At 57.3% G+C, this 54175-nt stretch carries 63 protein-coding genes (1 of these 63 cut by a window edge); 27 read left to right on the top strand and 36 right to left on the bottom strand.

The genetic code is table 11. The features are described from left to right. The 3 genes from rpsT to mutM all read right to left on the bottom strand — a co-directional run. On the bottom strand, positions 1–134 hold the 5' portion of the coding sequence (gene rpsT, locus AC2FLZ_RS09555) for a 30S ribosomal protein S20 (protein WP_039541017.1). It extends 130 nt beyond the left edge of the window; the window shows 134 of its 264 coding nt (coding positions 1–134); it begins with the start codon at positions 132–134; its stop codon lies beyond the left edge, outside the window. A gap of 225 nt (positions 135–359) precedes the next feature. Beyond that, positions 360–1136 (bottom strand): acryloyl-CoA hydratase, encoded by a 777-nt coding sequence (acuK, locus tag AC2FLZ_RS09550; RefSeq protein WP_480474809.1) that lies wholly within the window; start codon positions 1134–1136, stop codon positions 360–362. Positions 1137–1202: 66 nt separating this feature from the next. Next, positions 1203–2054 carry a bifunctional DNA-formamidopyrimidine glycosylase/DNA-(apurinic or apyrimidinic site) lyase gene (gene mutM / locus AC2FLZ_RS09545; RefSeq protein WP_496715551.1) on the bottom strand — a complete coding sequence of 284 codons (852 nt, stop codon included), beginning with the start codon at positions 2052–2054 and terminating at the stop codon, positions 1203–1205. 86 nt (positions 2055–2140) lie between these two features. Here mutM and ubiE point away from each other — a divergent pair, with 86 nt between their 5' ends. Together ubiE and ubiB are read left to right on the top strand one after the other, a co-directional pair. Next, positions 2141–2893 carry a bifunctional demethylmenaquinone methyltransferase/2-methoxy-6-polyprenyl-1,4-benzoquinol methylase UbiE gene (gene ubiE, locus AC2FLZ_RS09540; protein WP_480474807.1) on the top strand — a complete coding sequence of 251 codons (753 nt, stop codon included), beginning with the start codon at positions 2141–2143 and terminating at the stop codon, positions 2891–2893. Positions 2894–2896: 3 nt separating this feature from the next. Beyond that, positions 2897–4432, top strand: coding sequence for a 2-polyprenylphenol 6-hydroxylase (gene ubiB / locus AC2FLZ_RS09535; RefSeq protein ID WP_496808985.1), 1536 nt, complete (start codon positions 2897–2899; stop codon positions 4430–4432). Between the two features lie 92 nt (positions 4433–4524). Here the strand turns inward: ubiB and AC2FLZ_RS09530 are convergent, their stop codons facing one another. Continuing rightward, the gene (locus AC2FLZ_RS09530) at positions 4525–5700 is read right to left on the bottom strand and encodes an acetyl-CoA C-acyltransferase family protein (protein WP_496882120.1); all 1176 of its coding nucleotides are present in this window, start codon (positions 5698–5700) and stop codon (positions 4525–4527) included. A 116-nt stretch (positions 5701–5816) separates the two neighbouring features. On the opposite strand from AC2FLZ_RS09530, the gene AC2FLZ_RS09525 reads away from it, so the two are divergent. From AC2FLZ_RS09525 to AC2FLZ_RS09505, 5 genes are all read left to right on the top strand, one after another. Next, positions 5817–6380 (top strand): helix-turn-helix domain-containing protein, encoded by a 564-nt coding sequence (locus AC2FLZ_RS09525; protein ID WP_480606561.1) that lies wholly within the window; start codon positions 5817–5819, stop codon positions 6378–6380. Between the two features lie 110 nt (positions 6381–6490). Further along, positions 6491–7675, top strand: a complete 1185-nt coding sequence (locus AC2FLZ_RS09520) for a glycine C-acetyltransferase (RefSeq protein WP_480606558.1) — start codon at positions 6491–6493, stop codon at positions 7673–7675. Positions 7676–7689: 14 nt separating this feature from the next. Next, positions 7690–8718: an L-threonine 3-dehydrogenase gene (tdh, locus tag AC2FLZ_RS09515; protein WP_480476882.1), complete on the top strand. Its 1029-nt coding sequence runs from the start codon at positions 7690–7692 to the stop codon at positions 8716–8718. Positions 8719–8782: 64 nt separating this feature from the next. Next, positions 8783–9667: a tryptophan 2,3-dioxygenase gene (locus tag AC2FLZ_RS09510; RefSeq protein ID WP_480494561.1), complete on the top strand. Its 885-nt coding sequence runs from the start codon at positions 8783–8785 to the stop codon at positions 9665–9667. Positions 9668–9670: 3 nt separating this feature from the next. Continuing rightward, positions 9671–10498, top strand: a complete 828-nt coding sequence (locus tag AC2FLZ_RS09505) for an alpha/beta hydrolase (protein WP_480555260.1) — start codon at positions 9671–9673, stop codon at positions 10496–10498. A 66-nt stretch (positions 10499–10564) separates the two neighbouring features. Here AC2FLZ_RS09505 and infB read toward each other — a convergent pair whose 3' ends face one another. The 6 genes from infB to pip form a co-directional block, all read right to left on the bottom strand. After that, positions 10565–13051: a translation initiation factor IF-2 gene (infB, locus tag AC2FLZ_RS09500; protein WP_480555262.1), complete on the bottom strand. Its 2487-nt coding sequence runs from the start codon at positions 13049–13051 to the stop codon at positions 10565–10567. Positions 13052–13059: 8 nt separating this feature from the next. Further along, the gene (locus tag AC2FLZ_RS09495) at positions 13060–13683 is read right to left on the bottom strand and encodes an RNA-binding protein (RefSeq protein WP_480474799.1); all 624 of its coding nucleotides are present in this window, start codon (positions 13681–13683) and stop codon (positions 13060–13062) included. Between the two features lie 22 nt (positions 13684–13705). Beyond that, positions 13706–15325, bottom strand: coding sequence for a transcription termination factor NusA (nusA, locus tag AC2FLZ_RS09490; RefSeq protein WP_480555264.1), 1620 nt, complete (start codon positions 15323–15325; stop codon positions 13706–13708). Continuing rightward, the gene (rimP, locus tag AC2FLZ_RS09485) at positions 15325–15915 is read right to left on the bottom strand and encodes a ribosome maturation factor RimP (protein WP_480606548.1); all 591 of its coding nucleotides are present in this window, start codon (positions 15913–15915) and stop codon (positions 15325–15327) included. Before rimP ends, nusA begins: the two co-directional genes overlap by 1 nt. 160 nt (positions 15916–16075) lie before the next feature. Beyond that, positions 16076–16897: an ABC transporter substrate-binding protein gene (locus tag AC2FLZ_RS09480; RefSeq protein ID WP_496882119.1), complete on the bottom strand. Its 822-nt coding sequence runs from the start codon at positions 16895–16897 to the stop codon at positions 16076–16078. Then, complete coding sequence (gene pip / locus AC2FLZ_RS09475; RefSeq protein ID WP_496882118.1) at positions 16894–17871, bottom strand: prolyl aminopeptidase; 978 nt, start codon at positions 17869–17871, stop codon at positions 16894–16896. The genes AC2FLZ_RS09480 and pip overlap by 4 nt, the downstream gene beginning before the upstream one ends. A gap of 48 nt (positions 17872–17919) precedes the next feature. Between pip and ubiG the strand changes: the two genes are divergently transcribed. Continuing rightward, the gene (ubiG, locus tag AC2FLZ_RS09470) at positions 17920–18666 is read left to right on the top strand and encodes a bifunctional 2-polyprenyl-6-hydroxyphenol methylase/3-demethylubiquinol 3-O-methyltransferase UbiG (RefSeq protein WP_480555269.1); all 747 of its coding nucleotides are present in this window, start codon (positions 17920–17922) and stop codon (positions 18664–18666) included. Between the two features lie 36 nt (positions 18667–18702). After that, on the top strand, positions 18703–19197 hold the full coding sequence (locus AC2FLZ_RS09465; protein ID WP_496882117.1) for a hypothetical protein: 495 nt from the start codon (positions 18703–18705) through the stop codon (positions 19195–19197). Between the two features lie 23 nt (positions 19198–19220). Here the strand turns inward: AC2FLZ_RS09465 and AC2FLZ_RS09460 are convergent, their stop codons facing one another. The 4 genes from AC2FLZ_RS09460 to AC2FLZ_RS09445 are packed head-to-tail and all read right to left on the bottom strand — an operon-like array spanning position 19221 to position 21564. Next, positions 19221–19661, bottom strand: a complete 441-nt coding sequence (locus tag AC2FLZ_RS09460; protein ID WP_480474789.1) for a MarR family winged helix-turn-helix transcriptional regulator — start codon at positions 19659–19661, stop codon at positions 19221–19223. Between the two features lie 12 nt (positions 19662–19673). Continuing rightward, a complete protein-coding gene (locus AC2FLZ_RS09455; RefSeq protein WP_480520003.1) occupies positions 19674–20504 on the bottom strand; it encodes a carbon-nitrogen hydrolase family protein in 831 nt (276 codons plus the stop codon). Next, positions 20504–20761: a glutaredoxin 3 gene (gene grxC / locus AC2FLZ_RS09450; RefSeq protein WP_480474786.1), complete on the bottom strand. Its 258-nt coding sequence runs from the start codon at positions 20759–20761 to the stop codon at positions 20504–20506. Before grxC ends, AC2FLZ_RS09455 begins: the two co-directional genes overlap by 1 nt. Before the next feature lie 38 nt (positions 20762–20799). Beyond that, positions 20800–21564 carry a double zinc ribbon domain-containing protein gene (locus AC2FLZ_RS09445; protein WP_480474784.1) on the bottom strand — a complete coding sequence of 255 codons (765 nt, stop codon included), beginning with the start codon at positions 21562–21564 and terminating at the stop codon, positions 20800–20802. Between AC2FLZ_RS09445 and AC2FLZ_RS09440 the strand changes: the two genes are divergently transcribed. Next, on the top strand, positions 21545–22375 hold the full coding sequence (locus AC2FLZ_RS09440) for a methyltransferase domain-containing protein (RefSeq protein ID WP_496715556.1): 831 nt from the start codon (positions 21545–21547) through the stop codon (positions 22373–22375). The two genes, AC2FLZ_RS09445 and AC2FLZ_RS09440, sit on opposite strands and share 20 nt — an antisense overlap. Before the next feature lie 57 nt (positions 22376–22432). Next, entirely contained in the window at positions 22433–23482 is a 1050-nt protein-coding gene (hemH, locus tag AC2FLZ_RS09435) for a ferrochelatase (RefSeq protein WP_480555271.1), read from the top strand. 161 nt (positions 23483–23643) lie between these two features. Here hemH and AC2FLZ_RS09430 read toward each other — a convergent pair whose 3' ends face one another. Further along, positions 23644–23826, bottom strand: a complete 183-nt coding sequence (locus AC2FLZ_RS09430; protein WP_480474781.1) for a hypothetical protein — start codon at positions 23824–23826, stop codon at positions 23644–23646. Between the two features lie 139 nt (positions 23827–23965). Further along, positions 23966–24565: a L,D-transpeptidase gene (locus tag AC2FLZ_RS09425; RefSeq protein ID WP_480474779.1), complete on the bottom strand. Its 600-nt coding sequence runs from the start codon at positions 24563–24565 to the stop codon at positions 23966–23968. Between the two features lie 169 nt (positions 24566–24734). Here AC2FLZ_RS09425 and dalA point away from each other — a divergent pair, with 169 nt between their 5' ends. Next, on the top strand, positions 24735–25250 hold the full coding sequence (gene dalA / locus AC2FLZ_RS09420) for a divisome-associated lipoprotein DalA (protein WP_209507204.1): 516 nt from the start codon (positions 24735–24737) through the stop codon (positions 25248–25250). Positions 25251–25303: 53 nt separating this feature from the next. Here dalA and AC2FLZ_RS09415 read toward each other — a convergent pair whose 3' ends face one another. From AC2FLZ_RS09415 to AC2FLZ_RS09385, 7 genes are all read right to left on the bottom strand, one after another. Beyond that, positions 25304–25768, bottom strand: a complete 465-nt coding sequence (locus AC2FLZ_RS09415) for a PTS sugar transporter subunit IIA (protein WP_267363095.1) — start codon at positions 25766–25768, stop codon at positions 25304–25306. A 57-nt stretch (positions 25769–25825) separates the two neighbouring features. After that, complete coding sequence (gene hpf / locus AC2FLZ_RS09410) at positions 25826–26389, bottom strand: ribosome hibernation-promoting factor, HPF/YfiA family (RefSeq protein ID WP_480474777.1); 564 nt, start codon at positions 26387–26389, stop codon at positions 25826–25828. 252 nt (positions 26390–26641) lie between these two features. Next, entirely contained in the window at positions 26642–27400 is a 759-nt protein-coding gene (gene lptB / locus AC2FLZ_RS09405; protein WP_480474775.1) for an LPS export ABC transporter ATP-binding protein, read from the bottom strand. Beyond that, positions 27400–27891 carry an LptA/OstA family protein gene (locus AC2FLZ_RS09400; protein ID WP_480555273.1) on the bottom strand — a complete coding sequence of 164 codons (492 nt, stop codon included), beginning with the start codon at positions 27889–27891 and terminating at the stop codon, positions 27400–27402. The genes lptB and AC2FLZ_RS09400 overlap by 1 nt, the downstream gene beginning before the upstream one ends. Before the next feature lie 3 nt (positions 27892–27894). After that, positions 27895–28494, bottom strand: a complete 600-nt coding sequence (gene lptC / locus AC2FLZ_RS09395; protein WP_480520011.1) for an LPS export ABC transporter periplasmic protein LptC — start codon at positions 28492–28494, stop codon at positions 27895–27897. Between the two features lie 11 nt (positions 28495–28505). Further along, entirely contained in the window at positions 28506–29474 is a 969-nt protein-coding gene (locus AC2FLZ_RS09390) for a KpsF/GutQ family sugar-phosphate isomerase (protein ID WP_480474771.1), read from the bottom strand. Continuing rightward, complete coding sequence (locus tag AC2FLZ_RS09385) at positions 29471–30085, bottom strand: ribonuclease D (protein WP_480474769.1); 615 nt, start codon at positions 30083–30085, stop codon at positions 29471–29473. The genes AC2FLZ_RS09390 and AC2FLZ_RS09385 overlap by 4 nt, the downstream gene beginning before the upstream one ends. A 133-nt stretch (positions 30086–30218) precedes the next feature. Here AC2FLZ_RS09385 and AC2FLZ_RS09380 point away from each other — a divergent pair, with 133 nt between their 5' ends. The 8 genes from AC2FLZ_RS09380 to AC2FLZ_RS09345 all read left to right on the top strand — a co-directional run bounded on the left by AC2FLZ_RS09380 (position 30219) and on the right by AC2FLZ_RS09345 (position 37383). Continuing rightward, the gene (locus tag AC2FLZ_RS09380) at positions 30219–30476 is read left to right on the top strand and encodes a metal-sensing transcriptional repressor (protein ID WP_496882116.1); all 258 of its coding nucleotides are present in this window, start codon (positions 30219–30221) and stop codon (positions 30474–30476) included. Positions 30477–30479: 3 nt separating this feature from the next. After that, positions 30480–31799 (top strand): MFS transporter, encoded by a 1320-nt coding sequence (locus tag AC2FLZ_RS09375; RefSeq protein ID WP_480474767.1) that lies wholly within the window; start codon positions 30480–30482, stop codon positions 31797–31799. Between the two features lie 52 nt (positions 31800–31851). Beyond that, positions 31852–32280, top strand: coding sequence for an Lrp/AsnC family transcriptional regulator (locus AC2FLZ_RS09370; RefSeq protein ID WP_480474766.1), 429 nt, complete (start codon positions 31852–31854; stop codon positions 32278–32280). 72 nt (positions 32281–32352) lie between these two features. Beyond that, positions 32353–33051: a transglycosylase SLT domain-containing protein gene (locus tag AC2FLZ_RS09365; RefSeq protein WP_496715557.1), complete on the top strand. Its 699-nt coding sequence runs from the start codon at positions 32353–32355 to the stop codon at positions 33049–33051. Positions 33052–33120: 69 nt separating this feature from the next. Then, positions 33121–35148 carry a flagellar biosynthesis protein FlhA gene (gene flhA / locus AC2FLZ_RS09360; protein WP_496882123.1) on the top strand — a complete coding sequence of 676 codons (2028 nt, stop codon included), beginning with the start codon at positions 33121–33123 and terminating at the stop codon, positions 35146–35148. Continuing rightward, on the top strand, positions 35145–35918 hold the full coding sequence (locus AC2FLZ_RS09355; RefSeq protein ID WP_496882115.1) for a flagellar biosynthetic protein FliR: 774 nt from the start codon (positions 35145–35147) through the stop codon (positions 35916–35918). The genes flhA and AC2FLZ_RS09355 overlap by 4 nt, the downstream gene beginning before the upstream one ends. After that, positions 35915–37003, top strand: a complete 1089-nt coding sequence (locus AC2FLZ_RS09350; protein ID WP_496882114.1) for an EscU/YscU/HrcU family type III secretion system export apparatus switch protein — start codon at positions 35915–35917, stop codon at positions 37001–37003. Before AC2FLZ_RS09355 ends, AC2FLZ_RS09350 begins: the two co-directional genes overlap by 4 nt. Continuing rightward, the gene (locus AC2FLZ_RS09345) at positions 37000–37383 is read left to right on the top strand and encodes a hypothetical protein (protein ID WP_496882113.1); all 384 of its coding nucleotides are present in this window, start codon (positions 37000–37002) and stop codon (positions 37381–37383) included. The genes AC2FLZ_RS09350 and AC2FLZ_RS09345 overlap by 4 nt, the downstream gene beginning before the upstream one ends. A gap of 34 nt (positions 37384–37417) precedes the next feature. Here AC2FLZ_RS09345 and AC2FLZ_RS09340 read toward each other — a convergent pair whose 3' ends face one another. Genes AC2FLZ_RS09340 through AC2FLZ_RS09300 form a run of 9 tightly spaced genes read right to left on the bottom strand, consistent with a single transcriptional unit; the run spans position 37418 to position 41956 of the window. Then, a complete protein-coding gene (locus AC2FLZ_RS09340; RefSeq protein WP_496882112.1) occupies positions 37418–37918 on the bottom strand; it encodes a flagellar basal body-associated protein FliL in 501 nt (166 codons plus the stop codon). 9 nt (positions 37919–37927) lie between these two features. Beyond that, the gene (flgH, locus tag AC2FLZ_RS09335) at positions 37928–38659 is read right to left on the bottom strand and encodes a flagellar basal body L-ring protein FlgH (RefSeq protein ID WP_480474757.1); all 732 of its coding nucleotides are present in this window, start codon (positions 38657–38659) and stop codon (positions 37928–37930) included. Then, positions 38659–39075: a flagellar basal body P-ring formation chaperone FlgA gene (gene flgA / locus AC2FLZ_RS09330; protein WP_496821795.1), complete on the bottom strand. Its 417-nt coding sequence runs from the start codon at positions 39073–39075 to the stop codon at positions 38659–38661. Before flgA ends, flgH begins: the two co-directional genes overlap by 1 nt. After that, complete coding sequence (gene flgG / locus AC2FLZ_RS09325; protein ID WP_480555282.1) at positions 39075–39860, bottom strand: flagellar basal-body rod protein FlgG; 786 nt, start codon at positions 39858–39860, stop codon at positions 39075–39077. Before flgG ends, flgA begins: the two co-directional genes overlap by 1 nt. Positions 39861–39881: 21 nt before the next feature. Further along, positions 39882–40592 carry a flagellar hook-basal body complex protein gene (locus tag AC2FLZ_RS09320; protein WP_496882111.1) on the bottom strand — a complete coding sequence of 237 codons (711 nt, stop codon included), beginning with the start codon at positions 40590–40592 and terminating at the stop codon, positions 39882–39884. Further along, a complete protein-coding gene (locus tag AC2FLZ_RS09315) occupies positions 40592–40864 on the bottom strand; it encodes a flagellar biosynthetic protein FliQ (RefSeq protein WP_171621143.1) in 273 nt (90 codons plus the stop codon). Before AC2FLZ_RS09315 ends, AC2FLZ_RS09320 begins: the two co-directional genes overlap by 1 nt. Before the next feature lie 4 nt (positions 40865–40868). Further along, positions 40869–41159, bottom strand: coding sequence for a flagellar hook-basal body complex protein FliE (gene fliE / locus AC2FLZ_RS09310; RefSeq protein WP_496882110.1), 291 nt, complete (start codon positions 41157–41159; stop codon positions 40869–40871). Between the two features lie 11 nt (positions 41160–41170). Next, complete coding sequence (gene flgC / locus AC2FLZ_RS09305; RefSeq protein WP_496882109.1) at positions 41171–41557, bottom strand: flagellar basal body rod protein FlgC; 387 nt, start codon at positions 41555–41557, stop codon at positions 41171–41173. A 12-nt stretch (positions 41558–41569) separates the two neighbouring features. Continuing rightward, positions 41570–41956 carry a FlgB family protein gene (locus tag AC2FLZ_RS09300; protein WP_496882108.1) on the bottom strand — a complete coding sequence of 129 codons (387 nt, stop codon included), beginning with the start codon at positions 41954–41956 and terminating at the stop codon, positions 41570–41572. Between the two features lie 87 nt (positions 41957–42043). On the opposite strand from AC2FLZ_RS09300, the gene AC2FLZ_RS09295 reads away from it, so the two are divergent. The 6 genes from AC2FLZ_RS09295 to AC2FLZ_RS09270 all read left to right on the top strand — a co-directional run bounded on the left by AC2FLZ_RS09295 (position 42044) and on the right by AC2FLZ_RS09270 (position 49282). Beyond that, positions 42044–43381, top strand: a complete 1338-nt coding sequence (locus AC2FLZ_RS09295; RefSeq protein ID WP_480494533.1) for a FliI/YscN family ATPase — start codon at positions 42044–42046, stop codon at positions 43379–43381. An 88-nt stretch (positions 43382–43469) separates the two neighbouring features. Continuing rightward, positions 43470–44309 carry an OmpA/MotB family protein gene (locus AC2FLZ_RS09290; RefSeq protein ID WP_480494531.1) on the top strand — a complete coding sequence of 280 codons (840 nt, stop codon included), beginning with the start codon at positions 43470–43472 and terminating at the stop codon, positions 44307–44309. Positions 44310–44400: 91 nt separating this feature from the next. Beyond that, positions 44401–45696: a flagellar hook protein FlgE gene (locus AC2FLZ_RS09285; RefSeq protein ID WP_496882107.1), complete on the top strand. Its 1296-nt coding sequence runs from the start codon at positions 44401–44403 to the stop codon at positions 45694–45696. 33 nt (positions 45697–45729) lie between these two features. Further along, on the top strand, positions 45730–47181 hold the full coding sequence (gene flgK, locus AC2FLZ_RS09280) for a flagellar hook-associated protein FlgK (RefSeq protein WP_496882106.1): 1452 nt from the start codon (positions 45730–45732) through the stop codon (positions 47179–47181). 2 nt (positions 47182–47183) lie between these two features. Then, on the top strand, positions 47184–48191 hold the full coding sequence (locus AC2FLZ_RS09275) for a flagellin (RefSeq protein WP_496882105.1): 1008 nt from the start codon (positions 47184–47186) through the stop codon (positions 48189–48191). After that, positions 48188–49282 (top strand): flagellar basal body P-ring protein FlgI, encoded by a 1095-nt coding sequence (locus AC2FLZ_RS09270; RefSeq protein WP_480520043.1) that lies wholly within the window; start codon positions 48188–48190, stop codon positions 49280–49282. The genes AC2FLZ_RS09275 and AC2FLZ_RS09270 overlap by 4 nt, the downstream gene beginning before the upstream one ends. A 53-nt stretch (positions 49283–49335) precedes the next feature. Here the strand turns inward: AC2FLZ_RS09270 and AC2FLZ_RS09265 are convergent, their stop codons facing one another. Genes AC2FLZ_RS09265 through AC2FLZ_RS09255 form a run of 3 tightly spaced genes read right to left on the bottom strand, consistent with a single transcriptional unit; the run spans position 49336 to position 51596 of the window. Next, complete coding sequence (locus AC2FLZ_RS09265) at positions 49336–49980, bottom strand: DUF1523 family protein (protein ID WP_480520045.1); 645 nt, start codon at positions 49978–49980, stop codon at positions 49336–49338. A gap of 10 nt (positions 49981–49990) precedes the next feature. Next, positions 49991–50257: a hypothetical protein gene (locus tag AC2FLZ_RS09260; protein WP_480474728.1), complete on the bottom strand. Its 267-nt coding sequence runs from the start codon at positions 50255–50257 to the stop codon at positions 49991–49993. 1 nt (position 50258) lies between these two features. Further along, positions 50259–51596, bottom strand: coding sequence for a DUF6638 family protein (locus tag AC2FLZ_RS09255; protein WP_496715774.1), 1338 nt, complete (start codon positions 51594–51596; stop codon positions 50259–50261). Between AC2FLZ_RS09255 and AC2FLZ_RS09250 the strand changes: the two genes are divergently transcribed. Further along, a complete protein-coding gene (locus AC2FLZ_RS09250; protein ID WP_496715773.1) occupies positions 51595–51732 on the top strand; it encodes a hypothetical protein in 138 nt (45 codons plus the stop codon). The two genes, AC2FLZ_RS09255 and AC2FLZ_RS09250, sit on opposite strands and share 2 nt — an antisense overlap. Positions 51733–52040: 308 nt before the next feature. Here the strand turns inward: AC2FLZ_RS09250 and AC2FLZ_RS09245 are convergent, their stop codons facing one another. Then, positions 52041–53972 (bottom strand): AAA family ATPase, encoded by a 1932-nt coding sequence (locus tag AC2FLZ_RS09245; RefSeq protein WP_496882104.1) that lies wholly within the window; start codon positions 53970–53972, stop codon positions 52041–52043. Between the last annotated feature and the right edge of the window lie 203 nt (positions 53973–54175).

Below are 54175 nucleotides of genomic sequence, written 5' to 3'. Positions count from 1 at the left end.
TCTTTGTCACCGGATGCAATCGCTTCTTCGACTTTACGCAGGTAGGTGCGGATGCGCGAACGACGCGCTTTGTTAACAGCGAAACGCTTTTCGTTCTGACGGGCGCGTTTCTTTGCCTGGGGCGAATTTGCCATGTGTCTCTGACCTTCGTTCGGTACGGTTATCAAGGGTTGCGCGCCACGGATATATCCGCACCGGATCAGAAATCACGAGTGTGAGTCGGGCCAAGCGGGCCGCACGCGCATGTATTGCGGCGCTCATTACCGAACATTTTAAGGATTGCCAAGCCGATTCTTGGATCTCACAGACCCGGCAAAGAAAAGGCGGGCAACACCCGCCTTTCATTAATCTCTTGCGATTTACTTGTCGCGAAACTGCGCAGCCCGCTTTTCAAGAAACGCCGCCATGCCCTCTTTCTGGTCTTCGGTGGCAAACATGGAATGGAAGACCCGACGCTCAAACAGCATACCTTCACTCAGCGGAAGCTCGTAACTGCGATTGACCGCTTCTTTTGCCGCCGCTGCCGTAAGTGCCGATTTCTCGGCTATTTTTTGCGCCGCGCCGACGGCTTCTTCGATCAGCTTCTTAGCCGGTACGACCCGGCTGACCAAACCAGAGCGCTCAGCTTCGTCCGCGTCCATGAACCGCCCAGTCAGGTTCATGTCCATCGCCTTGGACTTGCCGACAAAGCGCGTCAAACGCTGGGTGCCGCCCAACCCGGCTATGACGCCAAGGTTGATTTCAGGCTGGCCGAATTTTGCAGTGTCCGCAGCAATGATGAAATCGCAAAGCATTGCCAACTCGCATCCCCCACCCAGAGCATAGCCCGCGACCGCGGCGATGATCGGTTTGCGAATAGCGGAAACCCGATCGTTTGCATCAGCAAAAAGGTTGGTTGTGTAGACATCGACAAAGCTCATCTCGGACATTTCCCTGATGTCCGCGCCTGCGGCAAAGGCCTTGTCCGATCCGGTGATGACGATGCAACGCACCTTGTCGTTGCTGTCCGCCTCTTCCAGCGCGGTACACAACTCACCCAGCAACTGGGAGTTCAGCGCATTCAACGCATCTGGTCTGTCGAGTTTGATTAGGGCGACGTGGTCTTCGATTTCGACGATGATCGTCTCAAAAGCCATGAGAAAAAAGCTTCCGGTTGTTCCGTTCAGTTACGAGTCCTTACCACGCGAATTCTCTGGATCAAGCTATCTTTGGCATTGCGCACAGTAGAAGGATGAGCGACCGGACTGGGTGATTCTCTGGATCAGACCATTGCAACCCTCGGTTCGGCAGGGCTTACCTTCACGACCGTAGACATCAAAACTGTGCTGAAAATATCCAAGTTCTCCATCAGCTTGCCGGAAATCCCGCAGGGATGATCCGCCTGCTTGGATCGCGTCCTGCAACACCTTCCGAATGATGGGAACCAGCGATGCGACACGCGTCGCAGAAATTTGCCCTGCTTTGCGACGTGGCGACACCTTGCCGCGATAAAGCGCTTCGCAAACATAGATATTCCCCAATCCGGCAACGATTCCCTGATCCAGCAGGGCTGATTTGACTGGGGTATTCCTGCCTTTGAGCGCCTCAATCAGGTGTTGCTCGTGGAAATCATTGCCCAAGGGCTCTGGTCCCAGAACCGCCAGAAGCTTGTGATCCTCGGCTGTGGCTGTGGGCAGCAGGTCCATCGCTCCGAACCGGCGTGGATCGTTAAAGGTGATACGCGTCCCGTTGGCCATGTGAAAAACAACATGGTCATGTTTCTCAGCGGCAGGATGTTCGCGCAGGAAATGACCTAGTGGATCCCCTGACACCGTCATTCGCCCGGACATCCCCAGATGGATCAACAATGTCTCGCCGCTGCTGAGATCGGCCAGGATATATTTTGATCGCCGCCGTAACCGATCCACGCGCTGCCCGGTCAGCCGTTCTGCCATGCGTTCGGGAAATGGCCAGCGCAGATCCGGGCGATTCACATCGGCGCGTTCGATCTCGACCCCCTCCATCGCAAGGCTCAGGCCGCGTCTTACGGTCTCGACCTCGGGCAATTCTGGCATTACAGGGCTCCTATTCCAAAGGGCCGCATTGTGCCCCGCTTCCAGAGCCCTATAACAGAAGCGAAATTCGACAAACGGCAAGGCTTATGTCCGACAACAGCGACAACACCACTCATTTCGGGTTCGAAACCGTACGCGAGGCTGACAAGGCCGGGCGCGTGCAGGGCGTGTTCAACTCGGTCGCCTCGAAATATGACGTGATGAACGATGTCATGTCGATGGGTATCCACCGGGTCTGGAAAGACGCGATGATGGACTGGCTAGCTCCGCGTCCCGGTCAGCGTTTGCTGGATGTTGCGGGCGGAACCGGTGACATTTCCTTTCGCTTTCTGAAACGTGCAGGCTATGGCCATGCCACGGTTCTTGATCTGACGGAACCCATGCTGGTCGAAGGCCGGCAACGCGCCGAAGCCGACCAGATGGCCGACAGCCTGAACTGGGTGGTGGGCGATGCCATGGCCCTGCCGTTCGAGGACAACACCTTTGACGTCTACACGATCTCGTTCGGCATCCGGAACGTGACCCGCCCGCAAGAGGCCCTGAACGAAGCCTTTCGCGTGCTGAAACCCGGTGGCCGCCTGATGGTGCTGGAGTTCAGTCAGCTTCCCAATGACGGGTTGCAAAAGCTCTATGACCTCTACAGTTTCAATGTCATTCCACGCATGGGGAAGCTGATCGCGAATGATTACGACAGCTATCAGTATCTGGTGGAGTCGATCCGTAAGTTTCCTGATCAGGAAACCTTCCTGAACATGGTCCGAACTGCTGGCTTCGAAAACGCCAAATACCGCAATCTCAGCATGGGTATCGCCGCGCTGCATTCCGGCTGGAAAATCTGACACATGCGTGGCCCACATAATATCATCCGCCTGATCCGAACGGGTGCCACGCTTGAGCGCACCGGTGCCATGAATGTCGTGCTGGATGCATTCGAAGCCCCGCGCCCGCTTCGCGTCATCGCTCATGCTTTGGGCAAACCGTTTCAGTGGCTGGGCTACAAAGGCGACCCGCAGATGCCACCCGCAACCCGTGCCCTGACCGCTTTGGGTCCGGCATATATCAAATTTGGGCAGGTGCTTTCCACCCGCCCTGATGTCGTCGGCAACGAACTGGCAGAACAGTTACGTGTCCTACAGGACAAACTCCCGCCTTTTTCCCGGACAAAAGCCATGGCCGAGGTTGAAAAGGAACTTGGACAGCCAGTGGCGGACGTGTTCTCTGAGTTCAGTGAACCTATTGCAGCCGCATCCATCGCTCAGGTCCACAAAGCCAAACTGGTTAGCACAGGCGAAGATGTCGCCGTCAAAGTTCTGCGCCCGGGGATCGAGCGCGCATTTCGTAAGGATGTGGATGCATTTTATTTCGCCGCTCGCATCGTGCAGCTTTTCGCCCCCGGTGCCCGTCGTCTGAGGCCCATGGAGGTCATTGAACATTTCGACGGCGTTGTTCGGGGCGAACTGGATCTGCGTCTGGAAAGCGCTGCCGCCTCGGAGTACGCGGCCAACACAAAAGACGACACAGGGTTCTGGCTGCCGCCCGTCTTGTGGTCACTGTCGGCACGGCGCGTGATGACACTCAGCTGGGCCGACGGTGTTGCATTGGGTGAAAATGACGCACTGGACGCCGCAGGCCACGATCGCCGCGACCTGGCTGAACGTGTGCTGCGTCTGTTCCTTCTTCACGCCTTGCGCGACGGCTATTTCCACGCCGATATGCATCAGGGCAACCTAAAAGTCGCCGCCAACGGTGACATCATCGCTTATGATTACGGTATCATGGGCCATATCGACGAATACACGCGCCGGGTCTATGCCGAGATCCTGTTCGGTTTCATCCGCCGCGACTACAAGCGCGTGGCCGAAGTGCATTTCGAAGCCGGTTACGTTCCTGCACATCAGGACGTCGATGAATTCGCCCGCGCCCTGCGTGCGGTTGGCGAACCGATCTTCGGTATGGATGCCTCGCATATTTCGATGGGCCGTTTGCTAAGCTATCTGTTCGAAGTGACAGAGCGTTTTGGCATGGAGACCCGTACCGAGCTGATCCTCCTACAGCGGACGATGGTCGTGGTTGAAGGCGTTGCCCGGTCACTGGATGACCACATCAATATCTGGGAAGTCGCCCGCCCCGTGGTCGAAGATTACATTAAACAATCCATCGGCCCGCGCGCCGCGCTTCGTGACTTTGCCAAAACCGCTTTGGTTCTGGCACGCTTTGGTCCGCGCCTGCCGACATTGGTCGAAAACGCGTTGATTGCACAGACACACAAAGAAGAACCGGAAAACTCGGGTCTTTTGCCAAAAATCCTGCCAGCCGCTCTCGGTGCAGTTGCCGGCGCAGCCATAGTTTTGTTGATCACGACACTCGGCTGGTTGTGATCCGCAGCTTCATCTGGCTGAAAACATCCTCGGGGGGAATCGCGCCTTGCGCGATGGGGGGGGGCAGACAGCCCCCCTTGCCCAAACCTGGATCAGAGCCGCTCGATGGCAATGGCTATCCCCTGACCGCCACCAATACACATGGTGATCAACCCTTTTGATCCACCTGTACGCTCCAACTCGTAAAGTGTCTTCATGGTAATGATGGCACCCGTCGCACCGACAGGATGTCCCAGTGCAATCGCACCTCCATTCGGGTTCACTTTCGCTGCATCCAACCCAAGCTCCTGATTGACGGCCAGCGCCTGCGCGGCAAATGCTTCGTTGCTTTCGATCACATCGAAATCTTCCACCGAAAGACCCGTCTTCCTGAGCAGGTTTTGCACGGCCGGTACCGGGCCAATACCCATGACTTCGGGGCGCACGCCAGCATGTGCATAGCCGATTACACGCGCTTTTGGCTTCAACCCGGCCTTTTCCGCCGCATCCGCCGTTGCCAGAACCATCGCCGCCGCGCCATCGTTGATGCCCGAGGCATTGCCTGCCGTTACACGCCCATCTTTCTTGAACACAGGTCGCAACCCGGCCAGCGCTTCGGCGGTCGTCGCTTTGGGATGCTCATCAACTTTGAAATCCACCATGTCCCGCTTGACCTTCACCTGAACGGGCACGATCTGGCTTTCGAGATATCCGGCTTCAATTGCGGCGGCAGCGCGGGTCTGGCTGGCAAGGGCGAATTCGTCCATCTGTTCACGGCTGATCTGGTGTTCATCGGCAACGTTCTCGGCCGTCACACCCATGTGCCCTGTGCCAAAGGGGCAGTTCAACGCACCCAGCATCATGTCCAGTGATGTGACATCACCCATTTTCGCGCCCCAGCGTGCCTGTGGAACAATGTAAGGGCTTCGCGACATGCTTTCTGCCCCACCTGCCACGGCAAAATCGGCATCGCCAAGCGTCAAGGACTGCATTGCCGACACGATCGCCTGTGCGCCTGAACCACACAGTCGGTTTACATTCATCGCAGGGGTGCCGTTCGGAATCCCGGCCTGCATCGCGGCAACGCGCGACAGGTACATGTCCCGAGGCTCGGTGTTGATGACATGACCAAACACAACATGCCCGATTTGAGCACCTTCTACCCCTGACCGCTCCAAGGCCGCTTCGGTGACCACCGTCGCCAGATCAATGGGCGCGGTTGACGCAAGTGCGCCACCAAAAGTTCCAATCGCGGTGCGCGCACCATCCAACAATACGATGTCTGTCATGTCTTTCTCCTCTTGGAATCGTCGTCAGTATGCACATGCAGCATGATCCTGTCCTATAGGACGTGCCGTCACGGATGGAATTGACAAGCGGGGTCCCAACACGCATGGATTCCGTCATGACGGAGAACACAGACGATATCCTGAACCTTTTGCCCGCCCGCCTGAAAAACGCACGCCGGGCCAAAGGACTTTCGCTGGAAGCAGTCGCAAACCTGAGTGGCGTGTCCAGATCCATGGTTAGCCAGATCGAACGCGGGGAAAGTAGCCCGACGATCTCGACCCTCTGGAACCTGACCCGTGCGCTACAGGTGGATTTTGCCGGTCTTCTGGAAGGTTCAAAAGCCAGTGATCAGATCGAGGTGCTGCGCGCGTCCGAAGTGCCCAGCATCGACAATATGGGGCAGAACTGCCGCATTCGCATCCTGTCCCCGCCGGAAGAGGCCGGAGGTCATGAGGTTTACGATATCGAGTTCGACAAAGGCGGGGCCTTGAACAGCCAGCCCCATGCGCGCGGCGCGCGTGAGCAGCTGACCGTGCTGGAAGGCGCCGTCAAGGTTACATCGGGCAGTGCCGTGTCGGAACTGAGCCAAGGGGATACCGCCCGCTATGCCGCGGATATCGTGCATTCCATCTCGGCCAAAGAACCAGCGCGGGTGTTTCTGATCGTAAAGAACGCCTAACATCAGCAGATTTCCGCCTTCACGGAAAATTTTCCTGTATATTGAAATTCCCCTATTTGGGAAATCCATCCGCTATGTTAGACGTGCGACTCAGTTGAACGGAGGTCGCCATGGCAGATGCATTCCTGTCCCACATCACGGACACACTCGCGCAGATCGAATCCGAGGGGCTGTATAAGCGCGAACGAATGATCACCTCGCCTCAGGGCGGTGAGATTACGGTTGGCGGCAAACGGGTGATCAACCTGTGCGCCAACAACTATCTGGGTCTTGCGGATCACCCCGCGCTGATCGAGGCCGCAACAAATGCGATGGGTCCGAAAGGATTCGGTATGGCCTCGGTCCGGTTCATCTGCGGGACGCAGGATATTCACCGTGAACTGGAACAGCGGTTGGCGAAGTTCCTGAACAAGGACGATGCGATCCTGTTTGCGGCCTGCTTTGATGCCAATGGCGGGCTGTTCGAACCGTTGCTGGGGCCTGAAGATGCCATCATTTCGGACAGTCTGAACCACGCCTCGATCATTGACGGGGTGCGGCTGTGCAAGGCCAAGCGCTATCGCTATCTGAACAATGACATGAACGACCTGGAAGCGTGGCTGAAGCAAGCGCGCGAGGATGGCGCGCGTCACATCATGATCGCAACCGATGGCGTGTTCTCGATGGATGGCTATCTGGCCAACCTGCCGAAAATTCGCGAACTGGCTGACAAATACGACGCCATCGTGATGGTCGATGATTGCCATGCAACGGGCTTCATGGGGCCGCGCGGTGCAGGAACACCGGATCACTTTGGTGTTGATGTCGACATTCTGACTGGAACTTTGGGCAAGGCACTTGGGGGGGCAATCGGCGGCTACATCGCCGGGCCGCAGCCAGTGATCGACCTGCTGCGGCAGCGGGCGCGGCCCTATCTTTTCTCGAACTCGCTGCCGCCATCCATCGTCGCCGCAGGGATTGAGGCGATCCGCCTGGTCGAAGAAGGCGACATTCTACGCGCGCAGTTGTTCGGAAACGCAAAGTACTGGCGTGCCGGTTTGGAAAAGCTTGGCTTTGACGTTTTGCCCGGCGAACATCCGATCATCCCTGTCATGCTGGGCGACGCGACGCTGGCACAAGAGATGGCCACCAAGCTGTTTGACGAGGGCGTGTATGTCTCGGGCTTCTTCTTTCCTGTTGTTCCCCGCGGGCAGGCGCGGATCAGAACACAGATGAACGCCGCCCTGACGCGGGACGAACTGGACCGCGCTCTGGCGGCCTTTGGCAAAGTCGGCAAGGAACTGGGGGTGATCTGATGCGACCCAACACGATGAAAGCGCTGGAAAAGTCGAAACCCGAAGAGGGGTTGTGGATGGTACAGGCCCCGGTCCCGGAAATCGGGCCGGATGAGGTGCTGATCAAGATCAACAAGACCGGAATTTGCGGTACCGACATTCACATCTGGAACTGGGATGAGTGGGCCTCTCACACCGTTCCGGTTCCGATGATCACTGGTCATGAGTTCGCTGGGGAAATCGTTGAGATTGGGCGCAACGTAACCGGCCTGAACGTTGGGCAGCGCTGTTCCGGCGAAGGGCATCTGATCGGCACTGAAAGCCGTCAAAGCCGCGCAGGCAAGTTTCACCTCGACCCCGGCACGCGCGGGATCGGGGTGAATGAACAGGGCGCGTTTGCGCAATACCTGAAACTGCCTGCCTTCAATGTTGTTCCCCTACCGGATGATATCCCGGATGAGATCGGGGCAATCCTTGATCCGCTGGGCAATGCGGTACACACCGCGTTAAGCTTCGATCTTCTGGGCGAAGATGTCCTGATCACCGGCGCAGGACCCATTGGCATCATGGCCGCCGCCGTTGCCCGCCATGCAGGTGCCCGTAACGTGGTGATTACCGACATAAACGCTGAACGATTGAAACTCTCGGAACATGTCGTGCCGTCGGTGCGGACCGTTGATGTTTCCAAACAAGATTTGCACGATGTCATCGCACAGCTAGGAATGAAAGAAGGCTTTGATGTGGGGCTTGAAATGTCCGGCTCACAAGCCGCGCTTGACCAGATGGTCGAAGCGCTTGTGATGGGTGGGAAAATCGCCTTGCTGGGGATACCGCCGGGGAAATCTCCAGTCGACTGGTCGCGTATCGTTTTCAAGGCGATCACAATCAAGGGTGTCTATGGTCGCGAAATGTTCGAGACCTGGTACAAGATGATCGCCATGCTGCAAAATGGCTTGGATGTGTCCCGCGTGATCACGCATCGCTTTGCGGTTGATGATTTCGCGGATGGTTTTGCCGCGATGAAATCCGGCCTCTCAGGCAAGGTTGTCCTTGACTGGACCTAACCCGCTGGAAAGTTACGAACTCAACGCCTAGACAGGTGCAAGGATCGCACAACGGAGGCATGAGATGGGCGAGAACAAAGACGATCGTCTGTTGCAAAGAGGTGTCGAAGACACTCTGATCACTGATTTCGCCGAGACACATCGCAAAAGCTATGGAGATTTTCTGCAACTCAAAACGCTGCTGAATCTGCAAAAGACCTTTCAGGACCCTGCGCAGCCGGACGAGATGCTGTTCATTATTATCCATCAGGTCAGCGAACTGTGGCTGAAACTGATGCACCACCAACTGGTCGAGGTGCGCCGTTTTCTGCAACAGGATGAATTTGGCCCAGCCATGAAAAACCTCGACCGAATCAAGGCCATTCAACGGCAGTTGATTGCGGCTTGGGAAACCCTGCTGACCATGACGCCTGCCGACTATATGACGTTTCGGCAGGCTCTTGGCAGCTCGTCAGGGTTTCAGAGCTACGGGTATCGGCAGATCGAATTCATTCTCGGCAACAAGGATGCCTCAACACTGAAGGTCCATACGCATGACCCAGAGGTGATGGAGATGCTGAATGCCGCACTGACCAAACCGTCGCTTTATGACGAGGTGTTGCACATGTTGGCCCGCCAAGGGTTCGATGTGCCCAAAGATCTGATCGAACGCGATTACGCCCAACCCTATTCCGGCGATTCGCGCGTGGTGCAAATTTGGGTGGAGGTGTTTCGAAACACTGAAAAATACTGGGATCTTTATGCTTTGGCCGAAAAGCTGATGGATGTGGAAAGTTTGTTTCAACGCTGGCGCTTTGACCATGCCACCGCGGTTGAGCGCGTGATCGGGATGCAACCTGGCACTGGTGGCTCAAGCGGCGTGGCCTTTTTGCGAAAGGCGCTAGAGCTGCGGTTTTTCCACGACCTTTACGACGTGCGTACGGAATTGATGTATAGCGGGCAGAACTAAGACATGTTGTATCGAGGATTTTCGCAATCCGATCTGGAGCGGGAGTACTCTCCCAGCACAATGATCGGCGGCGACCTGAGCCCCTATCTTGCCAGTTATCAGGCGCTGAGTGCTCAGGCGCGGGCCGACTTTCCGGTACGGGAAAGTCTGGCTTATGGTGACAGCCCCCTTCAAGTTTTGGATTTCTTTCCCGCTCGCGATGACAAGGCACCCCTGCACGTCTTCATTCACGGCGGGTACTGGCAGGCGCTCAGCCAGAATGAGTCGTCTCTGATGGCGCCGGGGCTGTTGGAACACGGGCAAGCTTTTGCGACTGTGAACTACACGCTGGCACCCGATGCCCGGATTGGCGACATGATCGACGAGTGCCGTGACGCGTTGTTGTGGCTGGCGGCCCAGGCTGAGGAGTTGGGGTTCGACCCGTCGCGGATCACCCTGTCAGGTCACAGTGCAGGCGCGCATCTGGCGGCGATGGTGATGGCAACCTCATCAGACGCCCTTGCCAAAGCGGGGCTCCGGGTGCGGGATGTGCTTCTGATCAGCGGCATATACGACCTGGAACCGATCAGCCTGATGTCGGTGAACGATCCGCTGCAATTGACACCGGTCGAGGTCAACGATCTGTCACCCATCCGCAATCTGCCCCGGCCCGGTCCTCGATACCATGTTTCGGTGGCCGAACGGGATACGGATGAGTTCATTCGCCAAAGCCGTGACTATGCCGAAAGGCTGCGAAAGTCCGGACACTCTGTCAGCTTTATGCTCGCGCAAGGAATGCATCATTTCGATATCATCATGCATTCAGCTACGTTTCTGCCCCAAACAAAATAAGCGCCTCGACAAATGAAAACAGCGGCCTAAGGGGGTCGCTGTTTTTCGTTTTCAACTTATGCCGGGTTAGTCCAGCGTGCGGGTGACTTCTTCGCGCTCGAAGATTTCGATCACGTCGCCTGCGCGAATGTCATCGTAGTTCTCGAATGCCATACCGCATTCCTGACCCGACTGAACCTCGGCCACTTCGTCCTTGAAACGCTTCAGTGTTTTCAGCGTGCCTTCGTGAATCACCACGTTGTCGCGCAGCAGGCGGACACCGGCGGAACGGCGCGCCACACCTTCGGTAACCAGACAGCCGGCAACCTTGCCAACGCCGGTGACCTTAAAGACTTCGCGGATTTCGGCGTAACCGATGAACTTCTCGCGAATCTCGGCGCTCAACAGACCCGATGCGGCAGCTTTCACGTCGTCCACCAGATCGTAGATAACCGAGTAATAGCGAATCTCGACACCTTTCTGGTTTGCCGTGTTCCGGGCAGACGCATTGGCCCGCACGTTGAAACCCAGGATCGGAGCACCCGAGGCCTCGGCAAGACCGACATCGGTTTCGGTGATTGCACCCACGCCCGAATGCAATACGCGCACGCGTACCTCGTCGTTGCCGATCTTCTCCATCGCCTGAACGATGGCCTCAGCCGAACCCTGCACGTCCGCTTTCATCAGAATCGGCAGTTCGGTGACGCTTTCGTCTTCCTTGGCCTTCTGCATCAGCTGCTCAAGGGTGGTAGCGGCACCGGCGGCAGCGCGTTTGTCCTTGGCGGCCTGCTCGCGGTAGGCGGCGATCTCGCGCGCCTGTGCTTCAGTCTCGGTCACGTTCAGAACGTCACCGGCTTCCGGTGTGCCATTGAGACCCAGAACCTCGACCGGAACCGAAGGACCCGCTTCCTGAACGCGTTCACCCTTGTCATTGATCAGCGCACGGACCTTACCGTACTGCTCACCCACAACAAAGATATCGCCCTGACGCAGCGTGCCGTTCTGAACCAGAACGGTCGCGACCGGACCACGGCCTACATCCAGCTGCGCCTCGATCACGGCACCCTGGGCTGCGCGATCGGGGTTGGCTTTCAGTTCCAGAATCTCGGCCTGCAATGCGATGGCTTCCAGCAGCTCGTCCAGACCCTGACCGGTGATGGCGGACACTTCTACGTCCTGAACCTCACCCGACATTTTCTCGACGATCACCTCGTGTTGCAACAGATCGGTGCGCACCTTGTCCGGATTTGCATCATGCTTGTCGATCTTGTTGATCGCCACGATCATCGGCACTTTGGCCGCCTTCGCGTGATTGATCGCCTCGATTGTCTGCGGCATGACCGCGTCATCGGCAGCGACAACCAGAACCACGATATCGGTCACCTGAGCACCGCGCGAGCGCATCGAGGTAAACGCCGCGTGGCCGGGTGTATCCAGGAATGTCAGCGTCGATCCACCATCGGTTTTCACCTGATAGGCACCGATATGCTGGGTGATGCCACCGGCCTCACCAGCCACAACGCGCGCATCGCGGATTGCATCCAGCAGCGATGTTTTCCCGTGGTCGACGTGACCCATGATGGTGATGACGGGCGGACGAGGCTTCAGATCGTCTTCGCTGTCTTCGACCTCTTTGATGACGTCCTCAACATCCGAATCAGAGACGCGTGTGACCTTATGGCCAAACTCTTCGATGATCAGTTCGGCAGTATCAGCGTCGATGGTCTGGTTTTGCGTGACCATCATACCCATCTGCATCAACGATTTGACCACGTCAGCCACACGCTCGGCCATACGGTTGGCCAGTTCCGAGACCATGATCGCCTCAGGCAGTTGTACGTCGCGGATCACCTTTTCACGCTCGACCGAACCGCCCATGGCTTTCTGACGGGCGCGTTCCTGCTTGCGCTTCATCGCTGCCATCGACCGCTGGCGGCTGCCTTCGTCACCAGTGGCCTGACCCAGTGTCAGCTTGCCTGAACGACGGTTGTCTTCGCGGCCCTTGCCACGACCGCGCTGTTCGCGTTCGCGATCCTGCTTGCGAGGCGCGGCTGCAGGCGCAGGTTTGCTGGCCGGGCTACGTGCAGCTTTGGCTTCTTCAGGGGCCGGCGAAGCGACAGCAGCAACAGCAGCACGCTTGGCTTCTTCTTCAGCCTCCACGCGCTTGCGCTCTTCATCTTCGGCTTTCTGACGGGCGCGCTCTTCGGCTTCACGCTGCTCGCGCTCTTTCGCTTCCTGTTCCGCACGGCGGCGCACGCGCTCTTCTTCGCGTGCCTTTTCAGCGGCTTCGCGTTCAGCGGCCTCTTCGACCTCGCGGGCCTTGGCAGCCTGCAAAGCTTTCATACGGCGCGCCATTTCCGCGTCGGAAATACCTGCGGGACGACGCGACGGATCACCCGAAGGGGCGGCACCGCCACCCGGCTTTGCCGCGCCCGGCTTGGGGACCACCACGCGCTTGCGTTTGGTTTCCACCACGACATTCTTGGTGCGTCCGTGGCTGAAACTCTGTTTCACATTTCCGGGGCGTGCCCCGCCACGAAGACCCAATGTCTTTTTGCCGTCACTATCGCTCATAAAGCTTCTTACCCTTCCGCGCGGCCCTTGCCGCCGTCATCCGTTTCGCGCAAGCCACGCAGGCGCTGCGCTTCCTCTACAACACGTTTGGCGAGTCCGCCAGAGGCCAAGGCCGCATGAATCACCGTTTGGCGCCCAAATGCTTGCCCTAATTCGTCTGCCGTCAGCCAACCGATGTATTTTCCTAAGTGCGGCGTACTGAGCTTCGACTTGCCACGCCCCGATCCATCAGTGGCCTGAATCAGCACCTGAGCCTCTTCCCGGTCCAGCCACGACTTGACCTTTTCATACCCGGCAACCGCGTCGCCGGACTTGCGCGCCAGACTGAGCAACTCAATCACACGGCGCGCGATCTGTTTTTCAACCTCTGCCGTCAGGTCCTGAGGCACGGTCACCTGTGCCTTGAACCCCCGCGCAAACAGTTTCTTGCCAATGGCCTTGTCCAGCGCGGCACGATCCGCCGCCACATAAACGCCCCGCCCCGGCAACTTTGCCGCGACATCCGGAAAGACCTGACCGTCCGGCCCCGTCACAAAGCGGATCAAGCCATATTTAGGCTGAACCTCGCCTGTGGCGATGCACTTACGTTCGGGTCCGTCAGACCGATCCTTATGGACGCCACCGCGACCCATACGCGCCACCCGAGACCTGAGATCAGGCCTCGACCTCCTCGTCTGCTGCGTCGTCGTCGATGTCTTCTTCCGCCTGCTCCAGCTCGGCCGGATCAACCCAACCCAACAGGATACGCGCAGTCATGACCATGTCTTGTGCTTCTTCGAGCGTGACGCCAAAGGGCTCCAGAACGCCATCATCCTTGACGCGTTCACCGTCAACTGTGGTCCAGCCACCGGCCAGTTCCCAGTCTGCACAGGTTGCGAAGTCTTCCAGCGTCTTCACATCGTCCTTGGCCAGAGCCTCTACCATCTGGGGTGTCAGGCCTTCGAATTCAATGAGGCTATCCTCGGCACCCAGTGCGCGCGCGGCATCCAGAGCGGCTTTGGCCTGGGCTTCCAGGAATTCACGCGCCCGGGTCTGAAGTTCCTGCGCGGTGCCTTCATCGACGCCGTCAATGACCAGAAGTTCATCAATCTCGACATAGGCAACTTCTTCGAGATTGGTGAAGCCTTCGGACACCAGCAGCTGCGCAAAGAATTCGTCCAGATCCAGACTGTCCATGAACAGCTTGGTACGAGATTCGAATTCCTTCTGACGGCGTGCTGATTCTTCAGCTTCGGTCATGATGTCGATGTCCAGGCCGGTCAGTTGGCTTGCCAGACGCACGTTCTGACCGCGACGACCGATTGCAAGAGACAGTTGCTCTTCAGGAACCACAACCTCGATCTTGCCTGCTTCTTCGTCCAGAACAACCTTCGAAACCTCGGCAGGTTGCAACGCGTTAACCAGGAAGGTCGGTTGGTCTTCGTTCCACGGGATGATGTCAATCTTCTCACCCTGCAGTTCGTTCACAACGGCCTGTACGCGGCTGCCGCGCATACCAACGCAAGCGCCAACGGGATCAATCGAGCCGTCATAGGAAATTACGGCGATCTTGGCGCGTGAACCTGGGTCACGGGCCACGGCCTTGACCTCGATGATACCGTCATAGATTTCCGGTACTTCCATCTTGAACAGCTCGGCCATGAATTCCGGAGCGGTACGCGACAGGAAGATCTGGTGGCCACGCACTTCGCGGCGGACTTCCTTGATATACGCGCGCACACGATCATTCGGGCGATAGCTTTCGCGCCCAATCTTGTCGTTGCGGCGCAGAACGGCCTCGGCACCGCCCAGATCGACGATAACATTGCCGAATTCTTCGCGCTTGACGGCACCGTTGATGATGGTGCCCGCACGATCCTTGAATTCTTCATACTGACGATCACGCTCGGCTTCGCGGACCTTTTGCAGGATCACTTGCTTGGCGGACTGCGCCGCGATCCGACCCATTTCGACCGGCGGCACTTCTTCAACAAAAACGTCACCGACCTGCGGGTCTTCCATGTACTGTTTGGCCTGTTCAACGGTGAATTCGGCCTGATAGTTCTCAAGCTCGTCATCCTCGACCACGGTGCGCACACGGGTGAATGTCGCCTTGCCGGTCTTGCGGTCGATCGACACGCGAATGTCCATCTCGGCGCCGTAGCGGCTCTTGGCAGCGCGGGCGAGCGATTCCTCCATCGCTTCGACAACCAGACCGGGGTCGATCATCTTTTCGCGGGCCACGGCCTCGGCAGTCTGCAGCAGCTCCAGCTGGTTGGCTGAGGTAATTGCCATCAGTTCGTCTCCTCTTCGGACCCTTCGGTCTCAATCTCGTCGAAAGCTTTTTCGTTCAGGGCGCCCATATCTTTGCGCTGGCGCAGCATTTCTTTGATCAGATCATCGGTCAGGACCAGCTTGGCATCACTCAGCCAGTCGAATTGCAGGCCGATTGTGATCGTCTCGGACCCTTCGGGAATATTGATCAGAACCTCTTCCCCTTCGATCCCGGCCAGTTCCCCTTTGAACCGGCGGCGGCCATCGATCAGTTCAGAGGTTTCGATCTTGGCCTCATACCCCTCAAAAGTCTCAAAATCCTTGAGGCGCGTCAGGGGGCGGTCGATACCGGGGCTGGACACCTCAAGCGTATAGGCGTCGAGGATCGGGTCCTCCACATCCAGGGTGGCGCTGACCGCATTCGAAATCTCGGCGCAGTCATCCACTTCGATGCCGCCTTCGGGTTTGTCAGCCATGATTTGCAGCGTGGTCTGCTTGCCACTCATCAGCCGGACACGGACCAGCTCATACCCCAGGTCTTCGATCACCGGGGTGATGATCTCGGCAAGTCGCCGGTCGATGGCAGCTTTGGCTATCAGGTCGTTTGTCATCAGGTTCTCTACCCCGTCAATCGGGCACAAAAAAACGGGCGCGCGGCCCGTCGAATTTTCCGGTGGAGCCTTGGACCGGAAGTCCAACGCGCCGCTGTTGAAACTGCATATACGCAGGATGATCCGAGTCTGCAACCCCCGACAGAAGTATCACCCGGAATTACACGATCCACCACCGTTCAGCGATACGACCGTCGTCCAGAACCGTGCGTCCGGCAATCTGCCGCGGCAATCCCACCGTCCCAGAGACGGCCAGTGCCATATCGGTCTCGGAAGGATGGAAGCGAAGACCGCGCGTACTGCGGATCTCGGACGGATCTGGGAAAGCCGCAATATCGACGTAGCCATCGCGCAATGCCTCGGCGCGGACACGGGCATCGGGAATAACGATCACTTCGAATGCATCGACCCAACCGGCCTGACCGTCCTTGTAATGTCCCGAAACACGGCGACCCAGGAAATGTCGCCCGTCTTCGGCGCGCTCGACACGGTAGCAACCCGTACCGTTGGCCCTGTGTAGCGGCGTGACGCCTTCGCCATTGCGGGCAATGGCAAAACGACTTTCCGCCAAAAGGAATGGAAGGCCCGGATTTGCCTCGGCCAGTTCCAGCCGCAAACGGTTGGCGGTCAATGCCTCGGTATACCCGACTTCGGCCAATACGGTCGCAACGTCTGAGATGTCCAAAGGCGCGCCGTCGTGGAACACCGCATCATTGCGCAGATCAAAGCTCCAGACCTTCGCATCGGCGTTGGTTTGCCAGCCCGTCGCAAGCTCGCCCCGCAAAGTGCCATCTGGGGCGATCTCGGTCAGCGTGTCGAAAACCGCACCGCGTGCCACCTGCTCAAGACTGTCGTCGCGCGGCACGGCCAATCGCAGCGTGCCGCCTTTCTCGGGTCTGTCCGCCAGGGACGCGCCTGTCGCGGCAAGCAGCGCGGCGGCGGCACCCGAAGCAAACAAGGCACGGCGGTCGATGCGTGTCATGCCAAACCCTCCGCCACGCGATCCATGATCCGGATCAGTTCTGCGCTGATCCCGGGTTCAGAAAGCGCATGACCGGCCTGTCGTACCATCTTAATCTCAGCATTCGGCCAGCGTTCGCTTAGCGACCAGGCGGCCTGCGGCGGGCAAATCATGTCGTATCGCCCCTGCACGATGTGACCCGGGATATGAGCGATCCGGTCCATTTGATCTAGGATCTGCCCATCCTTTTCCAGGAAGACCTTATTGTAGAAATAGTGATTCTCGAGCCGGGCAAATGTACGGGCGTATTCGCCGGGACTTTCGCCCACTGATCCATTCGTGTGGATCGATGCCAGCGCATTTTCCCAGTGCGACCATGCCCGCGCATACAGGGTCTCGGTCGCGCGGTCCCCCGAGAACAGGCGTTTGTTATAGGCGGTGATGGTGTCCTTCAGCTCGGCCTCGGGCAAAAGCGCGGTGAATTTCTGCCACTGCTCCGGCCAGAAACGCCCCACTCCGCCGCCATAAAACCAGTCAAGTTCAGCCTGAGTTGCCAGAAACACGCCCCGCAGCACCAAACGGCTGACCCTGTCGGGATGCGACTGCGCGTAGATCAGCGCAAGCGTCGCGCCCCAGCTGCCGCCAAAAGCTATCCATTCATCAATCTCGAACAGTTCGCGCAACCGCTCAATGTCGGCCACTAAATGCCAAGTCGTGTTGTTTTCAACCGAAGCCGTGGGGCGCGACCGGCCACACCCACGCTGATCAAATAGAATCACCCTGTACGCATGCGGATCAAAGTAGCGGCGCATAGCAGGGCTGCAACCGCCACCCGGACCGCCATGCAGGATCAGCACCGGTATGCCTTCGGGATTACCGCATTGTTCCACATAGATACGGTGCCCGTCGCCCATATCGACCATACGCTGGTCGAACGGGTCGATCGGCGGGTACAGATATTGAACTGCGCGCTTTTGGTCCGGGTACTTGTCCATTATGGCCCTATATAGTCCTTAAGCGTAAAAGAGCATACGGAGACAGGAATGCAAGCGCATCCGAACACGGTGGATCCATCCGAGATCGCAAAATTCGAAGCGATGGCGGCGGAATGGTGGGATCCTCATGGGAAATTCAAACCCTTGCACATGCTGAATCCTTGCCGTTTGGATTATATCACACAGCAGATCGCCGGTGAATTCGACCGCGATCTGAAAGTGCGGAAACCGTTCGAAGGTCTGCGCCTGTTGGATATCGGTTGTGGCGGTGGTCTGCTGAGCGAACCGATGGCGCGTCTGGGGGCCGAGGTCGTCGGGGCCGATGCCGCCGGAGGCAACCTGCCTATTGCGCGTATCCATGCCGAGCAGTCCGGTTTGCAGATCGACTATCGCCACACCACAGCCGAAGACATGGCCGCCGCGGGTGAGCAGTTCGACGTGGTCCTGAACATGGAAGTGGTCGAGCATGTGGCCGACCCGGCGGGTTTCCTGACCGCCTCGCAGCAGTTGCTCAGGCCCGGCGGGCTGCTGATCTGCTCAACCATCAACCGCAACCCGAAATCTTATGCGATGGCTATTTTCGGGGCCGAGGTGGTAATGCGCTGGCTGCCGCGCGGCACGCATGAGTGGAACAAGTTCATCACCCCTGACGAGTTGTTCGACCTGCTGCGCCAAGCGGGGGTCGAGCCGGTGGACCGCAAGGGTTTCGTGTTCAACCCGATCCTGTGGAGCTGGTCGATTTCGGACCGGGATTTAAGCGTGAACTATGTGACGGCAAGTGTGAAACCGGGGTAAAGGTAGTCACGAAAACCAAATTAGGAAAACCTGTCGATGTGGGGCAAAAGATTTTTTGATGTTCCGGTCTATCGCTTGAAAGAAGAAAAGTACCAGCAACAATTGAGCGCGAAGATTGATCGCGACATGAGAGAAATAGTAGGATCAGACATTCCTGAAGACATCCTTTCGCGGAATCGCAAAATGCGAGTCGAACATCAACGGCTGAAGTTCGGAACGTGGGATTTCAACGAAATCATCGACTACATCCGGCTTTATTTTCGCGGGTCAAAAGTTCTTGGTGAATATTTTAGCGCTGAAAAGAAACGTGCGGTCTTAACCAGACGGAAAGTCTTTTTGTACAAGACTTATAAACTCGCCGCAGATCTCAACATTCCCGCGAACGCCACAAACGAAGAAGTGTTTAGCTTCATCAAGGAGTATCTAGAGCGATGCAAAAAGGAACTGAGGAAAGATAGATTTATCGACACCACATTCTTGGAACAGATTGGGCCACACGTCGATTGGAACACGCTTCGGCAAGAAGACTAAAATCACGGCCGTGATCTTGCGTCTCAACCTTGCTCCAACTGCAACCGCAAATCCCGCAGCACCGGCAGTGTCGAACGAACACGGTCGTCCCCCAACTCTCCGACCACGCGGTTGATCAACGGGGCAATCGAGGAAATCGCCTGATCCCGCGCGCGTTTACCGGCGGGGCTGATCGCCACCATCTTGCGGCGGGCATCGTCCCAATCGGGTCGGATGTGGATGTATCCGGCCCATTCCAGCTTGGCCAAGGTGTTGGTCATCGCGCCGCGGGTGACGTGGAACGTGTTGGCCAGCTGCGCCGGGCTGCGCTCATCCGCGACAAAAGCCAGGTGGTTCAGAACCGAGAAATGCGAGATTTCCATGCCCTTGGGCAGCACGCGGCTAAGCCGGTTCCGCAATAGCTGGTCGGCGGTCAGGATCTCGCTGAACAGCGTGACCGCAAGGGCATTGGTGTCGTCTGTCATTGTTCCGTTCTGTCAGGGTCCGTCGAAGGATCGGCGGTGGTGCAGTGAAGGGACACGTCGGCGTGCCTCAGTTACAGAACTATCATCCAAATCGAAAATGTGAATGCCTGGATCGGTCCCTGCGTCGATCAGCACCTTTCCCCACGGGTCGACGACCATGCTGTGACCGTGAGTATAGCGTGTTTTACCGCCGGTTTTTGGATGTTCCCCAGTTTGGGCCGGGGCCAGCACCCAGCACCCGGTTTCGATTGCACGTGCGCGCAGCAAGGCCTCCCAATGCGCGGCACCCGTGACCGGCGAGAACGCGGCCGGGACGGTCAGAATGCGCGCGCCCGCCTCCGCCAGTGCCGCGTGCAAATATGGAAAGCGGATATCGTAACAGATGGTCAGACCAACCTTGCCGAAATCCGTTTCGGCGATAACCGCTTTTTCGCCTGGGCGGTAATTCTTTGATTCGCGGAACGTCTCGGTCTCGGTGACCTGCACATCGAACATATGGATCTTGTCATACCGCGCCACGATCTGACCTTGCGGTCCGATCATAAAGCAGCGGTTGGCAAAACGACCGTCATTGTCATGAGTCTTGAGCCCCAACGAGCCGATCAGAAGCCATACACCCAGATCAGCAGCCTGTTCGCGCAGGCCCGCCAAGGTGATGTCATCTTCTTCATGTTGTAAAACCGCGCGCTGCCGTGTGGTGCTGGTCGAAACGCAATTCGTAACCTCTGGCGTCAGAACAAAGCGGGCGCCCTGTTCTGCCGCTTCAGCCATCAGGCCTCGTACCATCCCGAGGTTTTCAGCCGGATCGTCCGACGAGGTGACTTGCAGCAGCGCGGTTTTCATCAGGCCGCAAGCAGACGGTCAAGCTTGCCCTGACGCTCCAACTCGTACAAATCATCGCAACCGCCGACATGCGTGGTGCCGATGAAAATCTGCGGGACCGTGCGTTTGCCTCCGGCACGTTGAATCATTTCAGGTTTGCGTTTGGGGTGCATCAGCACGTCGATTTCCTTGAACTCAACACCTTTCTGCTTCAGAAGGCGTTTGGCTGCATGACAATACCCGCACAGTGGCGATGTATAGATCTCTACCGACTTCATTTTCCGTTCCCTTCGGATTTCGCGCAATCTTGGGCGAATTAGGCATTCTTAGCAACGCGCGCCAGAGCCAACACAAAAATATGATTTGCCCCCGCCGCCTGACAGACCCGAGTGCATGCGGCCAGTGTTGCCCCGGACGTCATCACGTCGTCTACCAGCAAGACGTTCCGGCCAGTTAGATGGCGGGCATTTCGGGGTTGAAGGCATATCGCGTCTTCCAAGATCTGTGCCCGCTCGGCTGCTGTTTTGCCGTCCAGCACCGGCGTCTTTTTTTTGCGAATCAACAAATCGGGCACGCATTTCAATCCTGTCTCACGCCCCAGGTTCTGCGCCAAGAGAGCTGACTGGTTGTATCGCCTTTTGAGCAAGCGTGACCAATGCAGAGGAACCGGAGCAATCACCATACCCGCTCGCAGCAATGGGCGCCCTGCCTGCGCCATCCACTGCGCGGCAGGGCGGGCCAGTTCGGGCTGATCACCATGTTTCAACGCCAGGATCAGTGACCGCGCCTTGCCGTCATACAAAAGCGCGGCGCGGCCTGCCCTCCAGGGGCGCGCGGTCTTCAGGCAATCATCGCACTCGGTCCGAAACTCGTCCTGCCCTCCGATCAGGGGCAGACCGCAACTTTCACAGACCGTGCCGCCAATGAATGGCGTTTCCCGCCAGCACGGGCCACACAGGCCAAAATCGGACTCGGTCAGGTCGCCGCACCCCATGCAACGTGGTGGATAAATCAGCGCAAGTGCGGTTTGAATCCGTTGCGCGATACGATACTTGCCAGTTATGAAACTGCCCGAACCCACTGCATCCTCACTTTTTGACCGTGCCGCCATTCTGCGTCATCGCAACCGCGTGCAGGATGACGCCCTTTTTCTGCACCGCGTCGCGATGGACGAGGTTCAGGATCGGCTCTCCATGGTTAACAAAACCTTTACGGCGGCAGCGATCGTGACGGCCTACCCACAGCTTTGGACGGACGCTTTTCCCGAAGCCTCGATCGTTGCGGATAACGACGTGCTGGCACTGCAACCCGGCGCACATGATCTGGTGATCCACGCCATGACACTGCATTGTGCAAACGATCCGGTAGGTCAGTTGATCCAATGCCACCGCGCGCTTAAGCCCGATGGGTTGTTGCTGATTGTTTGTCTGGGCGGCGAAACGCTGCACGAATTGCGCGCGGCGTTGGGTCAGGCCGAGATTGACGTTACCGGTGGCCTCAGCCCCCGCATCGCTCCAATGGCCGAGCTGCGGGACATGGGCGGTTTGTTGCAGCGGGCCGGTCTGGCCTTGCCCGTCGCAGACTCGGTGACACTCACGGCTGAGTACCGTGACATCTGGCACCTGATGCACGATCTGCGGAATATGGGTGAGGCCAATGCGTTATCCGCGCGCCTGAAACACCCGACCAAACGCGCAGTATTTGAAACCGCGCAAAACGTCTACGCGACTCATTTCACCACGGGGTCCGGGCGCCTGGCAGCCACGTTCGAACTGATCTGCCTGACGGGATGGGCCCCCCACGACAGTCAACCAAAGCCACTGCGTCCCGGGTCGGCGCAAACACGTTTGGCTGACGCCTTGCGCACCGACGAGGGCAAACTGCCCGATTGACGCGCGACCAAATCCCCTTATTTCAGGCCCTAACGCAAGAAATTCAGGAAGCCTCATATGTTTGATGCCACGCGACCCGCTCATGCTCCTACGGATCACCCCAAGATCAGGATGGGGCGCGTCGGCATATTGCTGGCCAATCTGGGCACGCCGGACGATTACACCTATTGGCCGATGCGTCGGTATCTGAATGAGTTTTTGTCGGATCAGCGCGTCATCGATTATCCGAAGTGGAAATGGCAGCCGATTCTGCAGGCGATCATCCTGACTAAACGGCCATTCAGTTCCGGCGAGGCATACAAATCAATCTGGAATCAGGAAAAGGGCGAAAGCCCGCTGATGACCATCACCAAGGACCAGACTGCCAAGCTGAGCCAGGCCATGCACGCACGATACGGTGATCAGGTCATGGTCGATTTCTGTATGCGTTACGGCAACCCGTCGACCAAATCCAAAGTGCGCGAGATGGTAGCGGCAGGGTGCGATCGCATCTTGTTCTTTCCGCTTTACCCTCAATACGCTGGCGCAACGACGGCCACCGCCAACGACCAGTTCTTTCGCGCGCTGATGGACGAAGCCTGGCAGCCCGCCACGCGAACCGTTCCGGCCTATTTCGATGAACCTATTTATATCGATGCGCTGGCACAGTCAGTTGAACGTGCATACGAGGCTATGGAAACAAAACCCGACATTCTGGTCTGCTCATATCATGGGATGCCCGAGCGGTATTTGCAGCAGGGCGATCCCTATCACTGTCAGTGTGCTAAAACGACGAGGCTGTTAAAGGAGCGATTGGGCTGGGCGGATGATCAATTGGTATCGACCTTCCAGTCGCGCTTTGGCCCCGAAGAATGGTTGAAACCTTACACTGTGGATCACGTGGCCGACCTGGCGAAGCAAGGCAAAAAGAACATTGCTGTTATTGCCCCGGCGTTTTCTGCGGACTGCATCGAAACGCTGGAAGAGATTAACGAAGAAATCAAAGAGAGCTTCGAAGAAGCAGGCGGCGAGACGTTTACCTATATTCCATGCCTTAACGATGACGATGCCCATATCACAGCACTTGGAAAGGTGATCGAAGACAATCTGCGCGGGTGGCTGGCGTAAAGCGTTTCCAGAACACAAGCCAAATCTCTTATGAGAACGTCAGGCTCGGCTTGATACTGGCGCGTCAGTATCCCTTCGGCGCGCAACAGGCTTGAAGACCTGTTGGAATTAAAAAAGGCGGTGGATTGCTCCACCGCCTTTTTCATGAATTCCGTGTCGGATTAGCTTGCAGCAACAGCAGCAGCAACAACGACCAGCAGGATCAGCGGCAGCAGAATGCCCTGCGACGAACCCTGAGTTTCTTCAACAACAACTGGTGCTTCAACAACCGGCTCATTCAGGTTGCCAGCATATGCAGTCGAAGCTGCTGCAGTCAGAGCTGCGGCGAGAACGAGTTTCTTCATATTAACCTCCAGAATTTGCACGGTTCCAATATCCGGAGCCGCACATCTAAGACTTACCTCGTAGTTTTTTCTAATCAGCATTAGAGCGGGAATGCAATTGCAACTTGACCTGTAAGCGGCTTCGCACACAAAAATGTCGTCATATTAGCAACACTTGCGTGCCAACCTTTGCCATCGAAAACAGCTCGGCGATGTCTTCGTTGAAAAGGCCGATGCATCCATTCGACGATCTGCGACCAATTTTACGCGTATCATGGGTGCCGTGAATGCGATAGTACTTCCAGCTCAGGTATAAAGCGTGTGTTCCCAATGGGTTATCAGGACCCGGAGGAATATAGTCCGGCCATTCCGGATTTCGCTTTTTCATCGACGGCGTCGGAGACCAGCTCGGGCCTTCGACCTTGCGGATCACACTGGTGCGCCCGCGCCGGGTAAGGTCTTCGGTCAGCGGAACCGACGACGGGTACAATTTGTACACCGATTGATCATCCGACCAATAATGCAGCGCTCTTGAGACGGTATCGACCAATATGGCGCCATTTCTGGTGTTCGAGAAATACGGTTGCCAATCCAATGCCCGGAACCCGGATACGTTGCGGCGAACCGCTGGTTCACTCTCGGGCGCGGGACGTAGCGGGTCGCCTGGGATATACTGCGCCAGTGCCGGTGTCGCCAGAGTGGCGGTAGCCCCTGCTAGAAATCCCCTGCGGGTAGGCGAAAGAATGCGCTTTTTTACCATGACAACGGGTCCTGTGTTTTGGTGAAGTCTGAAATCAGAGGCATTCTATGGCCAGAATGCTTCAGTCGCAAACCAAACCGGCAGAATCACGCAAGTTGTGGCCATTGCGCGTTTGCTCAGAACAAGCAGGCACGCTATGCCCTGTTGTGATACAATAATCAGGTCGAACATGACGCGCATCGTTTCTTTACTGTTGATTTGCTTTGTCGCGCTTGCGGCATGTACCAACACTGGCTCAACCACCCTGGGATCTGATGGTCGCCCATTGCCGACCGTATATAAGATCCGCGGCAATCCGGAAAAGCTGCAGTTCCGCATGCTTGATTCGGTCAATGCCTTGCGTCAGGCCCAGGGATTGCAGCCCGTACAGCTGAACGCGCAGCTGAACGCAGCGGCGGCGACTCATTCGAAGGATATGTCGCGGCAGAACCGGCCCTGGCACTTTGGTTCAGACGGTTCATCACCGATCGACCGGGCAGCGCGTGTTGGCTATTTCGGCACGTTTCTGGGGGAAGCCATTTCCGAAACTTACGAGACCGAGACTGAAACGCTTGCCGCCTGGATGCAGGAACCCGGACCGAGGGCTGTCATAATGGACGCCAAGGCCACCCAAATGGGATTCGCCTGGCATCAGGAAGGCGGTGGTAAAATCTGGTGGACGCTGGAAATGGGAACCGGCGGCTGATCCGGCCAAACGGAAAGAAAAAAGCCCCCGGTTTTCGGGGGCTTTTTTGTTAATCAGGCGGCTTGCATAGACTGCGCCTCGGTCAGGATCGCATAGAGCTTTACCGGATCAGGGTTCGCCCGGAGCTTGGTGCAAACCGAAGTATCCCGTAATGTGCGAGACACTAGAGCCAGAGCTTTGAGGTGATCAACGCCCGCCTCTTCCGGTGCAAACAGCGCGAAGGCAATGTCCACAGGCTGGCGATCAACCGAACCGAAATCGATCGGCTTCTCAAGCATGACAAAAACACCTGACACCGAATCAAGATCGGGCAGGCGCGCATGTGGCAACGCCACACCATGGCCGACACCGGTCGGTCCAAGGCTTTCCCGCTCCAGCAGGAAATCAACCGCTTCCTGAGGATCGATACCCAGCGTCGCCGCGGCGACGTCACCGATTTCCTGAAACAGCCGCTTCTTGCTGGAAGCCGCGGACAAAACACGCACCGCTTCGGGCTTCAGTATGCTCGAAAGCTCCATGATCACGCTCCATGGCACGCACCCGCATCAGCGGGCGCGGCCCCGTATCCTTGCCTGTTACGGATCAATCCAGCCGATATTACCGTCATCGCGACGATAAACGACATTCAATCCGTCCTTGTTTTCATTTCTGAACACCAGTACTGGCGCACCGGCAAGTTCCATTTGCATAACGGCCTCTCCGACGCTCAAAGATGGGATTTTTGTTTCCATCTCGGCCACAATCATTGGCTGAAGCGATTCGGGTTCATCGGCCGACTCCGATTCGTTAGAAGCGAGGATATAAGAGGACGCCCCAAAGAGTTCAACCGGTTCGACCCGATCCTTGTGGTGGTCCTTCAGGCGACGCTTGTAACGACGCAACTGTTTTTCCATTTTATCACAGCATGCCTCAAATGCCGCGTAGATCTCGGTTGCATGGGCTTTGGCCTGAGCCGTCAGGCCAGTGGACAGGTGCACTGTTGTCTCGCATACATATTCATGCGCCGAACGGGAAAAGACGACGTTTGCATCCGTAGGCCGCTGCGCATATTTGCCCACGACCTCATTCAGTTCGGTCTGCACGTGTGTCTGCAACGCCGCACCGATGTCGATCTGTTTTCCGCTGATTTGGTAACGCATGTGATCTCCTTCACAATTCACACCCATTCTGACGCCGCGAAACGCGACGAGCTTGTTTTTATCGGGTGGGGGGTCGAGACATTTTCCGCGGTTGCCTTGTTTCCAGCCCTTCGAAGAAGGGACATCGAGATCCAGACTGGAGCCGGGTAAATGCCATAAGCCAATTGAGGCAAGAGACGAGGGAAGAGTCAATCAAAACAGATGTGTATATACGCGATTTCCGCCATGCAATTGGCACAACTCCGCGCAAGATTATGAAATGCGGAAATTCTCGCCCAGATAGACGCGGCGCACATTCTCGTTTTCGACAACCTCATCAGGTGTGCCGGACATCAAAACCTGACCGTCATGCAGGATATAGGCCCGGTCGACAATTTCCAGCGTTTCCCTGACGTTGTGATCGGTGATCAGCACACCAATACCGCGTTTTTTCAGATCCGCGACCAGATGGCGAATATCCCCGACACTGATCGGGTCAACGCCTGCAAACGGTTCATCCAGCAGCAGGTATTTGGGGTCTGCGGCCAAACAGCGCGCGATCTCGACCCGGCGGCGCTCGCCGCCTGACAACGCCAATGCCGGGGCCCGGCGCAAGTGTTCGATCGAGAAGTCCGACAGCAGCTCTTCCAAACGCTCTTTGCGCTTATGCGCATGAGAGACCGTGATATCCAGAACGGCAGCAATGTTGTCCTCGACGCTCATGCCGCGAAAGATCGACATCTCCTGCGGTAGATAGCCGATCCCCATCCGCGCCCGCCGGTACATCGGCAAAGTAGTCACATTCTGGCCGTCTATCGTGACTTTTCCCGCCTCGGGGAATACAAGTCCCGCAACTGAATAAAACGTTGTGGTCTTACCTGACCCGTTCGGCCCCAGCAGCGCTACCACTTCGGACCGGCCCAACGTCATCGAGACATCGCGGATCACCGTCTTTTTTTTGTAGGACTTCCGCAATTTCTCGATGCGCAGCCCGGAACTGCCCTCGGTCAGTTTCAGGTCGGGACGCGCCATCAGTTGTTTCCCTGCTGCAAGATCGTTTTGACCCGCCCGGTCATGGTCGCAGTGCCCGTAGTCAGGTTGGCGTTCATCTGATCGCCACTGATGATGCTGGGGCCCTGTGTCAGCAGGACATTGCCCTTCATGACAATCTCACCCGAACCGATCTTGTATTCAGCCCAGTCGCCTTCCGCTGCATCCGGCGGGCTGACCAGAACCACATTCTCGGTCGCTTCCATTCGCTCGATCGCCGAGCGTTCCTGATTGTAGATAACCAGCACGCGTTCGGCTGTCAGGCGCATTTCACCCTGCACGACGATAACGTTCCCGATGAACTCGGCCGATCCGTCCTCTTGATTGACGTTCAGGGTTTCCGATGTCACCTCGACCGGCAGGCTCGGATCGGCATTCGCGGACCCAAAAGCCACCTGCGCCTCCTGCGCGATCACGGGCGCGGCGCCCGCGATCAACGCGAGGCACAAAGGAACAAATCGAAAATCGAACACAAGTTATCTTTCTGCTTTTTCAGGCTCGTATACCAGCTTCACACCATCTGTAAAAACAATATGGACTGGCCCGTCCGTTTTTTCAGTGCCAAAGGTCATACGCCCCGCAGAAAAGTTACCGATCGGACCGGTTCCGTTCACCTGCCCCGGCGTGTCGCCCCGGACTTCATCCAACGAGGTATTGAGCAGATCCGTCGTAACCTTGAGACCATCCGCCGTGGTGATGACCACGTCACCAACAAAGGTTGCTGTTCCACTATCCGGACGGATCTGGCCGGAATTCGAATCCAGGGAAATTGTGCCGCCATTGAGCAGCCCAAAGCGGCCGCGAAACTCGGACGCGGTCGGAACCGACGCCTCGGTGCCCTGCCTGGCTTGCACAGCCTCGATATGCACGGTCTCTCCCTTGCGGGTCGTTCCGCGGTAATCCGGCCGCGTTACCACCTGTTGTTCCAGTCTCTCATCAATGTCTTTCTGCGCGAAGGGCACGGATACGTTTGTTTCGATGCTGCGGGACAGCAAGAATACCGTGGACAACATCACAATAGCCGCGAGCGGCAACAGCACCTTAAGGAACTGCACCATGCGGGAATATCTGTCCACTTCAGCCTCCCTCAGCCCAGACCGACACGCAGGCAGTCGTGGATATGAAGCAGCCCCAAAGCCTGACCTGATGTAGCCTCGTCAACCACGAAGAGCGAGGTGATCTTACGGTCATTCATGATCGCGACCGCTTCTTCCGCCAACGCACCCGGGGATATGGTTGTGGGGTTGGGGGTCATTACCTGCTCGGTCGTTTTGTTCAGCAACCCATCCATGTGGCGCCGCAAGTCACCGTCTGTAATGATCCCGGCCAACTGACCCTGCGGGTCCGTTACACCAGCAACACCAAACCCCTTCTGGCTGATTTCGATCAGCGCATCGCTCATCGGAGTATGCGCCGCAACCAGAGGCAGGGCCTCTCCGACATGCATCAAATCCTGTACCGTACTCAATTGCGCACCCAGTTTGCCGCCGGGATGGAAGGCGCGGAAATCCTCGGGTCGGAAATCGCGGTATTTCATAAGGGCAATCGCCAATGCATCGCCCATGGCAAGGGTCAGCGTCGTGGAAATCGACGGCACCATACCATAGCCACAAGCCTCGCCCATCGACGGGATCAGAAGATGTACGTCGGCCTGTTTCATCAATGTGCTGTCAGGTTTGCTGGACAATCCGATCAGCGGAATGCCAAAGCGGCGCGTAAAGGCCAGCAGATTAGCAAGTTCCGGTGCCTCTCCCGAATTCGAGATCGCGAGAACCACATCACCTTTGGAGACCATGCCCAAATCCCCATGGCTGGCCTCTGCCGGATGCACGAAATAGGCAGGCGTTCCGGTGCTGGCCAGCGTGGCCGCAATCTTGTGACCTATGTGGCCTGACTTGCCGATACCGCTGATGATGATGCGCCCGGTGGCCTGAAGGATCAGTTGCACCGCTTCGGCAAAATGCTTGTCCAAACTGTCGGCAAGGACGTCCAGCGCGCGGGCTTCGTCTATGACCACCTGACGGGCGGTTCTCAGGAATGCTTCGGTATCGGTCATGAGTGCGCAAAGATATCCGTTTCGGGCCAACCGGCAAGGTCCAGTTTCGCACGCATCGGCAGGAAGTCAAAACAGGCCTGCGCCATTTCAGTCCGGTCCTCGCGAACCAGACGAATGTTTAGCGCATCGCGCAGCTGATGCAGATAGAGTACGTCTGACGCAGCATAATCCAATTGAGCGTCTGTAAGTGAGACTGCGCCCCAGTCGCTCATCTGTTGCTGTTTGGAAATATCGACACCGATGAGTTCCTGACACAGGTTCTTGAGCCCGTGCCGGTCGGTATAGGTCCGCACCAGGCGGCTGGCGATCTTGGTGCAATAGACCGGCGCGGCCAGAGCACCAAAGGTATGGTACAGGGCGGCGATGTCGAAGCGCCCGAAATGGAACAGCTTCAGTACGTCAGGGTTTTCCAGCATGGCACATAGGTTCGGCGCCTCTGTCTGGCCTTTTTCCACCTGCACGATATGGCTGTTGCCGTCTCCACCCGACATCTGAATCACACACAAGCGGTCACGATGTGGGTTCAGACCCATGGTTTCACAGTCAATGGCCACAACGGGGCCCAGATCCAACCCGTCCGGCAGGTCGTTTTTGTACAAATGGTTCGCCACCCGATTATTCCTTTGTGCGATATCGCCTCCGAGATAGGCGGTTTGGTCCATAAACTCAACGCCGTCCAAAAGTCACGGGCAGATCCCCGCAACAGGATTGACAATATCCTCATGGGGGGGATAGGGATACATCATGACAAATTTACCCCCCGAGTCGCATCCGCATATCACGGCAAGGCTGAAACGGGCCCACGGGCATCTGGCAAAGGTCATTGCCATGCTTGAAGGTCAGGCGCCCTGTTCTGACATCGCCCAACAGCTGTTTGCCGTTGAAAAAGCGGTCACCAACGCCAAGCGCGCCTTGATCCATGATCACATCGACCATTGCCTGTCTTCTGATGGCGATAGCGGCGGGATCGAGGATTTTAAAGCCATCACGAAATACCTCTGAACCATGCTGAGCATTCTAAAAAACCGGACCTACCGCCACCTGTTTGCCGCCCAAATCGTCGCCCTGACCGGAACCGGGCTGGCCACAGTCGCGCTTGGGCTGCTGGCCTTTGATCTGGCCGGAGACGCTGCTGGCCTTGTGCTGGGCACCGCGCTGACAATCAAGATGGTGGCCTATGTCACCGTGGCCCCCCTGGCCGCCGCTTTTGCCGAACGGCTGGACCGTCGGAAAATGCTGGTTTTTCTGGACCTGATCCGCGCCGCAGTCGCCGTATGCCTGCCTTTCGTGACCGAGGTCTGGCAAATCTATGTGCTGATCTTCGTGCTCCAATCCGCCTCGGCCGGGTTCACGCCCGCCTTTCAGGCGACGATCCCGGACGTCTTACCAGATGAAAACGAGTATACCCGCGCTTTGTCTCTGTCACGTCTGGCCTACGACATGGAAAGCCTGCTGAGCCCGATGTTTGCCGCGGCACTTCTGTTGCTGGTCAGCTTCAACAGCCTGTTCTGGGGCACAGCGCTGGGGTTTGTTGCCTCGGCATTTCTGGTTGTCTCGGTCGCCCTGCCCTCGCCCAAGCCCAGCAAACCACGCGGAATCTATGACCGCACGACACGCGGAATTCGCATCTACCTGAAAACGCCCCGGCTGCGTGGGCTGCTTGCACTCAATTGGAGCGCGGCAGCGCTGAGTTCGATGGTGATCGTCAACACAGTGGTCATCGTGCGGGCCACGCTTGGCCTGTCCGAAAGCGCCGTGGCCATTGCACTGGCCGGATTTGGGGGCGGGTCGATGCTTGCGGCGTTCACTCTGCCCCGCCTGCTGGATCGGATCGAGGATCGCAAGGTTATGCTGTCCGGAGCCATTCTTGCGTCGGGCGCTATGGCCGTCGCCTCGGTTCTGACCGCGACGATCCCGCTTACGCTGGGTGTCCTTGCCGTTTTTTGGGCCTTTACCGGCTTTGGGTATTCTACAACCCTTACGCCTTCGGGTCGTTTGTTGACCCGTTCGGCCCATCCTGAAGACCGCCCCGCTGTCTTTGCTGCACAGTTTACTCTGTCGCATGGCTGCTGGTTGGTGCTTTATCCGCTGGCTGGGTGGATAATGACCGTCTATGGACCGACTGTCGCGCTCGGCAGTATGTCTATTCTGTCCATGACGGGTGTGATTGTAGCAGTCAGCCTTTGGCCGCGTGACGATCAGGAACCGGTTGTTCACAATCACCCCGATCTGCCGACCGATCATCCGCATCTGGCCGGGGTAGGCCCGCACGCGCACCCGATCATTATCGATGATCTGCACCCACGCATGCCGCGTGAGCCTTGAGAAAGGGCGTCAATCTGATCTAAACCCGGACTTGCCGCAAACCGGAGCCCCAATGGACCAGCTTGACCGTCGTATTATCGCCGCCCTGCAAGCCAATGCACGTGCCTCGACCACGCAGATCGCGGCCTCGCTGGGTGTGGCTCGCACGACTGTGCATGAACGGATCAGTCGGCTGGAACATCGCGGCGTAATCACGGGATACACCGTGCGCCTTGGGTCCACGGAAGACACGCCTAAAGTGCAGGTCATCGTTATGCTGGAAGTGCAGCAGAAGGAAACCAACCGAATCCTTAAACGGCTCGAGGCCTATCCCGAGGTCAAACTGTGCCTGTCGATCAATGGCGAATTCGATCTGATGCTGACCGCAGATGCCCCGAGGCTGGAGGATCTGGACATTCTGGTGGACGATCTGGCGAAGATCCCTGGCGTCCTGCGCACCAATACAAGCGTTGTTTTCGGGCGCAGGATCGACCGAAATTGAGGCCGCGATAACCCTCTGTAAACCGATCGGTGTCTAGCTTGGCCGGGAACACCAGAATCCCGGACCGGCAGAATGCCAATTCACAGAATACCGATTGCTTTCATGATACTGCATGTGCTGTTGGCGCAGGCGGGTACCGCCATGCACAATGTGCCAACAGGCGGGCTTTGTGATCAGGCCGCGCGCCGTGCATCACTGTCCGAAGATGTTCCGCTGGATGTACTGCGCGCCATAACACGCGTTGAAACCGGGCGAACAGTTGGCGGAATGTTGCAGCCCTGGCCCTGGACTATAAATGTCGAAGGCCAGGGGTATTGGTTCAAGTCCGAGGCCGAGGCCAAGGCCTATGTTTTCGATATTTTCAAAGCGGGCTCTCGTAGCTTTGACGTCGGGTGTTTTCAGGTCAATTATCGATGGCATGGCAATGCCTTCCGCTCGATCGATTCGATGTTCGATCCGGATGAAAATGCGACCTATGCTGCCCGCTTCCTGAAAGACCTTTATTTCGAGCTTGGTTCGTGGTCGGCTGCGGCCGGGGCCTACCATTCCCGCACGAATGCTCTGGCCAAGGCTTATCGTGGTCGGTTCCAGACAGTGATGGCCCAGTTGGACAACCCGTCCTCACACGGGTTTTCTCGTATGTCACTCGATCCGTTCACAAGGGCCGCAGCGCCCTTGATTCCGATGCTAGTGGCCACACCCGCCACCACTTCCCTGGGCTCTCTGGTCCCGACCAATAGCACAGCAACTGCTTTCATCCCTTTCAATTAGGATACCTGCGTGCCCCAGTTTGACATCCGGTCCCTGTTTTCACCTACTGTCCTGTTGGCAGTGGCGCTGATGACCGTCATCGTCATGATGATCCTGCCCATGCCCGCCTGGGTGCTGGACGTCGGGCTAGCCGCCTCTTTCGCGCTTGCCATCCTGATTTTCACACTGACGCTGTTCATCGAGCGTCCGTTGGATTTCTCATCCTTCCCAACGATTCTTCTGGCATCGCTGATGTTGCGCCTGTCGCTGAACGTCTCGTCAACCAAACTGATCATCGGTCAGGGGCATACCGGACCCAACGCAGCGGGTGACGTGATCGAAGGGTTCGCCAATTTCGTCATGGGCGGCAGCATCTTTCTGGGTCTTGTTGTATTCGGGGTGCTGCTGATCGTGAACTTCATGGTCATCACCAAAGGGGCCGCCCGTATGGCCGAAGTGGGCGCTCGCTTTGCACTGGACGGGATGCCGGGCAAGCAACTTGCCATCGACAGCGACATGTCAGCCGGGGCCATCGACCATCAGCAAGCCAAGGATCGGCGGGAACGCGAACAGCAGGAGACAACGTTCTTCGGCTCGCTCGACGGTGCGTCGAAATTTGTCAAAGGTGATGCCGTTGCCGGTCTTCTGATCACTCTTTTGAACCTTGTTATGGGTTTGGTCATGGGGGTGATCGTGCACGGAATGCCGGTGTCTTCGGCGTTCGAGACATATGCAATCCTGACCGTCGGTGATGGTCTGGTCTCGCAGATCCCCGCTGTTATCATCTCGATTGCCTCTGCATTGCTGCTGGCGCGCGGCGGAACACAGGGTGCCACTGACAATGCCATTTTCTCCCAACTCGGGCGGCATCCGGCGGCGCTGTCTACCGTGGCAGTTCTGATGGTCCTGTTTGCGCTGGTGCCCGGCCTGCCTTTCCTGCCGTTCATCCTCGGTGCAGCTGTGCTTGGATATGCGGCCTACAGAATTCGGAAAAAGCAGAAAGAAACGGACCCGTCATTGCATTCGCAGGCGACCGAAACCGAGGTGCCTTTCTCGCAGGCTATTGGTGATATTCTGGATCTGGATGACGTGCACCTTGAATTCGCACCTGATCTGGTAAGTCTGGTGTTGAATCCCGGGACCGGGTTGGATGCCCGCATCGCCAATATGCGCACCTACGTGGCGTCCACCTTCGGATTGATCCTGCCCGAAATTCGTCTGACTGATCGAGCCGACCTGCCAACCGGAACCTATGTGATCAAGGTTCAGGGGGTCGAACAGGCGCGCGGCGTTCTGAACCCCGATCTGGTTCTGGCTCTGGTTCAGGACGGGTTCGATCTGTTGCCCGAAGGCAACGACGTGACGGAGCCGGTTTACGGCGCGCCTGCCCGTTGGATCCTGCCCAAACATCAGGAGGACGCGGCGTTGAACGGGGCCACCATAGTCTCACCGCCCGAGATCCTGGCAACGCATCTGCTTGAAATTATCAAACAGAACTTCTCACGCCTGCTGACCTTGAAATCCCTGCGCCGCCTCCTGACCGAAATGACCCGCCTGAGCGACCCGGTACGGGCTGAGGCAAACCGCAAGCTTCTGGATGAATTGATCCCCGACAAAGTTCCGATCGACACATTGCACGCCGTTCTACGACTACTTTTGGAGGAACGGGTTTCGATCCGGAACATGGCCCTGATCCTTGAAAGTGTGGCCCAGGCACGGCTGACAACCACCCAACCCGAAACCATTTGCGAATTGGTGCGCCAGCGTCTCGGATTTCAGCTGGTCGCAGACATGAAGCGCGAAGACGGTTCAATCCCGCTTATCCAACTGGCTCCCGAATGGGAAGAAACGTTCACCACCTATCAGGTCGACGCGCCCAGCGCCGGGTTGGATGTCGCACTGCCGCCGAACCTGTTTAACAAGCTGGCCGACGGCATGGTCAGCAGCATCGCCAGATCTGCTGATAACGGTCTGTTTCCTGCGGTCGTGACCTCGTCCCGGCGACGCCGATTGTTGCGTACGATCATGTATGCGCGCGGCGTTTCAAGCCCGGTTCTGTCCTTTGAGGAAATCGGATTGGAAGCCAAACCCGCGCTGGTAGGAACTGTTCCCGCGTGATCGCGTTGCCGCCAGAATTGTTGACGCAGCTGGCCGAACCGCTCTGGCCGGCCTTTGCGGTTTTTCTGCGCGTCTCTGCTCTGGTTTCACTGCTGCCCGCATTCGGTGAACGCAGCATTCCAACGCGGATGAAACTGGGGATTTCCGTCGCCTTTACCCTGATCATTTTTCCGACAATTCAACATTTAGACCTGTCTCCCAGCCTTTGGACACTGGGACGGCTGGTTGGGACAGAAATCCTGATTGGACTGGCGCTTGGAACAGGGCTGCGGCTGTTTGTTTTGGCGCTGCAAACAGCCGGATCTATCGCCGCACAATCCACGTCATTGTCACAATTGCTTGGCGCGGCGGCCGCTGATCCTGTTCCGGCGATGGGATATCTGCTAACGATCGCGGGGGTGACGCTTGCCGTCATCATGGGCTTGCACGTTCGGGCCGCGCAGTTTTTGATCCAGAGTTATGCCCTATTTCCCATGGGGTTGGCACCAAGCGCGCCGGATTTGTCCCATTGGGGTGTGCAACAAATCTCACGCAGCTTTGTGTTGGCCTTCTCGCTGGCAACGCCATTCGTCATCGCCTCGTTGATCTACAACCTCGCACTTGGGGTCATCAACCGGGCCATGCCGCAACTGATGGTTGCCTTTGTGGGCGCGCCAGCAATAACATTTGCAGGGCTGTTTCTGCTGTTTGCGGGTGCACCATTGATCCTCTCTGTTTGGTCGGACGCGCTGTTTGCCTTCTTCATGAACCCAATCGGAGACCAGCGATGAGCGGCGCCGATGACGACAGCGACAAGTCATACGAGCCGACGCCGCAAAAGCTCCAGAAAGCCCGTGAAAAGGGTGAAGTTCCCAAGTCCAACGACTTGTCGGTAGTCGCGGCATATACCGGACTGCTGATCGCATTGTTGGCGGCAGGGCAGTACGCGGTAGCGCAATTGGGAACTCTGCTCATGGTCCTTATGGACCAATCCGACCAGATCGCGAACCTTCTGAAAACCGGACCTGCGGCAGCAACGGTTGCCGAAATTCTGAGTAGCGCATTGCCACCCATTGCCTTGTTATTCTGCCTGCCAGCGGTGGCCGTTCTGTTAAACCTGATTGCTCAGCGCACGCTGGTGTTCGCCCCCAGCAAACTGAAGCCAAAGCTTTCGCGGATATCCCTTGTTTCGAATGCAAAAAACAAGTTCGGGCGCGGTGGTTTGTTCGAGTTTGCCAAGAGTACAACCAAACTGGTGATCTACAGCCTGTGCCTCGCACTTTTCATCAAGTCGAACCTGGCCGAAATTCTGTCTGCCAGCGCGGCCCCGGCAACGTCATCCATACTGCTGATGATGAACCTGTTGTTTCGCTTCCTGTTCATTGTGGTTGCCATCGCCCTGTGCATCGGCGTAATCGACTTTCTGTGGCAATACGCCGAGCACATGCGCAAGAACCGCATGTCGCGTAAAGAGCTCCAGGATGAAACTAAGGACGCCGAAGGCGACCCGTATGTAAAGCAACACCGACGTCAACGTGCACAGGAGATCGCCTCGAGCCAGATGATGGCAGATGTTCCGGGCGCGGATGTTGTCATCGTAAATCCCACCCATTTTGCCGTTGCGCTGAAATGGTCGAGGGCTACAGGCAGTGCTCCTGTTTGTGTCGCCAAGGGTACGGATGCAGTGGCCTCTTCCATCCGTTCTGCTGCGGGTCAGGCTGGCGTTCCTATACACTCGGACCCTCCGACGGCGCGTGCGCTTCACGCAACTGTCAACATCGGGCAGGAGATCGCCGAAGAGCATTATCGCCCCGTTGCCGCTGCAATCAGGTTCGCCGAAGCGATTCGGAAACGTGCAAAGGAGCAGATCCGATGAAGGACACTCAGTTAAGCGGACTGGAAACAATAGCCGACGTCGGTTTCCAGAAGCAATTTCAGACACTCCGCCCGATCCTCGAGGCCGAGGTCAGAATTCAGCACCAATTGGCGAAACTGGATCATCAGCTTGACCAGATGCGCAAAGCCAGCGGTTTGACTGAAGGATATCAGATATCGGGGGGCGACATTCTTTGGCGTGGCTGGGAATCTGCCACGCGCCGCGCGTTGAACATGCGACTTGCCCAAACGCGCGCTCAGAAACTTGCCGGTATGGAGGCGCTCAGAATTGCTTTTGGACGCAAACAAGCCGTCGCAACCCTGCGAGAGCAGCAGCTGAAAAGCCATCGGCAGGCCGTTGCCCGAAAGCAAACCCGTTAATGCTGGCCGGATCCGCACCGTGAAGCGAACTTCGTCAGGTATCTTGACGGTTCACGCTCATGATCAGCACTTTTGAAACATCTTCACCCAGTTCTTTTTTTGCCTCTTCCAACAGGGACTTACGCAAGACATCCAGATTTCGGGATTCGGTGAACGTCCCATCAAAACCCCCGGTATTTGCGTGATCAAACAGAACCTGAAGAAAGCCATCCCGCAGCTTGGGTTCAATGGAATAAAACGTTTCTTCAATTGCTGTGTTCGCCTCAAGGCTGAGGGACAAAGTGACCATCGCCTCGATTTCGTCGTCCGCAACCACCGGAACGACAAAATGCTTGGTCAACTTTAAGTACCCATAGGCGGGCTTTTTTTCCTTGGACTTTTCAGACTTCCCGTGATCGGCTTTCTCTTCTTTTGCCACTTCTTTTTCGGCGGTTGTTTTGTCGGGCTTGCCCGAAGGTGACAAAAACAGCGCGGCACCGACACCCGCACCCAGGCCGATAATCAGGAAACCGACTGGAATCAGTTTTGCTATCATGGTCGCACCTCAGAACGGCAAGAGTGAATCAAGAACTTGCTGGCCGTATCGGGGTTGCTGAACATCCGTAATCTGACCTCTTCCACCATAAGACACTCGCGCCGAGGCGATCTTGTCGTAGGTAACTTCGTTTTGACGCGAGATATCCTGAGGACGCACATACCCGGCCACCAAAAGCTCGCGCAGCTCAAAATTGACCCGCAGTTCCTGCGAGCCGGAAATCGAAAGAACCCCGTTCGGCAGAACATCTAGGACCGTCGCGGCGACACGCAGCGTCAGTTTCTCGTTTCGCCTCACAGATCCCCGCCCGGAGCTTGAGGAATCCGCTTCGATTGACACAGCATCATCCAGCGATGCCCCGTCAGGTAGGTGCTTTTGTACGCGCTGGGGCAAGCCAAAGAGGCCAGGAACCTCAAGGTTTTCCGAGCCCGACCTGGACCGTCTGGTGTTGTTTGATATCTCAGCTTTTTCATCCAGCTCGATGACCACTGTCAGTATGTCACCTTTCTTGATCGCCCGCTGGTCGCCCAGCAACGATTGCTGCCCTCCGCTCCATAGAGATGAGCGGTCAACAGTGCGTTGTGGTTGCGTGTGCAAGGGCAGACCCGGCCACAGCATGGCAACCTGCTCGGGAGACTCTTCACTTGGTGTAAAACTCGGCGGCTTGCCAAGATGATCCAGACGGCCACACGCGGCCAACGACAAAGCTATAAGAAGAAGAGTTTTCGACAGTCCGGTCATCACTTAACCTCGACTTGGCCATCCGCGCGGATTTGGCCGGTTACAGTTGTTCTGGACGACAGATTCATGACCCGGATGCGGTCCCCGGCAGCACCGCGTCCCAAGGCGCGGCCTTCCGCAGTTATCGACAAGGCTTGGCGGTCGAATATCAGGACGACCAGATCGTTGCGGTCAACGATGGCGGGGGGTCCTGCATCAGTGATTCGGATCGGCCGGCCTGGATAAAGTGCCACCCGCGCCTCTTGCCCGATCAGAAAATCAGGGTCAGCCACTGCGCCGGGGACATCCGTCGGGCTTGTTCTCAAATCCGCTGCGGAAATGATTTCCTTGGCCCGGATCGTGCGTGTTGGAACCACAATGTCAGCCTGTGCTGCAATTGGAGCCAGGAGTGCCAAGTACATGCCGAGTCCTCGCATCATCGCACCTGCGTTGTCGCGCTCATCATTTGATCCACTGCCGAGATGACTTTGGCATTCATCTCATAGCCGCGCTGCGCCTCGATAAGTTCGGTTACCTCGCGCACTGCATCGACCGAGCTGTCTTCCAGATAGCCCTGCCGCAATGTGCCCAGCCCATCACTTCCCGGTGTTCCCAGTACCGGGGCACCCGACGCCTCGGTCTCCGTGAACAGATTGCCGCCAATGGCTTCCAGCCCCTTGGCGTTCGAAAAGCTGGCAAAGACAAACTCACCCAGCAACTGCCCCTCGGGAGAGTCGTCGAAATATGCATAGACCTCGCCCGCGGCATTGATTGAAATTGACCTTGCGTCGTCGGGAACGGTGAGTTCCGGCGAAACCGCATAACCGTCGGAGGTGACGATCAGACCTTCTGCCGACCGCTTGAGGCTGCCGTCACGTGTATACGCGGACTGACCGCTGGGCAACGTGATTTCCAGATATCCGCGCCCCTCGATCGCCACGTCCAGATCACTGCCGGTGGCTGACAAGGCACCTTGTTCCAGTTGCACGGTAACAGCTGCGGGCCGCACGCCCAGACCAAGTTGAATACCCGTTGGCAATACTGTTCCGTCCGAGGCGTTTACAGTTCCGGCGCGCGCCATCTGTTGATAATGCAAATCGGCAAATTCGGCCCGGCGGGCGTTGTAGCCTGTGGTGTTCATGTTTGCCAGGTTGTTCGAAATCGTCTCGACCCGCATCTGTTGCGCGGTCATTCCGGTGGCGGCAATTTTCAGGGCTCGCATGTCAAACTCTCCTTATACCGTTCAGCGCATCAGCGCCTTGAGCGCCCCGCGCACGCGTTCGTCTTCGCTGTCAAGAAAACTTTGCCCCAGCTCATACGCGCGCTGGATTTCCACCAAGCGGGTCACCTGCTGAATGGTATTGACGTTTGAACCTTCGAGAAAGCGATGCAAAACAATGGGTTCATCGACCGGGTCTATCGCACCGTTGGCACGAAACCGCGTATTTCCTTCGCGGACAAGCTCCTGCGGATCAGTAACATTGAAAACGCCCAACTGGCCCAGAAACTGGCCGTTGACACTCAACGTTCCATCACTACCGACATCAATCGAAGCTGCATCGGGCGGGATAAAGACCGGGGCACCGTTGGCATCCAGAACGCGTGCGCCATCCATCGCAACCAGATCGCCTTCGGCGTTTGGCGAGAAGCTGCCCGCGCGCGTCAAACGGTTACCATCCGGGGTTTCAACCATGAAAAACCCGTCCCCTTCGAGGGCGAAATCAAACTGCCCTCCGGTTTCCGTAAGAACGCCTTGTTGCAACGATGTGTTACGCGCCTCGGCCCGGCTCATGGAGAGGGACGGATTGTTCGGCATGTCCCGCACGTATTCCGAAAACACCAGCCCTTGCTGGCGATATCCGGTCGTGTTGGCGTTTGCGATGTTATTCGCCACCAGCCGCATTTCATTCATCAGCCCGGACTGGCGGGACAGGGTGACGTAAGCCGTGTCCATCAGCGGCCTCCTGCAATCAAGGGAACAAGCGTTCCGGTAAAAAACGTAACAAGGGTCTGAGTCATGAACCCCATCGAAATCCAGAACACGACGACAATGGCGATCAATTTGGGAACGAAAGTCAGGGTCATCTCTTGAATCGAGGTCAGCGCCTGGAACAGACCGACAATCAGGCCAGAAACCAGCGCCACGGCAAGGATCGGGACGGATGTGATGACCGCAACCCACAACGCCTGACGAACGATGTCATAAAAAAGCCCTTCGCTGAGCATCGGGTCAGACCGGCATTCTTAGGATTTCCTGATAGGCTTCGACCACTTTGTTGCGGACGATCACCGCGGTTTCTACCGCCAGTTCGGTCTGGGCAAGCGCCTGAACAAGTGCATGGGGATCAGCCTGACCGACCATCGCAGACTGAGATATCTGTTCGCTGTGTCTCAGCGTGGCTGCAAAGTCCTGAAAGGTCGCCCTCAATCCTTGTGCCGTCCCGCTATGATCGGGATCGGCCTGTGTGGCAGAGCGTGCGCCGGCATAATTCTGCGCGGCGTTGAGTGATCGGATATCCATTCTGGTTGTCCTTATTTTCTGAGCAATTCCATCAGCGACGACGACATCTGCCGCGTCAGATCAAACATCTTTAGATTGGCCTCATAACTGCGCTGGGCTTCCCGGGCGTCCGCGATTTCAATCATCAAATCGACGTTGGAGCCTTGGTAGTGACCACTTTCATCTGCCAACGGATGACCGGGGTCGTAGATGCGGCTCAGCGAACGCTGATCAAGCGTCACGCGGCCGGCTTGCACCATGTCCCCACCGTTTTTCTGAACGGTTTCAAACGGTACAGTCTTGCGCCGATAGCCGGGCGTGTCTGCGTTCGAGATGTTTTCGGACACATGCCGCAACCGTGCGGATTGCGCGCGCAGGGCACTGGCTGACGCAGCAAGGGAATGGGAAAAATCGCTCATACCTGCCGCCCCTTATCCGCGACCCAAACTGGTGAGCAGAACGTCCATCGAGGATTTGTAAATCGCCAGCGCTCGGTCATGCTGTCGTTTGACATCGACCGATTTCAGCATCTCGTCCTCAAGCGACACGCCATTGCCATTGGGATCGCCTGATGGCACAGCTTCAACCTCAGCCCAGTTTTGCGCACCCATACTGCCGTGCAGATGGCCCCGCCGCGTGGCTTCCATGGTCACGTCATGCCCGGTGGTTTCGAAAGCTTTCTGAAAGGCCTCGATATCGCGCGGTTGATAGCCCGGCGTATCCGCATTCGCCATGTTTCGCGCAATGATCGCCTGCCGTTGCCCTGCATGGGTTGCCATTGCGTACGCTGTCTTAAAGACGTTCAGGTCATAGAACATCGGGGCTTCTCCCTCGATCAATTTCAATCAAGGCTTAACCCCGATTCCTTTAGAAACCGTTTTCAGAACTCAGTTGGAGACCCCACGATGTCTGATCTCGACCCGGTACTTCTGAAACACGAGCTCGACAGGATGACCGCAGTCCGTCACGTGGGGCTGGTCACCGGCGTCGCACAGGGTCTGATCGAGATCGGTGGATTGAACACGCATGCCCGGGTCGGGGATTTGCTGACATTGCGGCGGCGCGTCGGGTCCGATCTTGCGGGCGAGGTGCTTCATGTCAGTGCTGGCCATATCAAAATGCTTCCCAATGCGGCGCCCGACGGCGTTAGCCTGGGGGATCGCGTCTACCTTGACCCATCACCGGATTTTGCACCAGGATTGCACTGGCTTGGACGAGTAATCGACCCCTTTGGCAGACCCTTGGATGGAAAGCCGTTGCTGAGCGGCCCGCAGACACGCGATATCATACAGGCCCCTCCACCAGCCGTGGCGCGCAAACCGTTGGGGCAGAGGATGGGCACCGGTTTGTCGGTTCTCAACACTGTGTTGCCCGTCGTGCGCGGTCAGCGGGTGGGGTTGTTCGCCGGGTCGGGTGTCGGAAAATCGACCCTGCTTTCCACACTGGCTAGGTCCATGCAGGCCGATGTCGTCGTAGTCGCGCTTATTGGCGAACGCGGACGCGAGGTGAATGAATTTGTCGCGCAGGCCATTGGCCCCGAAGCCATGAAACGCACGATCGTGGTGGCTGCCACCTCTGACCAGTCGGCGTTGGCGCGCAGGCGGTGCGCCTGGTCGGCCATGTCGATGGCTGAGTATCTGCGGGATCTGGGGCTGAACGTTCTTTTTTTGGCTGATTCTGTGACCCGCTTTGCCGAAGCGCATCGTGAAATTGCTGTTTCTATGGGGGAATCGCCGTCTTTGCGGGGATATCCACCCTCTGTCACACCCCTGATCGCCAGTCTTTGCGAACGCGCAGGCCCCGGAACGCAGGAACAGGGGGATATTACCGCAGTGTTCAGCGTTTTGGTGGCCGGTTCGGACATGGATGAACCCATCGCTGACATTCTGCGCGGCGTTTTGGACGGGCACATTGTGCTGAGCCGTAACATCGCCGAACGGGGACGTTTCCCGGCCATTGACGTCAGCAGATCAGTGTCGCGGAGCCTGCCAGGAGCCGCATCCGAGGCCGAGAACCAGATGATCACCGAAACCCGAAAACTCGTGGGCAGTTACGAGCAGTCCGAAGTGATGATCAAGGCCGGGCTGTATGCCGAAGGGTCTGACCCGCTGCTGGATCAGGCTGTTCGCATCCATGAGGAACTGGACGCCTTTTTTGCCAAACCAGAGTCTGAGGGAATCGAAAACAGTTTTGATCGCCTGTCATTGATACTGCGCCGTGCATCAATCAGCTTGCCACGCTAGGCGGAACTCTGAACAGTTTTAAGTATTAAGGCCACCTTAAGACCTGCTCTGCTAGGCAGATAGTCGGGTGATAATATAGGTGGTGGAGATGGGTGCGCAGACCAATGCGGCGCCAATCATCATCAAGAAGAAGCGTGTATCGGGTGGTGATGGTCACCACGGCGGGGCGTGGAAAGTTGCATATGCCGACTTTGTCACGGCCATGATGGCCTTCTTCATGTTGATGTGGCTGCTGAACGCGACAACTGAACAGCAACGCAAAGGATTGGCGGATTACTTCGCCCCGACAATCCCTCTGAGCCCCGAATCCGGCGGCGGAGACGGTGCCTTTGGCGGCGACAGTATGTTGTCGGAAAAGACGTTGCTGCGGGATGGTGCCGGGGCCAGCACCAAACACGCAACTGAATCCCGTCAGGCGCGCGGATCAACCGGTGTGAACGCCAACGGTGGTGGCAAAGGTGATACCGAAGACTTCTCGACGCTTGAAGCTCAGCTTTTGGGGCGAACCGGTGAAAGCGAGGTGTCGGATAAGCTTCTCAGGCATATCGTGACACGCGTCACCGACGAAGGATTCGTCGTTGAGCTATTCGATACGGATACCCAGCCATTGTTCGAATCCGGTTCCGAGAAACCAACCGGGATCATGCGGGCGCTTGCTTTGATCATAGCGCGTTCTTCGGATCTGGTGACCAACCCGATTGCAGTCACAGGCCATGTCAGCGCATCTCCTGTTGTGCAGGTTCGTAATACCGCCTGGGATCTGTCCACTGCCCGGGCGCAATCAGTCCGCCAGCTGTTACAGGACAAAGGCGTGGCGGCAAGCCGTATGGATCGCATCACAGGTCATGCTGACAGAAAACTCTTCACCGACAATCCGATGGCAGTTCGGAACAACCGAATCGAAGTGATATTTCTGCGTCGACCCTAAAGGATAGAACGCATTTTACCTGTTAGCGCGCTGTTAAGGGGCAGCGCGTTACCTGTTGCATCGAAGCTTGACGCAACAGAAGGGCGCGCCAATGACCATTTCCTCTTCGCTGAATGCCGGTGTGGCAGCGTTGAAGGCCAACGCCAACAGGCTGGCCACGATTTCCGACAATATCGCAAACTCTTCTACCTACGGATACAAACGGGTGGAAACTGACTTTCATTCGATGGTCACGTCTGGTCAGGGTGGCAGTTATTCGGCAGGGGGCGTGCGCACGACCAGCCAGCGCATGATTGACCAGCGCGGATCACTGGTGACCACCAGCAACTCTACCGATTTGGCAGTGCGCGGACGCGGCATGTTGCCGGTGCGATCCAGCTCGCAGGTCGGCTCAAATTCCAACGAGATGTTGCTGACGACCACGGGTTCCTTCCGGACCAATGACGAAGGATATCTGGTGACCGAATCCGGCCTTGTTCTATTGGGATGGCGTGCTGCGGCAGACGGGTCCATCCCGCCCGTTCCACGCGACACGCCCGCCGCGCTTGAACCAATTCAGTTGAGCGTCAATCAGTTGTCCGGTGCCCCGACGACAAAGATGAACCTGAGTATGAACCTTCCCGCAACGGCGACAGATGCGGGTGCGCCAGGTTACACACAGCCTTTATCGGTCGAGTATTTCGACAATCTCGGAAAATCCGAAAGTATTGATATCCAACTGATCCCGACCGTTCCGGCAACCGGCAGCAGCAATGAATGGACCATGGTTCTGCGCGACTCGGCATCTGGCGGCGTGGTTATCGGGGAATATACTTTGACCTTTACCGACAACCGAACAGCCGGGGGCACTCTGGCCAGCGTCACCCCTGTAACCGGCGGCGCCTACGATCCGGCAACCGGCAGTGTCATGGTCAACGTCGCTGGCGGCCCGATGGAGGTCAATATCGGGCTGATCGGCGATGCCGATGGCATTACTCAGCTATCCGATACATTCGCTCCGGTTTCAATCACGCGGGATGGCTCTGCCGTTGGTACGATGACCAGCGTTCAGGTCGATGAAAGTGGCTATGTCTATGCATTCTACGATACCGGTGTCAGCCGCCGAATGTTCCAGATCCCGCTGGCTGATGTTCCCAATCCCAACGGCTTGACGGCGCTGGACAGTCAAACCTACGCTCCATCCCGCGAAAGCGGCACGTTCTTTCTGTGGAACGCGGGCGAAGGTCCCACCGGAGATATCGTTTCTTTCGCGCGCGAGGAATCCACCACGGATGTGGCAACCGAGCTGACATCACTGATCCAGACACAGCGCGCCTATTCATCAAGCGCCACGGTGATCCAGACGGTGGACGAGATGCTTCAGGAAACGACCAACTTGAAGCGCTGATCCAAGAACTGACCAAAGGAAAGGAGCGGCCTCATGAATATGTCGACGGCACTCAATAACGCATTGGGCGGGCTGACAGCGGCCAGTCGCGGGGCCGCTGTGGTGTCGGGGAATATCGCGAATGCCCTGACACCGGGCTATGCGCGCAGGTCCGTTGAACTGGCGACAAGCCCCATATCAGGCAATGGCGTGCGTACGGTTGGGGTAATCCGGCATCAGGATCCGGTTCTGACGGCCAACAGACGGTCGTCAGACGCCGAGCTTGCCTTTCAATCCGCCATCTCAGATTTCCGTTCACGGTTCGAAAACCTTGTGGGAACAGCAGACCGCACGCCATCCCTTGCCAGCCGTATGTCTGCCTTGGAAAACAGCTTCATCACCGCAGCCAGTCTCCCCGACTCGATCGAAAGACTTGATCAAGTGGCGCGCGCGGCGAGCGATCTTGCGGCAGGGCTGAATGCGGCTTCTGAAGGTGTGCGACAGGCACGCTCGGACGCGGACCGCAAGATAGGCGCTCATATCGAAAGCCTGAACCTGGTTCTGAAAGATATCGAAGTTCTGAACGCAAAGATTCCGGCCATTCAGAATTCCGGCGGCGATATCGGGGCCTTGCTGGATCAACGGCAAGTCCTGATCGATCAGGTCAATACCCTGATCCCGGTCAACGTTGTGCCACGCGCAAACGATCAGGTATCGCTCTATTCAGACGGCGGGTTGATACTTCTGGAAGGTAAGGCGTCCGAGTTCACCTTCTCCACGACCGGTGAAACGAAACCCCACATGACGGTTGCAAATGGTCTGCTGTCCGGATTGGCTATGAACGGCAACCCGGTACGCACCAGCGGGGACACTGCGCAAATCCGCGGCGGCGCGTTGATGGCCCAGTTTTCAATTCGCGATGAATTGGCGGTTGAGGCGCAGCTGCAGCTTGATGCCGTTGCCCGCGATCTTATCGAACGATTCGAAACGCCGGGCTTGGATCCCACGGCACTTGCGACAGATCCCGGTCTGTTCACAGACAACGGAAATCGGTTCGACCCGACAACCTTTGTCGGGCTGTCATCGCGCATTTCGCTGAATTCTGTTGCCGACCCCGACAACGGCGGCGACAGCTGGAAGCTCCGCGCCGGGCTGGGTGCCGCAACACCGGGCGATCCCGGGCAAGCGTCGCAACTGCGTGCTTTCGGTGCCATTCTGAATGATGCGCGCGCCGTACCGGGCGGGCTGTTTGGCACTGGAAACATGCGCGCCGCCGAGTTGACCGAGGCGCTTATGTCGAAAGCCGGGGCGCAATCTCACGCCGCGGAGCAGCGGAAGGCATTTGCCAGCAACAGCCAACAACAAATGTCACAGATTGAGGCCGAACAGGGCGTCGATACGGATCAGGAACTACAGCGCCTCATGCAGATCGAACAGACATACGCAGCAAACGCACGTGTCATCTCGGTTGTCGATGAGCTTATGGAAACGCTTCTGAGGTTATGAGCATGAACTTGACTGCCATCGGCGATCTGGCGCGCGGTATGACCCTTCGCACTCGCGCCACTGAAATCAAAACACAGATTGAAACCCTCTCTTACGAGATGTCCACAGGCAAAGTGCAGGACATATCTGGCCGGCTTGGCGGAGATTACTCTCAGATCCTGGATTTGGACCGTTCGCTTGCCAGACTCGACGCCTTTGGCATCGCCACAGCCGAAGCGGCCCTGTTCACGGATGCCATGCAGTTGAGCCTGAAGACATTTGGCGATTCGGTTGGCGAAATAACCGCGTCTCTGTTGGCCTACGGAACGGCCAATCAGCCTGTAAATCATGCACAGGCGTCAGATCATGCCAGGAATGAGCTCGACACGATGGTATCGGCGTTGAACACGCGGGTTGGTGGACGCAGTCTGTTTTCGGGTACAGCCACCGATGTCTCGCCACTGCCATCGACCGACACGCTGTTGGCTGAGTTGAAGACACAACTGACGGGGGCCATGACCGTCTCCGACATACGCCTGGCTGCCGACACATGGTTCAATAGCCCTGCCGGGTTTGACGCCATGATTTATCAGGGTGCGAACACCACGCTCTCTCCTATGCAGATCTCGGAAAATGAAAGCGTTACGCTGCCACTCACGGCAACCGACCCGGCATTCAAAGCAGCCCTGAGGGATGTTGCCGTAGCAGCATTAGCCACCGACAATACATTGGCTCTTTCTTCCGATCAGCGCACTGCATTGTTCACACAGCTGGGCGTCGATCTGGCCAACGCACAGGATGCCACGGTAAACCTGCGGGCTCAGGTCGGCAGCGCCGAGGCCCGCATCGAACAGGCCGCTACGCGAAATTCGATGGCCCGAACCAGTCTGGAATTCGGCCGGAACGAGCTAATCGCAGCAGATCCTTACGAAACAGCGGCGAAATTGCAAACGGTGCAGTTTCAGTTGGAAAGCCTCTATTCGGTAACCGTTCGCAATGCGAACCTTTCACTGGTGAATTTCCTGAGATGAGGGCGCTGATACTTCTTCTGATCCTTCTTCCCGGTATGGCCTGGGCGGGGGCAATCCGCCTCAAGGACCTCGTGGATTTCGATGGTGTCCGAGGTAATGATCTTGTGGGTTATGGCCTGGTTGTCGGTTTGGACGGAACCGGTGACGGATTGCGCAACTCCCCTTTCACCGAAGAGATCATGTCCAACATCTTGGAGCGTTTGGGTGTGAACGTAACGGGCGAGGATTTCCGGCCTAAGAATGTGGCAGCCGTCTTGGTGACAGCCAGTCTGCCGCCTTTTGCCAGAGTCGGCGGCCAAATCGATGTAACGGTTTCGGCGATAGGCGATTCAAACAGCCTATTGGGTGGGACGCTGGTTATGACCCCACTTAACGCAGCAGACGGGCAAATCTATGCGGTTGCACAAGGCACAATCCTTGCGGGTGGCGTTTCCGCTGAAGGAGAGGCCGCGTCGGTCGTGCGCGGGGTGCCAACCTCGGGTGTGATCCCGTCCGGCGCGCGTGTTGAGCGTGAAATTGAGTTCGACTTGTCAACTCTGACCCAAATGCGCCTGGCATTGAGAGAACCCGATTTCACCACGGCCGCGCGTATCGAATTCGCCATAAATACCGAGTTCAACAGAGCTGTGGCAATCATGCGCGATTCAGGCACGGTTGAGCTCAACATTGCTGCAACGCAGGCAGTATCAACGGCCCATGCCATCGGGCGTATCGAGAATATTCTGGTCGAGCCGGAAGCAAAAGCGCGTGTGGTGGTCGATCAGCGGTCCGGCACTATCGTTATGGGGCAGGAAGTCCGGATATCGCGTGTGGCTGTCTCTCAGGGTAATCTGACCCTGACAGTTCAGGAAGCGCCGATTGCCGTGCAACCCAACCCGTTTGCCAAGGGCGAAACAGTAATCGTGCCGCGCACTATTGCGGGGATCGAAGAGGAAGAAGGAACTGGCCTTGCCGAAATCCCCGAAGCTACGACCCTGTCGGAGGTTGTCGCAGGCCTGAACGCGCTGGGGGTGTCGCCCCAGGATATGATCGACATCTTGAAAACCATCAAGGCGGCGGGTGCCTTGCACGCAGAATTTGTCGTCAGGTAGCCGGCATCTCTGGCCCAACGGGCGTGCTGAGAACATGCCCGCGACGTTAAGGCCTATTTCGACTTCCAGCTGTCCAGCCAGCGCTGAAATCTGTTTCGGCGTTCTTCAATCGCGTCGCCGGCAGCATAAAAGCCGTCTTCCACATTCTCAATCATCGGATCAATTCGGGCCTTCCGGAACCTGCGCCAGCGCACCCAAACCGCCCAGACCAGCGCGGCAAAAATTGTCAAGAAAATGATGTTGAACCAGGGAATGACCTGCGCATCCGGCCCTTCCACATGTTTGATGAAAATGGCGTTGGGAAAGATCGACATGAACTCATTGCGCCACCCGTAATGGGTCACGACCACCCATTTCGGGTTTTCCTTGGTCGATTTCGCATCATTAGCTTCGGTGTAAAGGTTCGCCGTGTCGAACTTGAAGTAGGGTGGCCACCCCCACCCGGTGTCTTCGTTTCGGTACACGATCGGCTTGCCATTTTCGCGCACGGCCTGAATGAATTGCACATCCCGGTTAGACAGGCTGGTCGATTGGTCTTCGGGTTCGGACCAGAATATCCGTGTCCAGTCGTTCAGATCCTGCCGCTCTTCGTAGGTGTTTACGATACGCACAACGTCGTGTTGCGGCAGCGAGTATTGCAGGACCGCAGCGATCGTTCCCCAGAAGATGATGATGAACGCCCATTTCACGTAGGCCATGCCTAAACCCTCACATGTAATTCACGATGTAGATCAGCGCGCCAATCGCCACCCATGGCACAATATAGACACCCAGGATCAGTTTGCGCCGGAACGAATTGTCATACACATGCAACCCGCGTTCGACAAAGGCGTCCTTATTGCCCGACTTGCCCTTCTCGTCCCACCAGCTTTCCAGTTTACGACGGCGTATCCCGCGCGAGTAGAAAGACAGCGCGACATAGGCGATCGTTTGGATCACCAACAAGATCAGCAAAAGGCGCAATAACCCGAACATCTCAGCCTTTCCTTACCGAACCCCACGGACCGACCCGCGCGATTATGTCATCGCTGACCCGGTCTTCGCCGCTCATGTCCGGCTCATGGCCGAACAGCGCGGCACGGGCCCCTTGCTTGTCCACCTGATACTCGCGCGCGAGGAAGTCGGCAACATAGGCTTTCTTGCTCTCGGGCCATCTGGAATAGGTGTTATAGAACAGCTCTTTGTGGCAGATGAACATCTGGCGTGGATCCAGCGGGGCCAATTCGGCCAGCAGCATATTCACCAGATCACGGTTCGGCGTGTCAGCGGCGCGCAAAGTGTAGAAATAAGCCGGATGATCCGACGTGATACGCGGCCACGGCCCCCCGTCGCTTGCCCAGCGCAGCAGTTGCGCAAGGCCGTGATAGGCTTCGGGCAAGCGATCCGAGTGATTGCGCGCCAACCGCCGCATATCGCTTCGGTCCAGCCCGGTAAGGTCGACATCCGCATCCGCCGCCGCGTCGACAGTCAGGAAATCCATCTTCTGCTGCAGGATTGCGGCGGCATCCACGCCGCGCGCCTTGACGATGGGTTCGACCAGATCATTGTAACCCAGAAACTTTGCAATCTGGTTCCGCTGCGACGGGTCAAAAACGTATTTGATCGGCAAATCGTCAGGCTTGTCACCCATACAAATCGCCGCCGGGTGATCCAGGTCCGGGAACAGGTACAGCCCGCCGAAATGCGCCGTCCAGAAATTGCGTTGCTCAAAATCCGTGTGGCGCAGATGGACGGGGTTGCGCGTGACGTCGCCGGTCTCCTTGGCGGTCTCGATCATCCTGGCGATCAGCACATCGTCGAACCAGGCGTCCTCGGCGGTTTTGAACTGTTCGACCATGCCCGCCAGCTGCTGCGCCTTGCGCAAGGTGCCGCCTGCGGTGTCGGCCTCAATCTCGATTTTGCGCAGATTAAACAAATCACGGGGACTGCTGAGCTTGAAGACCGAGTTCACCAGCTCTCCGGCCACCGCATCAGTGGCGGTCAGGGCAAACAAATGCGCTTCATTCATCTCGATAAACTCGCGCAGGATATCGCGCGAGGTCGAGAACTTGACGTTCAGCAAAGGCGCGCGTTTCTGCTCGGTCGTCAGCAGGATGAACTGCCGGTTGACCCCGTTGGGGTTGAGGTAGAGCTCGTCCTCCAACTCAATCCCCACCTCCGGCGAATAGCCCGAGATATCCACATGAAAATCCGAAAGCTGAGTGGTCTTGCCCGCCAGATGCTGCAGCGCGCGGTTATACCTCTCGACTAAGGCCGGGCTGGAGATGTGGACGAGGTTGCCGAACATCAGGCCTTTTTTGATGAGGCGGATCATGACCCTTGCCTTCCCGCGCAACGGTAGCGATGCGCCCGGCCTGAGGTTGGGTGCGGAACGCGCCCGCCGTCACGCCAAAGGCGTGCCTTCGGCACGACGTGGGCGGGTCGGGCGCGTCGCGGCTGCGCCGCGATGACCTTTTGACGTTTACACCAGACGCTCATGACGCCTCTTTCTGCATGTGCAATCTTACGACTACTGCAATGATTACGCCAATCGAGGTGGTTGAAGAGAACATCGCCATCGGCCAGAGTGGAATGCTCTCGACAGATATAAGACTCAGAGATTTCAAAGTATATAAAATCAGCAAATTCACTAGCGGGACCAACAAGGCTGCTACCGATCCGTGCAGAACCTTGGACCTTCTGACAATTGGTGCCAAAAACCATATCGCGTAGGGCACCACCCACCCAACTGCTATTGCGACGAACAGCGAGGTATAGGTCATCCCTTCCCCTTCAGATACCGCCGCTTGGCCTCTTCCATCCGGCCCATCTCACGCACCGCGTTTTCGATGGCGACCTCGTCGCTCTTGTCGGCGTAACGGAACTCGCTGTCGGCGTAGCGATTGATCTCCTGCATCACCATCTCGACCGTGATCGGCTGGCGCAGGTCCTCGATCATGGCCTTCTTGGTGTCATAGTCGCGGAACAGGAACAGGTCGGGGTTTTCCATCCATTCGTCGGGCAGTTCGAAATCCATCGCGCGGACCTTGACCGCGTCGGTGATGTTCTTGATCGCACGGCCGGTGAACCGTTCATCCGCCTGTTGGATCGCCTTGAGGTAGGTACCCAGCTTGGCAATTGTGTCCATCTGACCGATCTCGCCCGAGACCCGGTCATAGACCTGCAACAAAGCATCCTCATGCGGGCGGGAATGGCTTTCGAAACTGGCGGCGACGGCCTTTTTGATTTCCTGCGCGGCGTAAGCCTCGTGTTCGCCCAGCGGGATGTCGTGGTTGCGACCCATCAGCAGGTGCAGGATGTCGATGTAATCCTCGCGCGTCTGCGGCCCGTCCACCAGAAACCGTGCGCCTGCCCGCTGACGCAGGGCGTCGTCCACATTCTCGGGGTAGTTCGAGAACATGCCAAAGGTGCAGTTGCCGCGTACGACGGTATTGGCACCGGCAAAGCTTTCCATCAGCACGGCGGTAATCTCCAGCTGCCCGGCCGAAGACTGCCGGTCGCCGCGCTTGCCCGCCAGCTGGTCGATATCGTCGATGGTGCCGAACCCGATGACCGACGGGTCGATGATCGTGTTGATAAAGGCCTTGGCGTTCTGGCCGGATTTGCCCTGATAGCTGTCGATATTATCCGTGCTCAGGTTCTGATAGCGGAACGGATAGCCCGCGTTCTGGCAATACTCGTTGATCAGCCCGGCCATCATCTGGATCAGTGTGGTCTTGCCGGTGCCCGGTTTGCCGTCACCCATGAAGGTGAAGATGAACCCGCCAAGTTCGGCAAACGGGTTCAGGCGGCGATCGAAGTCATAGGCCATTACCATCTTGGCTAACTTCATCGCCTGATACTTGGCGATATGGTTGCCGACCACTTCGTTCGGCTTCTTGAACGTCATGGTCAAGGTGGTGGATTTTGCCTTTGAAGCGGGCTCGAACCCCCGTATCGTCAGATCATCCGCCTCAATATGCCAGGCCGCATTCTGGAACGGGGCCAGATGACCTGTGGACCCTGCGCGCAGGGCTGACTTCTCCATCAGTTGTTCGGCATAGGCGCTGGTGGCCGCGATCAGGTGGGCATCCTCCAAGGCGTATTTGGCCAGCACCTGATCCAGTTCCCACAGGGCGCCATGCAGGGCAAGTTGGCCGTTGTCGGTCAGGACCTCTTCGATCTCACCAATATCAACCGTGGTCTCACCCAGATGCGAGGACAACAGATAAGCCAGCGCGTTGCCGAACGTGTGTAACGTGATCAGCGCTTCGGCTGTCAGTACCTCTGAAAACTCGGTCTTCCGTGCGGCGGGCAGATCCCCGGCCAGGTTTGCCCGTTTCAGATCGGCCAACGGGGTCTGTTCCGCATAAGTGTCCGCCACGGCCAGAGCGATTGCGACGGCGCGGCGGATCACCTGTTGTGCAGTCGCTTGCGGCGGCGAAACCAAGGCGTCACCATCGTCCGAGGCTTCGATCCTCTCAACCAGATGCACCCCGTCTGCGCGCACGGTCCGGCGTGTCACCAACCCCGGTGTCGTCGAGCGAAACCGCCGACCGGTTGACACGCCTGGCGAGCGTTCAACGGTGGTTTCCACGGCTTTGGCGATCCGCGGCGCATGTTCGAACCCATTCAGCAAAGCGGTCGCTGCCGGATAATGCTTGCGAATATCGTCTTCGCGCAATTCCATCTGATCTGACGTCAAACTCATCTAAAAAACCGCCCTTGCTTCATCTTTTCAAAAATACTCTCGCCGAAGGCGAAAATTAGTACCTCAAAACCTGCCCCGCATTGCTGACGACGAACTTGCGCACATCTGCAAATCCCGGCGGGTTGCGTTCGGCCAGCACCTGAAACGGGCGCTGTGGCAAGATGATCGACCGTTGGGTGCGGGTGGCCCCGGTCTCGGCCCCC

Source organism: Ruegeria sp. YKSF131 (assembly GCF_059612645.1).
The sequence above is the reverse complement of the archived record's forward strand: the minus strand, read 5'-3'. Positions and strand labels throughout refer to the sequence as shown.

Excerpts from the sequence above, each read along its gene's own strand:
- acuK (WP_480474809.1), bottom strand. The coding sequence starts at position 1,136 with ATGGCTTTTGAGACGATCATCGTCGAAATCGAAGACCACGTCGCCCTA.
- mutM (WP_496715551.1), bottom strand. The coding sequence starts at position 2,054 with ATGCCAGAATTGCCCGAGGTCGAGACCGTAAGACGCGGCCTGAGCCTT.
- ubiE (WP_480474807.1), top strand. The coding sequence starts at position 2,141 with ATGTCCGACAACAGCGACAACACCACTCATTTCGGGTTCGAAACCGTA.
- ubiB (WP_496808985.1), top strand. The coding sequence starts at position 2,897 with ATGCGTGGCCCACATAATATCATCCGCCTGATCCGAACGGGTGCCACG.
- AC2FLZ_RS09530 (WP_496882120.1), bottom strand. The coding sequence starts at position 5,700 with ATGACAGACATCGTATTGTTGGATGGTGCGCGCACCGCGATTGGAACT.
- AC2FLZ_RS09525 (WP_480606561.1), top strand. The coding sequence starts at position 5,817 with ATGACGGAGAACACAGACGATATCCTGAACCTTTTGCCCGCCCGCCTG.
- AC2FLZ_RS09520 (WP_480606558.1), top strand. The coding sequence starts at position 6,491 with ATGGCAGATGCATTCCTGTCCCACATCACGGACACACTCGCGCAGATC.
- tdh (WP_480476882.1), top strand. The coding sequence starts at position 7,690 with ATGAAAGCGCTGGAAAAGTCGAAACCCGAAGAGGGGTTGTGGATGGTA.
- AC2FLZ_RS09510 (WP_480494561.1), top strand. The coding sequence starts at position 8,783 with ATGGGCGAGAACAAAGACGATCGTCTGTTGCAAAGAGGTGTCGAAGAC.
- AC2FLZ_RS09505 (WP_480555260.1), top strand. The coding sequence starts at position 9,671 with ATGTTGTATCGAGGATTTTCGCAATCCGATCTGGAGCGGGAGTACTCT.
- infB (WP_480555262.1), bottom strand. The coding sequence starts at position 13,051 with ATGAGCGATAGTGACGGCAAAAAGACATTGGGTCTTCGTGGCGGGGCA.
- AC2FLZ_RS09495 (WP_480474799.1), bottom strand. The coding sequence starts at position 13,683 with ATGGGTCGCGGTGGCGTCCATAAGGATCGGTCTGACGGACCCGAACGT.
- nusA (WP_480555264.1), bottom strand. The coding sequence starts at position 15,325 with ATGGCAATTACCTCAGCCAACCAGCTGGAGCTGCTGCAGACTGCCGAG.
- rimP (WP_480606548.1), bottom strand. The coding sequence starts at position 15,915 with ATGACAAACGACCTGATAGCCAAAGCTGCCATCGACCGGCGACTTGCC.
- AC2FLZ_RS09480 (WP_496882119.1), bottom strand. The coding sequence starts at position 16,897 with ATGACACGCATCGACCGCCGTGCCTTGTTTGCTTCGGGTGCCGCCGCC.
- pip (WP_496882118.1), bottom strand. The coding sequence starts at position 17,871 with ATGGACAAGTACCCGGACCAAAAGCGCGCAGTTCAATATCTGTACCCG.
- ubiG (WP_480555269.1), top strand. The coding sequence starts at position 17,920 with ATGCAAGCGCATCCGAACACGGTGGATCCATCCGAGATCGCAAAATTC.
- AC2FLZ_RS09465 (WP_496882117.1), top strand. The coding sequence starts at position 18,703 with ATGTGGGGCAAAAGATTTTTTGATGTTCCGGTCTATCGCTTGAAAGAA.
- AC2FLZ_RS09460 (WP_480474789.1), bottom strand. The coding sequence starts at position 19,661 with ATGACAGACGACACCAATGCCCTTGCGGTCACGCTGTTCAGCGAGATC.
- AC2FLZ_RS09455 (WP_480520003.1), bottom strand. The coding sequence starts at position 20,504 with ATGAAAACCGCGCTGCTGCAAGTCACCTCGTCGGACGATCCGGCTGAA.
- grxC (WP_480474786.1), bottom strand. The coding sequence starts at position 20,761 with ATGAAGTCGGTAGAGATCTATACATCGCCACTGTGCGGGTATTGTCAT.
- AC2FLZ_RS09440 (WP_496715556.1), top strand. The coding sequence starts at position 21,545 with ATGAAACTGCCCGAACCCACTGCATCCTCACTTTTTGACCGTGCCGCC.
- hemH (WP_480555271.1), top strand. The coding sequence starts at position 22,433 with ATGTTTGATGCCACGCGACCCGCTCATGCTCCTACGGATCACCCCAAG.
- AC2FLZ_RS09430 (WP_480474781.1), bottom strand. The coding sequence starts at position 23,826 with ATGAAGAAACTCGTTCTCGCCGCAGCTCTGACTGCAGCAGCTTCGACT.
- AC2FLZ_RS09425 (WP_480474779.1), bottom strand. The coding sequence starts at position 24,565 with ATGGTAAAAAAGCGCATTCTTTCGCCTACCCGCAGGGGATTTCTAGCA.
- dalA (WP_209507204.1), top strand. The coding sequence starts at position 24,735 with ATGACGCGCATCGTTTCTTTACTGTTGATTTGCTTTGTCGCGCTTGCG.
- AC2FLZ_RS09415 (WP_267363095.1), bottom strand. The coding sequence starts at position 25,768 with ATGGAGCTTTCGAGCATACTGAAGCCCGAAGCGGTGCGTGTTTTGTCC.
- hpf (WP_480474777.1), bottom strand. The coding sequence starts at position 26,389 with ATGCGTTACCAAATCAGCGGAAAACAGATCGACATCGGTGCGGCGTTG.
- lptB (WP_480474775.1), bottom strand. The coding sequence starts at position 27,400 with ATGGCGCGTCCCGACCTGAAACTGACCGAGGGCAGTTCCGGGCTGCGC.
- AC2FLZ_RS09390 (WP_480474771.1), bottom strand. The coding sequence starts at position 29,474 with ATGACCGATACCGAAGCATTCCTGAGAACCGCCCGTCAGGTGGTCATA.
- AC2FLZ_RS09380 (WP_496882116.1), top strand. The coding sequence starts at position 30,219 with ATGACAAATTTACCCCCCGAGTCGCATCCGCATATCACGGCAAGGCTG.
- AC2FLZ_RS09375 (WP_480474767.1), top strand. The coding sequence starts at position 30,480 with ATGCTGAGCATTCTAAAAAACCGGACCTACCGCCACCTGTTTGCCGCC.
- AC2FLZ_RS09370 (WP_480474766.1), top strand. The coding sequence starts at position 31,852 with ATGGACCAGCTTGACCGTCGTATTATCGCCGCCCTGCAAGCCAATGCA.
- AC2FLZ_RS09365 (WP_496715557.1), top strand. The coding sequence starts at position 32,353 with ATGCCAATTCACAGAATACCGATTGCTTTCATGATACTGCATGTGCTG.
- flhA (WP_496882123.1), top strand. The coding sequence starts at position 33,121 with ATGACCGTCATCGTCATGATGATCCTGCCCATGCCCGCCTGGGTGCTG.
- AC2FLZ_RS09350 (WP_496882114.1), top strand. The coding sequence starts at position 35,915 with ATGAGCGGCGCCGATGACGACAGCGACAAGTCATACGAGCCGACGCCG.
- AC2FLZ_RS09345 (WP_496882113.1), top strand. The coding sequence starts at position 37,000 with ATGAAGGACACTCAGTTAAGCGGACTGGAAACAATAGCCGACGTCGGT.
- AC2FLZ_RS09340 (WP_496882112.1), bottom strand. The coding sequence starts at position 37,918 with ATGATAGCAAAACTGATTCCAGTCGGTTTCCTGATTATCGGCCTGGGT.
- flgH (WP_480474757.1), bottom strand. The coding sequence starts at position 38,659 with ATGACCGGACTGTCGAAAACTCTTCTTCTTATAGCTTTGTCGTTGGCC.
- flgA (WP_496821795.1), bottom strand. The coding sequence starts at position 39,075 with ATGCGAGGACTCGGCATGTACTTGGCACTCCTGGCTCCAATTGCAGCA.
- flgG (WP_480555282.1), bottom strand. The coding sequence starts at position 39,860 with ATGCGAGCCCTGAAAATTGCCGCCACCGGAATGACCGCGCAACAGATG.
- AC2FLZ_RS09320 (WP_496882111.1), bottom strand. The coding sequence starts at position 40,592 with ATGGACACGGCTTACGTCACCCTGTCCCGCCAGTCCGGGCTGATGAAT.
- AC2FLZ_RS09315 (WP_171621143.1), bottom strand. The coding sequence starts at position 40,864 with ATGCTCAGCGAAGGGCTTTTTTATGACATCGTTCGTCAGGCGTTGTGG.
- fliE (WP_496882110.1), bottom strand. The coding sequence starts at position 41,159 with ATGGATATCCGATCACTCAACGCCGCGCAGAATTATGCCGGCGCACGC.
- flgC (WP_496882109.1), bottom strand. The coding sequence starts at position 41,557 with ATGAGCGATTTTTCCCATTCCCTTGCTGCGTCAGCCAGTGCCCTGCGC.
- AC2FLZ_RS09300 (WP_496882108.1), bottom strand. The coding sequence starts at position 41,956 with ATGTTCTATGACCTGAACGTCTTTAAGACAGCGTACGCAATGGCAACC.
- AC2FLZ_RS09295 (WP_480494533.1), top strand. The coding sequence starts at position 42,044 with ATGTCTGATCTCGACCCGGTACTTCTGAAACACGAGCTCGACAGGATG.
- AC2FLZ_RS09290 (WP_480494531.1), top strand. The coding sequence starts at position 43,470 with ATGGGTGCGCAGACCAATGCGGCGCCAATCATCATCAAGAAGAAGCGT.
- AC2FLZ_RS09285 (WP_496882107.1), top strand. The coding sequence starts at position 44,401 with ATGACCATTTCCTCTTCGCTGAATGCCGGTGTGGCAGCGTTGAAGGCC.
- flgK (WP_496882106.1), top strand. The coding sequence starts at position 45,730 with ATGAATATGTCGACGGCACTCAATAACGCATTGGGCGGGCTGACAGCG.
- AC2FLZ_RS09275 (WP_496882105.1), top strand. The coding sequence starts at position 47,184 with ATGAACTTGACTGCCATCGGCGATCTGGCGCGCGGTATGACCCTTCGC.
- AC2FLZ_RS09270 (WP_480520043.1), top strand. The coding sequence starts at position 48,188 with ATGAGGGCGCTGATACTTCTTCTGATCCTTCTTCCCGGTATGGCCTGG.
- AC2FLZ_RS09265 (WP_480520045.1), bottom strand. The coding sequence starts at position 49,980 with ATGGCCTACGTGAAATGGGCGTTCATCATCATCTTCTGGGGAACGATC.
- AC2FLZ_RS09260 (WP_480474728.1), bottom strand. The coding sequence starts at position 50,257 with ATGTTCGGGTTATTGCGCCTTTTGCTGATCTTGTTGGTGATCCAAACG.
- AC2FLZ_RS09250 (WP_496715773.1), top strand. The coding sequence starts at position 51,595 with ATGACCCTTGCCTTCCCGCGCAACGGTAGCGATGCGCCCGGCCTGAGG.
- AC2FLZ_RS09255 (WP_496715774.1), bottom strand. The coding sequence starts at position 51,596 with ATGATCCGCCTCATCAAAAAAGGCCTGATGTTCGGCAACCTCGTCCAC.
- AC2FLZ_RS09245 (WP_496882104.1), bottom strand. The coding sequence starts at position 53,972 with ATGAGTTTGACGTCAGATCAGATGGAATTGCGCGAAGACGATATTCGC.